The following is a 57,671-nucleotide window of genomic DNA, read 5'->3' on the forward strand; positions in this document are numbered from 1 at the left end:
CCGTATGGACAGATGACCGTACATACGATCGATCGGATCCTGGAGAATACCAGGTAAAAGATGATGGTGAAGATCAGGATGGAAATAAATCCAGAAAGGTGGGTAGAGACTGGCTCGGTGATGATGGCCAGCAGGGTGTCTGTTCCAATCACATAGGCCAGGAAGATATTTGCAATAAAAAAGGAGATCAGAAAGAAGATGCTGTGTTTAACAGCTTTCCTCATAAACTTGTCCAGGTCCATTGGTCTGTCATTCAGCTTCCTCTGTTTGATGGGCTCACCTTCAATCCAGTATTCTATTTTTCGGAATACCATCTCCAGGAAGATCGTCTGAGGGCAAGCCCAGCCACAGAAAACCCGTCCGAATACCACGGTAAATAGGACGATGAATACAACGAAGCTGAGTAGCGCCAACACGAAGAGGTAGAAATCCTGTGGCCAGAATATTATCCCGAAGAACACGAACTTACGTTCCAGAATATTAAGGAGGATGAGTTGTTCTCCATTAAACTTTATAAATGGGGCGGCGAAAAGCAGCCCCAGAAAAAAGTAACTTAAAAGCGTACGGTATTGGTAAAGTTTACCCTTTATGATTTTTGGATGTATAGCCATTGCTAAGGTTGTTTTTCACCCTGCGCAGCTTTTGCATTCGCAGGGTTGCTTCCTTGTAGCGAAAGCACGTAATTGGTCAGGTCAGCAATCTGCTGTGCACTAAGGGATTTTTCCCATGCCACCATACCTTTTTCGGGAACACCGTATTTAATTACCTTAAACACGTCTTTAACGGTTCCACCGTGTAACCAGTATTCGTCTGTTAAATTGGGTCCAACGATACCCTCGCCATTTTCGCCGTGGCATGGTGTACAGCGGTTCACAAATAAGGCCGCCCCGGATTTGATGATAACCTCATCTTTAGATTGCTCAATGTTATTCTCATTCACAGCACTCTTTGCGTTCTTAGGATCCGAAAGAAAGGCTTCTTTATCACGTGCAGCTTGTTCAATTTCTGCCAGGTATTCCTGATCCTGATCCATTCCGGTACCAAATACCTCATAGTGGAACAGGTAAGCCACAGAGAATATCAATGTTCCATAAAACAACACCATAAACCAGCGCGGTGTTGGGTTGTCCAGCTCTGCAATACCATCAAAGGTATGCTCCATGACCAGGTCCTTTTCTTCAGACAGCGGCTTCAAGCCCATTAGCCTGGTCCAGATGGATGGCTTCGGAGGCAACAACGCGGCGGCTTGTTGTTCGGCCAGCCTGCGTTGTTCACGTTCTTCATTGCTTGCAAAAGGTGTTGGATTAAGCGCCTCATTCGCAAAAAGTCTTATCACTTTAAGCATAAGCATCGCTACGAAGAGGATTATCATTGCGGTGATACAGAGTACAATCACCATTAAGTCTTGGTAGCTCATGATTAAGATTCTTTATCGTTTAAGGGTAGTTCACTCATGTATTTTACTTCGTCCTTTTTCATCATCAGTAATACCACGCCTACCAGGAGGAAGAATAGTACAAAGATGCTCAGTGAACTGATCAGGTAAACTTCACTACCGTTTACCAGGGTTTGAAATTGCTTAAACATATCCCTATAGATTATTGTGCTTTAATGTCTGTTCCAAGGCGTTGCAGGTACGCAATTAAGGCTACGATCTCTGCATCACTTTTCACTTTGATGTTGTTCTTTCTTAAATCGGCTGCGATCTCTTTCGCTTGTGCATCTAGATCCTGATTCGCCTGATGTTCATAGCCTTCAGCATAAGGTACACCCAGGCTTCTCATCGCATTGATCTTTGCTACGGTGCTGCTGGTATCCAATGCCTGGGTACTTAACCATTCGTACGGTGGCATGATACTACCAGGTGACATGGTTTGCGGATCTACCAGGTGGTTAAAATGCCAGGCGTTTGAATATTTTCCACCTTCACGTGCCAGATCTGGCCCGGTACGTTTTGAGCCCCACAGGAAAGGATGATCATAAACAAACTCTCCGGCCTTGCTGTACTCGCCATAACGCTCCGTTTCGGAGCGGAAGGGGCGGATCATCTGTGAGTGGCAGTTTACACAGCCCTCTTTGATGTATAAATCGCGGCCCTGAAGTTCCAGTGCGCTATATGGTTTTACACTAGCAATCGTCGGGATATTGGATTTAATGCTGAATGTTGGCATCATCTCGATCATACCACCGATCAGGATAACGATCAGGGATAGTACCATAAACACCATTGGTTTGCGTTCTAATACCCTGTGCCATTTTCGGTCTGTACCTACAGCCACAAACTCTTGTGGCAGTGCTTGTGCTTCAGCAGCCTCATCCGCTACGAGTTTACCGGCTTTCGCAGTTTTGATGATGTTGTAAGTCATTACGATCACACCCACGAGGTAGAAGAACCCACCCAATGCTCTAAGCATATACATCGGGATGATCTGTATCACGGTTTCCAGGAAGTTTGGATATTTCAGTACACCTTCTGGTGTAAACTCTTTCCACATCAAGCCTTGTGTAAATCCCGCAAAGTATAATGGAACTGCGTAGAAGATAATACCTAGTGTGCCAATCCAGAAGTGGAAAGATGCCAGTTTCTTAGAGTATAGTTCAGTTTTGTATATTCTTGGAATTAACCAGTACAGAATAGCGAAAGTTAAGAAACCATTCCAGCCTAAAGCGCCAACGTGTACGTGTGCTACGATCCAGTCGGTATAATGTGCTATGGCATTGATCTGTTTAAAGGCTAACATCGGACCTTCGAAAGTAGCCATACCATAGGCGGTAAGACCCACGACCATGAATTTCAGAATCGGATCTTCACGTACCTTGTCCCATGCGCCGCGAAGTGTTAACAATCCATTGATCATACCGCCCCAACTCGGTGCGATCAACATCACGGAGAATGCTACACCTAAAGATTGTGCCCATCCCGGTAATGATGTATACAGCAAGTGGTGTGGGCCAGCCCAGATGTAAATAAAGATCAATGACCAGAAGTGCAGGATACTAAGTTTATAAGAATAAACCGGGCGATTGGCCATTTTCGGAAGGAAGTAGTACATCATCCCAAGGTATGGGGTGGTTAAAAAGAATGCCACCGCATTATGGCCATACCACCATTGTACCAGCGCGTCCTGTACACCTGCAAATACGTAGTAACTTTTAAAGGCAGAGATCGGTAATTGAAATGAGTTTACGATGTGTAGTACTGCTACAGTCACAAACGTTGCGATGTAAAACCAGATGGCTACATACATGTGCTTCTCACGGCGTTTAATGATCGTTCCGAACATATTGATACCGAATACCACCCATATCAAGGTGATGGCAATATCAATCGGCCACTCCAGCTCAGCATACTCGTGTGATGAAGATAAGCCTAGTGGCAAGGTGATCACTGCAGCTACAATGATTAACTGCCAGCCCCAGAAGTGGATCTTACTAAGCACGTTACTAAACATCCGTGCCTTCAACAAGCGCTGCAGCGAGTAGTAAACGCCCATAAAGATTGCATTTCCAACAAAAGCAAAGATCACCGCGTTGGTGTGCAAAGGCCTGATGCGGCCAAAAGTAGTGTACTGGCTACCCATATTCAATTCCGGGGTAAACAGCTGCATGGCAACAAGCAGGCCGACGGTCATGCCAATGATGCCCCATACAATGGTGGCAATGGCAAAGTCCCGCACAATCTTATTGTCATAGTAGAATTTCTCAGTCATAACGATTTGATGTTTGAATGTGTGATGGTGTAAAAGTAGGGGGCTGCGCTCAGCCTGGTAATGATGCTAATTCCGGCTAAATATGATCCTCATCACTTTTTTCAATACCGGGTTTAACCTCATCATCAAACAGGATCCGGAGTCCTGGAGTATAGGTGTCGTCATGTTGTCCGGACTTGCTCGCCCAGAAAAAGGCAACTAAAAAAATTAGCGCCAGCAGAATGCTGACGCCAATGAGCATATAGATCATGTTCATAGCAGATCGTTTTTACGGGCGTATAACCTTGCGGTGATACTGGTGAAAAGGATGATGGTTGCGGTACTTGCCGGCATTAAGATCGCCGCGATCAGCGGTGACAAAAGTCCTTGCACGGCAAACGATACTCCCACAATATTGTATACAAGGGAAATGGCGAAACTCATGTGGATCACCTTAACAGCATCTTTAGCCTGCTGGATAAAAGCTGGGATCTTGCTAAAGCTTGCGCCATCCAGAATGGCCTCACAGCCGGGGCTGAAGTTGTTGATGTTGTCCGTTACCGCTACGCCAAGATCACTTTGTTTCAGTGCTCCAGCGTCGTTTAGCCCATCGCCAAACATCAAAACCTTATGTCCTTTTTCCTGCAGCGCTTTGATATATTCCAATTTCTGCTGCGGACTTTGTTTGAAGTGCATTTGGTTCCCTTCAGGAAAAATGGTCAATAAGTCCATACGGTCATGATCCTGATCTCCCGACAGCAGATGCAGGTTAGCACCCTTTCGCAGGCTTATGGTTAAAGCCTTCAAGCCGTCGCGCCACTGTTGCCTGAACAGAAAATAGCCGAGATATTGACTATCGATCACCACATGGACGGTCGATCCTGTGATTGACTTTTCAAGTGCAATTTCCGTGAAGGCGGCATTACCGATTTTGAGCTCATGATCCAGGATGGACCCACTTAAGCCACGGCCAACCATTTCACGATAGTTGTTCACGGTATGCTGTTCGGGCAAGCCGAGCCATTTCACCAGCGTACGGCTTAATGGGTGACCGGAGTTTCTGGAAAGGTCACTGACCCATTGCAGTTGTTCCTGACTGATATTCCCCTGAAAGCTGAAACCAGCCCCATCTGGATTACTGATTGTGCCGGTTTTATCAAAAACAAAGGTGTCTATACGTGCCAGTTGCTCAATCACAGCTGTATTCTTCAGGTAGAATTTATTTTTATCAAAGATGCTTAATACTGCTGCCAGGGTAAAAGGAGAGGCGAGGGCCAGTGCGCATGGACAGGCAATGATCAGCACGGCAGAAAAAGAAGCAATCGCTCTTGTGGGATCAGCATGAAACATCCAGAACAAACCACTTCCAAGGGCAACCGTCAAGAGCATGATGCTGAAATATTTGCTCGCCGTTGCGCTGAAAGTCATAATGGTGTTCTTCTCCATGCTGAACGTCTCATTGTTCCAAAGTTTCGTCAGGTGACTTTGAGATACTGCTTTTACAACCTCCAGTTCAATCGCTCCATCCAGCTGTCTGCCGCCGGCATAAACAATTTCTCCAAGTACCTTATGCACGGGCTTAGATTCACCGGTAACGAAGCTGAAGTCTACATTTGCGTTACCCTTCAGTAGTATGGCGTCGGCAGGTACGATCTCATTGCTGCGGATGAGCATTCGCTGACCTTTTTTAAGTTGATCCAATGGAATCGGGCGCTCACGTCCATCCTCGAGGATGGTAACCGCTACAGGAAAGTAAGAACGGTAGTCGCGCTCGAAGGATAGGTGGTGATAGGTGCGCTGTTGCATCCACTTGCCAACCAGCAGGAAGAAGATTAAGCCACATAGCGTATCAACCCAGCCCGGGCCGGAATTGGTAACTACTTCTACAATGGAACGGATAAACATCACCGCAATTCCAAGGGCTAAGGGGAAGTCGAGGTTAAGTACCCCGTTTTTAAGGTTTAGCCAGGCGCTGGAGAAATAGTCGCGTCCACTGTAGAATACAACGGGGAAGGCGAATGCAAGATTTAACCAGCCGAAAAAGGTTTTAAAGTCCTGTTCGAAGCTGGATAAGCCAAAATATTCCGGGAAGTATAGCAACATGGTATTTCCGAAACAAAAGCCTGCAACAGCAATCTTGGTGATCAAGCTACGATCGGTAGTATGTTTTTGCTGTTCCTTGACCACATCCTGCAGGCTGATCAAAGGTTCATAGCCGATGTTCAGCAGCGTTTCGGCAAGTGCCTTGAGCGTTATTTCCTGATTTTTAAACGTGATGTAAACCTGCTTTTTTAGAAAGTCTACACGGGATTGTGTTATCGCAGGATTGATCTTATGAAGGGATTCCAGCAGCCATATGCAGGAGCTGCAATGAATAGCTGGGATGTAAAGGGTAATGATGGTGATCTGGTCATCCTGGTAGTCAACCAGCCCCGCCGCAATCTCCGGTTCATTCAGGTAATCGAAATTTATGCCTTTCAGTTGTTGCGTCTGGCCGGGTACATCATTATAAAGGTAGTAGTCGCTGAGGTTGTGCTCGTGCAAGATGCTATAAACGCCAACACATCCAACGCAACAAAACTTTCTATCGTCTTTCAGCAGCGGAGAGGCTGGGAGTGCCTCCCCGCAGTGAAAACAAATGGTATCGAGTTGTAATTCTTTGGTTTGTAACATGAATTTTCAATATGTCCAAAGATGACATATCCACCCATGCTACAAAATGACCAGCCTTTTTCGAAAAAATGATGCTGGTCACTTTTTGGGATTATTGTCCCAGGCGCTTTTGTTCCGCGTCAAGTGCAGTTTGGCGATCTCTGGCTGACTTTACAGTTGATTTACCAAAACGCTGCGTGTAAGTAAGTCTCACACTGGTAGATGTACCCCATTGCTTTAAGGTGTATTCATTACCTTCCAGGTTGCTGGATATCCTTGGTTTTTGTGTATGGAACACGTCACTTACCCCTAGTTTCAAGTTTCCGTTTTTGTTAGGGAAGTTGTAACGAAGTCCCGCATCCGAAGTGAAGAATGTCTTTAAGTTTAATGCATTATCAATCTGCGGCGTGCTGTAGAAGAAGCTGGCATCGGCACTCCATAAACTAGATAAGGTAAAGTTATGTTGCATGTAGATATTACCTGTAAACTGCTTGGAGTTTAATTCAAAACCATTCAAATTCGGACTCTTTAATTGCTTATGATAAGCGATGATATTATTGTTGAAATTCCACCATTTTGTGATCTTTACCGGGATGTTTAAAGTTAAGGATACCACATCATCAGAAGCAAGGTTAAGATTGGTTTGATACATAGAGTTTAATGCTGCATTCTGTAATAGAATTTGTGTAATTACATCTGAAACGTGGGTGTAAGCTAAGGCTACACTGTACTTCTGTTTGAATAGATAATTCACCTCAAAATTTGTCGCAAATTCCGGCCTTAAGTTTGGGTTTCCCTGGTTATAGGTGTACTGATCCAGGTAGTACATAAATGGATTTAAATTCTGGTAATTCGGGCGGTTTATCTTTCTTGAATAGGAGAAATTAAGCACACTGTTTTCACTGAAATTCTGACTTACAAATACTGATGGAAAGAGGTTGGTATATTTTCGGTCAATTTTCTCATTCATGGTCACGGAGGTACCGATGGAATGAGTCCTTTCTGCGCGTAACCCGGCCTGCACCGATAGCTTCCCAAGGGTCGCACTGAAGGTGGTATAGGCAGCGCTTACTTCCTCGCTGTATTTAAACCGATTACTGCGGTTTGGATCACCAAGCCAGCCATCAGCGACTTGATTTTCAAAAATGAAGTTGTTGTCACTTTCTACGTCAGCATACTTAAGGCCGGCTTCAATTTTTAACTTCTTGTTCAGTGGCAGCACATAGTCAGCCTTTAAGGCTTTTATGTTGATGTCTGAAGGTGCAAAACTTCTGTAAATCTGTCCATTTTTGAAGAATGTTCCGTCCGGACGGAAGAAACGGTTTTGATAGAAAGCATCATTATCGCCGTCAAAGGTACTATAATCTGCATCTATGGTCAGTTCCTGCCCGGCAGTGTCTAACACGCCCTTATAGTTCAGGTTGTAGGAAAAGTTTTTACGTGCACCTTCATTACGAGCAGGTGTCCTCAGGATCGAGTCTGTTTGCCCCAGGCTCCCGCCGATGTTGGTTCTGCTGAAGCTATCCTCTTCGCGGTTGTAAATGTTACCCTTCACCAAAAATCCTACGGTATGTTTATCCGACAGAAAGAAATCTGTCCCTACTTTGAAGTTGTGTGATTTGTTACTTGAAGTGTCTGTGTTCCGTTGGCTGAAATACAATCTGTTATTTACATTCGGTGTTACACGGTCAATGAGTAAGTTTTGTTCCCATTTGTTCGTGTTATAGCTATAAGATCCAAAGGTGTTGAAAAAGTTTTTGCGGTAATTCAGGTTGATGTTATTGTTGCTGGAAGCACGTTTATTGTATCCCGCACCAATTGCGATATTGCCATTGAAGCCATCAGCTTTGCTTTTTTTCGTTTTGATGTTAATGACACCACCTGTACTGTTTGCTTCATAACGTGCACCGGGATTGTTCATAATTTCAATGCTTTCTATTTCGCTGCTCTGCATCGATTTCAGCAGGTTTACCACTTCTTCCTGGCTTAGGTAGGTCTGTTTTCCATCAATCGTTACCAGTACATTACTCTTACCGGAAAGCGAGATGTTCTCGTTATGATCGACCACAACGCCAGGTGCTTTTCGTAACGCCTCCAATGCATTTAATCCAGCTGCAGAAGGTGTGGCGTCAAGGTTAAATACCAGCTTATCTGCCTTTCGTTCCAATACCGGTCGTGCTGCGGTTACAACAACCTCGTTTAAATTATTTGCAGTTTCTTTAAGTAGTAAAGCTGGTACAGAAAAACTCTTTTCACCGTTTAATTTAATCGGTTTTGAATTCACTTTGTTGTATCCCATTGATGTTGCTACAATGTAATATGATCCAGACTTTGTTTTAAAATTATATTGACCATTTTCATTGGTCATAGCAGTACTAACAAGTGCTGAATCTATGCTGGAATATAGTAAAACAGTGGCAGCAGGAATACTTTGTTTGTCGTCTTTAACCAGGCCTTCCACACTGATTAAATCTTGCGAAAAAGATGTGAGTGGGAGCAAGTAAAATAGACATAATAGGGCGGTCGTAAATATCGTTTTCATGATTGTAATCTTTGGCTATAAGACGACGATAAATACCCAATGGTTACAAGCAAGAATGTTAAATTTGTAAAATAAATATTTTAGTTTTGCTGTAACAATTGGAGAGAAACGATGTCGGCATTAAAAGATCTTTATACACCTGCGTTTTACAGCGGCATTGCCCAATGTATGCGCGAAAGCATCCCAGGCTTTGATGAACCTGCTTTCATGAAGCTGATTTACACACCGGCATTCGAGGCCATGGAGCTTAAAGCACGGATGAAACACACCGCAGTATGTTTGCATCAGTTTATGCCGGAATCCTACCAAGAAGCTGTTATACTGCTGCAGCGCCTGGTTGATCGTTTGCGCGCTCATGGATTCTGGCAGGAGCGGCTTGAAATGATGTTCCTTCCGAATTACATAGAGGTTTACGGGCTGGATGATCTGGAAACATCGTTAGACGGAATGGAGTTTATAACGCAATACGTAAGTTGTGAATTTGCGATCCGGCCTTTTCTGAACAAATATTTCGATCAAACCATTAGCAGGATGTTGACCTGGACACAACATCCACATGCCCGTGTACGCCGCCTCGCCTCTGAAGGCTGCCGTCCCCGGCTACCCTGGGGACTTTCTGTGCCGACGTTGAAGAAAGATCCTGCTCCATTGCTTCCTATCTTGGAGGCCTTAAAAAATGATCCGGACGAGGCCGTAAGACGTAGTGTAGCAAACAACCTCAATGATATTTCTAAAGATCATCCTGAGCTCGTGGTAAAGATCGCTCAAGCCTGGAAAGGTCATAGCAAGGAAACCGATGCCATAATTAAGCACGGTTGCAGGTCTTTGCTTAAACGTGGGCATGCCTCAGTGCTTGATCATTATGGTCTGAACAGTGACGGTCTTTCTTTAGATGAGTTTAGCATCCTGAGTCCTGAAGTCAAAATAGGTGATACTCTAAGCTTTACATTCCGGATTCAAAATACCGCAGAAAAGTCGAAAACAGTACGACTGGAATATGCCATTCACTATAGAAAAGCAAATGGGCAGTTAAACAAGAAGGTTTTTAAAATAAGTGAAAGGATCTACCAGGGAGGTCAGGCTGAAACGATTAGCCGGAATCAATCATTTAAACTGATCACAACACGAAGATTCTATGAAGGTGGCCATGTGCTGGAGATGATCGTCAACGGATCTGTAATGGCTAAAGGGGAGTTTGTTGTTTATAATTAAGCTGTTGGACACCTGTCCAACAGCTTAAATGTATTACTCAACCGGTTTTGGTTTAAGTTGTGATTTAGATACATAGATCTTTGCACCGCGCTCATCAACATAGTAGTACCTCGACTTGTTGTCAATATAAATCTTTTGTCCGGCAGGTCCGACCATGTCTTTGTAAGTTTTATCTACAATGGTGGAGGCACCTTTAACTGCGACCTCTGCAGTTTTATTGCCGACACTTTTCGCGGTTTTCTTGATCTTTTTATCTGGATCAATCTTCAACGTATCTTTCTTCTCTTGCGCAAATGCTGCCGTGCTGCAGGTTATTGCTACAGCAAGGGCGATCGTTTTAAGCATGTTTTTCATAGGATTACATTTTTGGTTTTCAAATGAACGGTACATTATTAACGACTTGTAGCTGGTTAATTACTGTACTGTCCGGTGTTGTATTTGATATAACAGCATTCTAAGTGAGATGTTCTGAACAGGCCAGTGATTTTACGCTGTACTGATGTATTTGGAAACTGTTTAGCTACTCAACTGTTAGCTAAAGGAGATCATAGATCACTCACGATTCAGAAAAAAAAGTAATCAAATGAAGAAATCTGCAACTTTGTTCTTATTTATCCTGACCTGGATTATTATAGGTATTGGTTTCTATTTTCTAAACAGGAATAGCGCCGAAGAAGCCTCGACAAGGCCACGTGTAACAAGCAAACATGGTGACACGAGCAATCGGGCCGACTTCGTAAATGCGGCACAGTTGGTGACTCCGGCAGTGGTACACATCAGAACGGGGTCTGGTTTAGGCTCGGGCGTGATCATTGCAGCCGATGGTTATATTGCCACAAACAACCACGTGATTGAAAATGCGGAAGCCATCACCGTGATCCTGCCTGACCGCCGGGAGTTTCAGGCTAAGCTCGTTGGCCGTGACCCGAATACCGACCTGGCCTTACTGAAGATCAATGTGAATAAGTTGCCCACCGTGAAGCTGGGTAACTCCGACGAGGTGCTGGTCGGTGAGTGGGTGTTGGCAGTAGGTTACCCATTCTCCTTAAGCACAACAGCCACTGCAGGTATTGTAAGTGCAAAAGGACGCAACATCGGTATCATAGAAGCCAGTCAGCAGGCGGCGGCGGAACAGGCTAGTGGGGCTATTGAATCGTTCATTCAGACTGATGCGGCCATTAATCCGGGAAATAGTGGGGGTGCATTGGTCAACACCAGGGGAGAGTTGATAGGGATCAATGCAGCAATTGCATCAATGACCGGAAGTTACGCGGGTTATGCCTTTGCCATTCCAGTCAATTTAGCGAAGAAGATTCTGGACGACTTTAAGGAATTTGGCGAAGTTAGACGTGGTATTCTTGGTGTAAGCTTTCCATCTCCATCTATAGAGGATCAATTTTTAAAGCAACAAGGTATAAAGCCGGGTTCTGTCAACGGTGTTTTCATCACAGACATTCAAGGCGGCAGTGCAGCTGCAGCTGCCGGGTTAAAAGCTGGGGATATAATTCAGAAAATAGACGGGCAACAGATCTATTCGTCGTCCGAGTTCTCCGAGCGCATTGCAAGGCGGCGCCCTGGTGATGAAGTGAAGTTAACCTATCTGAGGAATGGTAAAGCACAAAACACCACAGCGAAACTGAAGGCAGAGGACCGGTCCCCTGATCTGGCAGCCAGCCAAAGTTTAAACGAGATGTACGAAAAGCTGGGTGCACGATTTACGCCATTGTCGCCTGCGCTAAAACAACGGTTGCAGCTAAACGCGGGAGTGGTTGTAACCGAGGTTAGCCGGAATGGGGTGTTCGGGCAGCTTGGTATTCCTCCAGGAACGATCATCGTGTACATCAACGGCGCGGAGATCGTGAGTCCCAGGGATATCGAAACTGCACTGATCGAAGCTGGCCGGTCCAGGATTCAAATCCTGGCGATTGCACCAGATGGCTCTAAAGTTGCCTTTAACTTTTCATTCGGGGCTTAGCGGGTAACCGGTAGATCATATTTTTGTGAGCACTTGCGAGGTGGTTGATAGGGATTTGCTACGTCTCCATACGTAGCAACCACGTAGCAACTACCTTGCAAGTACGTCTCAAACACCTAGGAACAATCATTTTCCCCGCCACATGAATGCTCAACTTTGTAAGCTTACTGGATATTTTAAGCGGAATAAACCTTTTTTGGCTGAAAATTGCAGTGTTGATTTGCCTTATCAGGAAGCTCGGGTAGCATAAATCATTGGTTTAAGGCATGCACGAGAAGAAAAGATGAAAATTTTTCTAGTTGATCATGAACCGCTTACAGGAAAGATGATGCTTTTGGTTTGTGAAGACTTCCTGGAATTGAAAAATGTTTCTACCTTTGAACCATACCAATCGCAAGGATATGCGGTAACGGTTTGAAAAGAGAAAGAAAAATATTTTAAAATAAATTTCTTTATTAAAGTAAAAGTTCTACTTTTGCAATCCCAAACAACGACAGAATGCAAATTTTGAAGTTGGACAACACCAGTTCGGGGTGTAGCGTAGCCCGGTATCGCGCCACATTTGGGATGTGGAGGTCGTAGGTTCGAATCCTGCCACCCCGACTTAAAAAGCCTCTAAGTGCAAACTTAGAGGCTTTTTTCATTTTGATGGAAATCGAACATATAGAATGGATCAGGTTCAAATATTTTAAAAGCTATGTACTACGGGTTTCGACAGTTAAACACCCCGCTTTGTGGATAAGGCTGTTCTGGATCAAGCGGAATTCTTGGGGGGAATGAATAATTTCTTTCTTTTGCAGTATAAATTATGACTGCTACTTTGAACGAGGCCTCTACTACTTTAATAAGCTTACTACTACCAGAAGGTATTCTGGATTATTTTGATTTAACTCAGGTCAGTAAAGATGCTGCAGGAGTTAATATCTTTCTTGAAGAGAAGAACATTTCCCCTTCAGGCTATCAAAAGCATGAACTGGAGTCAAAAGGCTTTTTGCCTGAAGTTCGTATTCAGGACTTTCCTATTCGTGGTCAGAAAGTTGCTTTGTGCGTCAAAAGGCGGCGCTGGAAGGTTCTTTCAACCGATACTACTATTACCCGGGACTGGGATCTTGTGATAAAAGGGACGCGAATGACAACGGAATTCGGTCTTTTTTTAAAAGGTATTTTTGGATAATCATCCCATCAGCTGCTACCATTTGGGGCAGTACTTTCAGGTAGATGGGAAGTTGCTTCAGGAGCAATACAAAGAACATATCTTGAATACGGCAGCTGGGATCAGAAATCTCATGCGGACCACTGGATGTTGTTTTCAAAGAATGTAAGCACGCGTTTAAGTATCGATGAGACCGCTCTTTCCAATGGTGAACTATATACCATTGTCACAAATAAGGATGCAAAGGGAAGAAAAGGTGCTATTGTGGCTATGATCAAAGGTACTGTAGCAGAAGACATTATTACAGTACTCAGAAAGATTCCAGAACGTTCCAGAAAGCAGGTTCAGGAGGTTACTATGGATATGGCAGCTAACATGCAGCTTGCGATTAAAAGGTGCTTTGTGAATGCTCACCGGGTAATCGATCGCTTTCATGTGCAGAAACTTGCCTACGATGCTGTACAGGAAGTTAGAATAAAATATCGCTGGGAAGCGCTGGATCAGGAAAATGTAGCCATAGCTTCGGCCAGAAAGGAGAAGCGGAACTATGAACCCGAGATACTTTCTAATGGTGATACGCTGAAACAACTACTGGCAAGAAGCAGGTACTTGTTGTTTAAGCACCATAGCAAATGGACTCAGGTACAAAAACATCGCGCTGAATTGCTCTTTGAGCGTTATCCGCTCATCAAACAGGCCTATAACTTATCGGTAAACCTGGGTGAAATCTTTAAACGGTGTAAGAGTAAGGAACAAGCCTTTAAACATTTAGCCATTTGGCACAATCAGGTGGAAGACTGCCAGATTGATGCTTTCAAGAGTGTTGCAAGGTCCATACAGACGCATTACCTGTCCATTCTAAACTTCTTTATAAACAGAAGTACAAATGCCTCGGCAGAGTCCTTTAATGCTAAAGTTAAAGCTTTCAGAGCAACCTCAAGAGGTGTCAGAGATGTAAAGTTCTTCCTGTTCAGACTATCGAAAATCTATGCTTAGCATCTACAGCCCCCAAGAATTCCGCTTGATCCGCTGTTCTTCGAAAGCAAGGCAACATTGTTGACCCAAAAACACCAGTTTTACAGAAGTACATTAGGAATTTGCAAAGCCTTAAGCGGGAAAGTTACTGAAGCAAAATGTACACGACAGATGTGGATTAACTTGAGAAACCGACCAGCTGCGTGTAGTTGCGGGATAAATTTGGAAAATAAATTACTTCGCAACCACACATTTTGCTATATTTAACATCATCGCAATCGGGCTAAAATTATTTTTTGCAGGTTAGATTCTTATTGAGGTCAACCTGGACTTCGCTCTTGAAAATTTCTAAAGCGTAGAATTAGCATCTGTCAGATTATCAAGGAGGAGACAATAATTGATATTGACTCCAAATAATTCGATTTTTTCACATGCATCCTCTGTTTAACTACATCAACGAATATGCATCCACTGCAATGTCTAAAGAAGATTTTGAAGTTTTTCTAACGTCTTTTATTTATAAAAGGTTGAAGAAAAAGCAATATCTACTGGCAGATGGAGAAATATGTAAGTATATGGCCTTTATCGTAAAGGGCGCCATGCGTAAGTATTATATAGATGATAAAGGCGTTGAGCACATTGTAGATTTATATATCGAAAACTGGTGGGCAGGGGACCGTGAGAGTTTTGTACTGTCTACACCTACTTTATACAATATTGATGCTTTGGAAGATTGTGAACTACTCCTTATTTCGAGGGAGCAGACCTTGAAATTGTGTAGAGAATGTCCAAGTTTCAATGAATTTGTATTGAAGCTGGACGAAAACAATCACATTGCTACACAAAAAAGAATAACCTCTTCTATCAGTTTCAATGCTGAAAAACGCTATGAAGATTTTGTGGACAGCCATCCAGATTTTATCCAACGGTTTCCCCAACATTTAATTGCTTCTTATTTAGGTATTACAAAGGATACCCTAAGCCGGGTGCGCAAAAAAGCAATAAGAAAGTAAGCCATTGAAAGCTCCAAACCCATAGCAATGGGCATCTTTTCGCTGGACATTATTATGGAAAGCCTCGATACATGAGTTTTCCTCGGGTGTGGCCGCATGCGTAAAACAAAATATTCTCCAGGCGAGCTATAAATTAGCTGAATTCAACAACTCGTCAATTGACCCTTTGTAAGTTTAACATATAGACATTTGTCTACGTTTCTTTCTTAGAAGTTGATTTAAATTTGAGATAAACAATTACCAGAATTGATGCAGAAGTAGTCGACAACAGGTTTTTGCCAAACTAAATAACTAGTTAAAATCATTATGAAAGCAGCAGTGTTAAACGAGTTCGGCTCAGTAGAAAAATTTGAGATACTGGATATTCCAACGCCAAAACCTGGAGTTGATGAAGTGTTGGTGAAAGTAATGGCAACATCAGTGAATCCACTTGATTTTCAAGTTCGCCGGGGGGACTATAAAAATGAGTTGCAACTGCCGATCATCACAGGGCATGATGTGTCTGGAGTAATTGTAGAAATTGGGTCAGGCGTTAAAAACTTCAAGATCGGTGATGAGGTATATTATACTCCCGAAATTTTTAAAGGCCAGGGAGGCTATGCAGAATATCATGTTGCCAAGGAGTCGATTATTGGTATCAAACCGAAAAACGTAAGCCATTTGGAAGCCGCGACATTTCCTCTAGCAGCCGGTACTGCGTGGGAAATGCTTTATACTCGGGCACAACTTAAAATCAATCAAACAATTTTGATACACGGCGGTGCAGGAGGTGTAGGAATACCCACTATTCAGATAGCAAAAGCTATGGGTGCAACGGTTTATACGACGGCAAGAACCGTGCACCATGAGTTTCTAAAAGAATTGGGAGTGGATCATGTCATTGACTATGAAAAGGAAGATTATATCGATGCGATTTTAAAGCTTACAGCTAACAAGGGCGTGGACGTTGTGATCGATACAATCGGCGGCAATACACTTTCGGACAGCGGCAAGGTATTAAATCAAATGGGACAGGTCGTGACATTAGTTGATCTTGAAAGGCCGCAAAACCTGATCCACGCCTGGGGTAAAAATGCCACTTATCACTTTGTATTTACCAGACAAAGCAGAAACAAACTAAATGAACTTACAAAGCTTATAGAGTCTGGAAAACTGAAGCCTGTATTAAACAAAGTTTTCCCATTATCGGAAATCGGCAAGGCGCACAGCCTGCTTGAATTTAGAGACAGTGATAAGGACTTTTATGGAAAGATCGGCGTAAGAATAGGCAATTAAAACCATCATTAAACGAATGATCTGATATGAGTATAGTTTTACCATATTCATGTTAATCGTTTGAAGTTAAACTACTGACGCAGTAAATAAAACACCCTTGGTCTTTTCTTAAAATTCTTAGACATTTGTCTACGCTATTTTCTCTGAAAGTGATATATTTTTGTTTTTATCAAAGCAAAAAATCCACCTTGGATATCAGTTCAGTAAAATGCATCCACTCTTTCATCATATCAACGATTATGCAATAATCTCCGAAGAAGATTTCAAAGTTTTTATAAGTCATTTTGCGCACCAGAAGATTAGAAAAAAACAATTCCTATTAGAAGAAGGAGAAATCTCTAAACACATGGCCTTTATTGTAAAAGGGGGTATGCGCCAATATTATATAGATGAAAAAGATGTTGAACATATTGTAGATCTATATGTTGAGAACTGTTGGGCAGTCGATCGGGAGAGCTTTGTGATGGGCACACCCAGTCTTTATACGATAGATGCTTGGGAAGATTGTGAAGTACTTCTAATTTCTAGAGAAAACACTTTGAAATTGCGTAATCATTGCGGTGCTTTTGATAAACTGTTAACGAAATTAGATGAACTAAATACAATTGCCACGCAAAAGAGAATTACCTTCTCCATTAGTTTTACAGCAGAGATCCGATACAAACTTTTTATTGACAGCTACCCATATTTGGTCGACCGTTTTCCCCAACACATCATTGCTTCTTATTTGGGCATTACAAAAGATACATTAAGTCGATTGCGTAAGAAGATATACGAGAAATAACAATGGTCCAGATTCGTCCATGCACTGTTCAAAACCACTTGTCTTTGCCATTCCAAATAGTTATCAATTCTTAAGGAGTAAACTCCCATTTTCCTGATAAGAAGCGTGGTAGAAGTATATTTATAATAAAAGATTCAGGTCTTATTACACCTTCTTGTAAATCACTTTACAATGATTAATGTTCAATTGTGAATTCTATTTTTGGTCTAAAAACCTCCTGATTTTCCGAAGTAAGAACTGATGAAAAAAGAACAAATTTAGCGCTTTATTTTTCTGTTAATTTGAATACATCTAGTCCGATTTCCGCTTTTTTTTCATGCTTAATTTTTAATTTATAGACATTTGTCTACTTATTCTTTTTTCCATTACATGCACTTTTGAATTATCAACTTTAAAATTTATAAAGATGGAAAAATCACCAAAAATTGGCCTTCAAGGTCTACTTCGTCCAGAAGACAGCATCGTAGTGTTAATCGATCACCAACCTTTTCAGGTTGCCAACTTGCATAGTCATGAACCTACAATGATTATTAACAATACTGTTGGACTTGCTAAGGCTACCAAAGTCTTTAACGTACCAACTATTCTTACCACCGTTACCGAAGAACGAGGAGGCTATATTATTAAAGGTATTCAAGACGTATTCCCCGAACAAAAACCTATAAACAGAACGTTCATCAATACTTGGGAGGATCCTGCGGTTACGGATATCGTAAAAGAAAGTGGGCGTAAGCAATTGATCTTAGCCGGGCTGTGGACAGAGGTTTGTATTGCAATGCCTGCAATCCAAGCGTTGGGAGAAGGTTATGATGTATTTGTAGTTACAGATGCATGTGGCAGTGTAAGCCCTGAAGCACACGATATGGCCGTCCGTAGAATGGTTCAGGTAGGTATCGTACCAATCAACTGGATAGCCGTGGTTTCAGAATGGCAACGGGATTGGGCTCGTTTAGATACTGCGTCTCAATTAGGTCCTATCTTGTTTGATCACGGTGGCGGAAGCGGAGTTGCTTTAGCCTGGGAATTGCAGTTACTTGCTACAACTCCTCCGCAACAATAATAGATCGTATTAAACCAAAGGCTGTCATATTTTGACAGTTTCTGGTTTATCTATAAAGTAACTCAGACCATGTATACCGCAACGCGTACTTTATAGATATGCTTGCAGAATCTATGTCCTGGCCTAATTAAAAAAATTAAAAAATGAAAAAGAAAACCAGTTTTTCTACTCAAGGACAAAGAGCTGATATAGGAGATTTAACAATTTATCGATTATTGGCGAACAGATATACTGACGCTGTTGGTCCGTTTGTATTTTTAGACCATATCATTCCGAAAGTTCATTCATCAAATATGAATAGCGGAACAGGCGGACATCCTCATCGCGGCATAGCCACATTAAGTTATATTATAGAAGGAGAAGATGAGCATTTCGACAGCTTAGGAAATTATGCAAAAGTGTACTCCGGCGGCGTACAATGGATGAAGGCAGGGAACGGAATCATCCACGATGAGACGTTTAATGTAGATTCTAAAACCGGAACTAACCGCACACATGCTTTTCAGTTCTGGATCAACCTACCTTCAAAAAACAAAGCAGAAAAGCCTGAATACTTATCAATTCAAAGTGATGAGGTTCCGCAGAAGAAATTACCAAATGATGGTGGCTGGATTAAAGTAATCGCTGGAAATTATGAGGATCTGCATTCTAAAATACCCAATTATTCTGAGCAGTTTTTATATCATATCCATATTGAGGCAAATAAAAGTTTTACGGTACCCTTTGAAGAAAAGATGGAAGTCGCCGTATTTCTGCCAACCATGAACACCACACTTAATGATGCAGAATTTCAACAGGGAGATTTCGTGGAATTTGACAGAAATGCTGGCGAAATCGTAATTGAAAATAATTTAACGGAAGCTACGGATGTCATTTTGTTTGGTGGCGAAACCTACATAGAACCCATTGTTGCAGAGGGGCCTTTTATCATGAACAGCCGATCTGAAATAGCTGAAGCGTACCGTGATTTCTATTCTGGTAAATATGGAGAAATCAACAATCAAAAAGGTCGGGTATAAATTAAATGAACATGAGAAACATCAGCGTCATAGGAATAGCAAACCCGGCATCATCGTGGAAGAAAACGAAATTTTGATAACACCATTTCAATCATCATGTTATCACAAAGCTTAGGGAGATGAATAAAAACAATTTCATACCAAACCTGAAGTGGTCAGGATAGACGAAGCAAACAGGTATACCACGGGTAAGCTTGGCTGAGACTACTGATCTGTCAAAGATATATCAGTGGTAATGATAATAGTTGGCTACATCATAAGGCAAAATCATCAAACTAAAATAGAGCTAATTATGGAAGAACATGAGTATTCAAATGGAGAAATAACAATTCTTTGGAAACCGAAATTTTGCATCCATGCAGCGGTTTGTGTAAGGACTTTATCGAAAGTCTATAATCCTAAAGAACGTCCCTGGATAAAGATCGAAAATGCAACTACAGGGGAGCTTATTGATCAGGTTGCAAAATGTCCCTCGGGGGCATTAAGTATAAAAAAGTAACTAATAATCTTTAATTGTGGAAAATACAAAAGTGGTTTTTAAAGAAGACAGCATTTATGCTGAATTACAGCTGTTTTCTGATCAGAAAAAGGCAGGTAAAATGGATATTTCAGTTGCAGACGGAAAGTTACGAGTGTACCATACAGAAGTGGAGGCCGAGTATGAAGGAAAAGGTTTTGCAAAGCTATTACTTGATGAATTAGTAGGCTACGCTAAAGAAAACCGTCTGCGGATTATACCGCTTTGTCCGTATGTTCTTGCGCAATTCAAACGCCACCCCGAAGAATATTCAGCTGTCTGGTTGAAGAGAATGGGATAAAATCAGGTTCATCCTTGGTAGGATGTACATTAGCGACACTCAAGATGTACATCGACCATAAAGGCTTAGCGATTTCAGAGATAGCAGTAGAAGCCAATTTATTCCATAGAATAGAAAATCAGGATATAATCACACTTATTGAGCGGAGGATAATTTTTAAAGATGAACCAGATGTGGAGTTACAAACACGATTGTTAATGGTTGCGGAACAATGCCCCATATCGAAGATTTTAAAAGTAAATATCAAAATCGCTACAGAACTGATTAAATGATTACAGTCTTAGTTTCCAGAACTGATTCTAAACTAAACACCAATAAACACAAGAAATATAAGATGGCACACTTACCCGAACTGATACAAGATATGGCACTGATCCTTTTGGCAGGTGCATTGGTTACAATTTTATTTAAACGAATCAAACAGCCTTTGGTGTTGGGATACATCATTGCCGGATTCTTGGTGGGGCCGCATTTCAGCTTTCTGCCCAGCATCGTGGATCAAGAAAACATAAAGACTCTTTCCGAAATTGGTGTCATCATGTTGCTATTTAGCCTAGGATTGGAATTCAGTTTCAAAAAGCTGGTGAAAGTAGGGGGCTCGGCATCCATTACGGCACTTGTCGAAATTCTATTTGTAGGCCTCGGAGGGTATCTTACCGGATATTTACTAGGTTGGAATCAAATGGACAGCCTTTTTCTCGCTGGTATGTTGGCAAGCTCTTCCACTACAATTATTTTAAAAGCCTTTGATGAACTGGGTTTAAAATCCAAACAATTTGCCAAAGTGGTTTTCGGTGTTTTGGTGGTAGAGGATATTATTGTTATTCTACTAATGGTACTCCTGTCTACTGTCGCCATAACACAACAATTTCAAGGTTCCGAAATCCTGTTTACCGTACTTAAACTAGGCTTTTTCATGGCGTTATGGTTTTTAGTAGGGATATATCTGCTTCCGGTTTTTATAAAAAAGACCAAAAAATGGATGGATGATGAAACGGTGCTCATCCTTTCCATAGGTCTCTGTTTCGGCATGGTATTGCTCGCCACACAGGTCGGTTTTTCTGCGGAATTAGGTGCTTTTGTCATGGGTTCTTTGATTGCAGAAACCGTCTTAGCAGAAAAAATTGAACATCTCACGCTACCTGTTAAGCAACTTTTCGGTACCATATTCTTTGTTTCTGTAGGAATGATGATCGATCCACAGGCAATGTACACCCATGCAGTTCCCATAGTTGCCATCACGCTACTCACTATCGTAGGGAAATTCTTCTTTAGTGGATTAGGAGCTTTAATTTCCGGACAGCCGCTAAAGCAAGCAGTACAAATTGGTTCCAGTATGGCTCAGATCGGCGAATTTGCGTTTATCGTTGCGGCTTTGGGATTGTCACTCGGTGTGATTTCGGAATTTCTTTTTCCAATTGCCGTAGGCGTTTCGGCAATTACGACATTCACGACGCCATACATCATCAAGCTTTCAGAGCCACTGTATGCTATTATTTCAAAAGCCATTCCTGACAAATGGATAGTACGCTTGGATGCATATACTGCCGAAACGCAGAAGAATAAAGACAATCCGCTTTGGAGGAAAATGCTCCAAGAATACAACAGAATACTTGTCATTAATAGCATTATAATTGTTGCCATTGCGCTGATGTTTAAATATATGTTCATTCCATTTTTGAATGTACAGATAGAAAGCTCGCTCTGGCGAAATTTGCTACTGATAAGTGTGGCGACATTGCTAGCATCACCTTTTTTATGGGCTATCCTTAATAAAAAGATCACGATTAAAGAAGGCAGCGGAACCATTAATTCGTACTACCTTAATTATTCACTAACCGGCATTTCTCTCCATGCCGTCAGGTTTCTCGTAGGTATTTTTCTCATCGGCTTTTTCATTGACCAGATCACCACCACCAGATACGCATTAGTGGTCGCAGTTCCGGTAATTGCGGCAATGCTTTGGTTTTTCTCTAGCAAAATTCAAAGAATTCATCAACGGATCGAACAGCAGTTTCTAGCGAATCTTAATGAAAGAGAGCAGCTTGAATATATCCGCAATAAAGGGACTATTGAGTTACAACAAAAAAATATGGAAGCGAAGAAGCATTTTCAGGAATGGGATGCATATGTTACAGAACTGGAAGCCGGTAGTGCAATTCCTTTTGCCGGTATGTCTTTATACGAACTCAACTGGAAAGAGAAATTAGGAATCAATATTGTGTATATACGTAGGAACGAGAGAACCATTCATCTGCCCAATGGAAAACATAGGATACTGCCCAATGACAAAGTAGGAGTTTTAGGGACTGATGAACAGATATCCCAGTTAAAACTTGTTTTTGAGCAAACAGATCCTCTATCAGATAAGGAAGAAGATATGGATATCAATGATATTCAGCTCACTAAAATTCGACTTACCGAAGCCAATTCGTATTGTAAAAAAACTATAAGAAGCTCTGGTATTCAAAAAGATTTGCATAGCCATGTGGTAGGTATTGAAAGAAACGGAGGCCGCATCCTCAACCCAGGGTCGATAGAAAAAATATTAGCTAATGATATTCTATGGCTCGTGGGAGATAGACATAAAATAAAAGCGTGTTTAAAAAATCATGAGAAGAACTTTATGGAAGTATAACCCTTAACAGTTCAAAATGATCTTTCTTAAGCAACATAAAGTCTGAAAAGCAATATGTTTTAGTTTAAAACCGTGTGATAGCGGGAAAAATTTTGATTGCCGATTGTTCACAAATTCCATTGATCTATAGCTTTGAAGGCTTAGAAAATGCCTATCTTGTAATGGCCTGGAAAATCAGTAATAAATTGATTGTCCCGAGATTGAAATGTGCAACTTCGAGCTTAATTGAAATGTTTAAAGCACTTACATTTCTCTTTCTTTTATTTCTCTCTGCGTTGACCTTTGCTCAAGATAGCGTAGTGAACCGGGTTATCTTTATTGGTGATGCCGGGGAGATAAACTATAGGCAGGAAACCGTTATTCCCTTAGCTTCTAATCTGACCTTGGAAGGTAAAACGGTGGTAATGTTCCTTGGAGATAATGTTTATCCGCGAGGGATGGGCCTGCCTGGTACTAAAGAGGAAAATGAAACAGCGGAAATCTTACGTTCTCAGTTTCAGCCAATGCTCGAGAAGCGGGTTCCGATCTATTTCATTCCTGGAAATCACGATTGGGATAAAATGGGAAAGGATGGGCTTGCCAAAATCCAAGCTCAGGGCAAATTTCTAGCCGCACAGCAAGATTCACTCCTGAAGCTGATTCCGGCAAATGGTTGTCCTGATCCGGTTGAAGTTCCCATTTCGGACAATATCGTCATCATCGCCTATGATAGTGAATGGTGGCTCTTCCCACATTCCAAAAGGGACCTGAATGCAAACTGCGAATGTAATTCTGAAGAAGAGGTTATCGAGAAACTGGAAGAATTGCTCTACAAGAATCGAAATAAAACCATCTTGCTCGCTTCCCACCATCCGTTTCAGTCTTACGGCGTTCATGGCGGAAATTACGCATTGAAAGATCATCTCTTTCCGTTTACAGCCCTAAAAAAGAACCTGTATATTCCCTTGCCAGTTATCGGGAGTTTATACCCCTTGCTGAGATCCACTGCATTCTTAAACGCGGAGGACATGCCACACCCAAAATATAAGCGGCTGAAGCGGCGGGTGACTGAGGTTTTTGAGGGATTTCCAAATCTCATTTACGTAGCTGGACACGAGCATGGTTTGCAGTTCATTAAAAACAAAGATCAATATCAAATCGTAAGCGGCGCTGGCTCAAAAAGTTCCTACCTCAGGAAAAACAAAGATGTTCTATACAAAAATTCTATTCAGGGCTTCGTAACAGTGGACCTGATGTTGGATAAAAGCACAAAAGTTACCTATTATACCTACGAAAACCAGGGTATAAAGGCTGACTTTGTTTATCACAAGCCTTACCAAAAAGAGGATGTTTTTTGGCCTGAACAAACGCTCCTGGATAATGATAGTGTCGTTGTAAAAGCAAACGCGAAGTACAATGCCGTTGGTAGCTTTTATAGGAAGCTGTTTGGGGAAAATTACAGACAGGAGTGGGCTGCCCCTACAACAGTTCCGGTGATCCGTATTTCCGAAATTGCAGGCGGACTAAAGCCAGTGAAGCGTGGAGGTGGCATGCAGACCGTCTCTTTGCGTTTGGAAGATCCTAAAGGACGTGAATGGGTATTGCGCAGTGTGAACAAGCGGGCAGAGGCCCTATTACCTAGTACACTTCATTACACTTTCGCTAAAGACTTTTTAGATGATGCGGTGAGTGCACAGCATCCCTATTCTGCGTTGATGATCCCAGCGCTTGCGGATGCTGTTAAGGTACCTCATAGCAATCCCATCATTGGTGTGGTTGCTCCGGATACCGCTTTAGGCGTGCATAATTTAATCATGTCGAATACACTTGCACTTTTAGAAGAAAGAGCGCCTTTGGGTGATTCCGATAACACCTTAAAAATGCTTAGTAAGATTTATAATGATAATGACAATACCTTTGATGGCAAGGCTTTTTTGCGGTCGAGAATGCTTGATCTTCTCGTTGGAGACTGGGACAGGCATGTTGATCAATATCGATGGGTAAACACAAGCGGCGAAAAGAACAAAGATTACCTGGTGGTTCCTCGCGACCGGGATCAGGCATTACGTGTGATGCAAGGGATAATACCTTATTTTGTTTCCCGTTCATGGGCAGTGCCAACCATTCAGGGGTTTGGACCCAAAATAAACAGCTCTAAATACGCGCTGTTCAAGTCTGCTTATCTCAATGCACGCCCAGAGATGCAATTTAGTTTGGAAGAATGGAACGAAGTCTCCAATGAATTTGTCAGCAGCATAACCGATGAGGTGTTGGAGGCAAGTGTAAAGAGCCTGCCAAGATCTTCTTATGAAATTCGCCATAAAGCAATACTACAGGATCTAAAAGCACGTCGTGATGCGATCCCTTCAGAAATGGAGCAGTATTTCAGGTTCATTAACGCCATCGTTGACGTTCGTTTAAGCGATAAAAATGAGTTGGTGCTGATAGAAGATGCTCCAGGAAATATGTTAAGGCTAAAAGTTTCAAAGATCAGTAAGCAAGGCGAGGCGGCGAAAGTGCTTATGGATCGGTCTTATAATCCGGTATTTACAAAAGAAGTACGGGTGTATTTATCCGGTGGACAAGACAGCGTTAACCTAAATAGTCGTAGTTCGGACATTAGGCTGAAAATTATTGGCGGTGCCGGACAAAAGACTTAAAATGTAGTAGCATCGAAAACCAAATTGAAACTTTATAATTATGGAAAGCCCTCCATAACAGGAGAAACTGATAACCTGAAAAGCTATGTTTCTTCCGACAGTGTGATATCGACTTTTGTTCCGGTAAATCTGTACAACGTGACCCGACCCTTGATGACCATTGGATATGATGCTGATGATGGTTTGATCTTGGGTGCCGGCTTTAAATACATCCATCAAAGAGGATTTCGAAAGACGCCTTATACACATACACAGCAGCTGATGGTTTCAGGCGCTGTTGCAACTGGCTCGTTCAAAATCAATTACGAGGGGCGTTGGAGGGAAGCCCTGGGACGTGCTGATTTCATGATTGATGCGGATGTACTTGCGCCGAACAATACCCAGAACTTCTTCGGCCTTGGAAATAATTCCAGCTATGACAAAGAAAACCGTCAGATCAGCTATTATAGAGCACGGTTTAATTTATTTGAATTTAAACCGGCCCTGCAATGGACCATGCCATTAAGTTCTTTTAAGATCAGCCCGGCTTTGCAGTATTACAGCTATAATCCAGCTAAGAATATCGGTAGATTCATAGAGAATAGTAGTGAATTAAACACCTACGATAGTTTAACGATTAACAATAACAAACTCTTTACGGGGCTTGCCTCAGAATTTGTCTTCGACAATCGTGATCATCCAATACTGCCGACGAGTGGAGGGTACTTCAATATTCAGCTAAAAGCATACACGGGATTAAATGATTATTCGAAATCCTTTGTTCAGCTAAGCGCTGAATTCCGGTTCTTAAAAAGCTTTGCAAATGACGCTGTAGTACTGGCGAACCGAACAGGCGGTGGTTTGACCATAGGTAAGACAACTTTTTACCAATCGCTGTTCTTAGGCGGACAAGGCAATTTGCTGGGTTTCCGGAAGTATCGATTTGCCGGAGAACATTTGTTTTTTAATAATCTGGAATGTCGTATCAGGATGGCTCAGATTGGCAGCTATATCTTACCCGGACAACTTGGCTTGATTGGCTTTTATGATTTAGGTAAAACCTGGGCAAAAGGTTATAACAGTAAAGATATTCATCAAGGCGCCGGCGGCGGAATCTATTATGCACCAGCCCAAATGATGGTGCTGCAGGCGGTAGCAGGACATGCTGAAGGCGAGTGGTATCCATATTTTTCTATGGGTTTTCGCTTTTAGGGTGGATTGCCCGTCCGGGCAATGATCAAAATGATTATTTTTACGAATAGAAATTAAAGAATAATTTTTTGCTAAGTCGTCCAGAACCTATGCGAACAAGAATCTATACAACGAAAAAACTGCAGAAATTCGTCGAAAAGCTCATCACCTCCGACACTGATGCTGAAACCGGTTTTCTAGGTAAATGGAATGCTACGCTCTTTTATGTAGAACGGAAAAAATGTTTATTGTTTACGAATGGCTTTACCAAATACAGTGTGATCCTGGCAGACATCAAATCATCGGACTTTAAGAATCTTGAAGAAAGGTTTAAAAGTACTTTCATCAATCAACTAATTTATGATGGAATTATTGCCGATTTCAAAAAGGTTGATGCGCTTATTGGTGCCCTGGACTTTCTGCCTACGGACAATGATCATGTCACCAAAGGGTTTCAGAACCAGCGCATATATGAATTGGAAATTTGGAAAGCAGAATTCAGAACTTTAGAGCAAATGCCAATGACGGAGTTATCGAGTCGAATGAACAGAATACCGATACACATTGGAAAGAGCAAAAGACTTTCTGATTTTACCACTTCCACCAAGGAAATGAAAAATCTAATGTCTCATCTCTGAAGCACTTATATCATCTTTCCACGATACATGATCTTGTTTAATGGATATTCCTTTTCTGACTAAAGCACAAGCCCGAAGGATAATTCTTGATGCTGCCGGTCTTGCCAGAGCGGCGCAATTCGGCATGGGCAAGGAGGCCGTCTACCGCGTCATTGAGCAACTTGGTTTTGTGCAGCTGGACACCAATCTTGTAGTGGAGCGCGCGCATCATCATGTGTTTGCGAGCCGGATACCGGATTATCAAACAAGCTGGTTAGACGAACTCTGCGAAGAAGGTCGCGTGTTTGAATATTTCGCATCCGATGCAGGCTTCATGCCGATGAGCGATTTCCGCTATACCTTGCCTGTAAAACAAGCCTTTTCAACACAACGTGGGGTGCTCACAAAAATGGAGGTAGATTTAATGAATCAGATTCTTGACCAGGTAGAGCGGGATGGACCAGTCAGAATCGGAGATTTTGAAGATGACCGATTGGAAGCTAGTTCAGGATGGTGGGACTGGCGCCCCGCGAAGGTGGCTTTGGAAAGGTTATATCTTGATGGTAAATTGATGATCCGGCGGAACAAAAGCTTTCAGAAAGTTTACGATCTCCCGCTGAACTTCGTACCTGAAGAAATTGATCAGCGTTTACCCAGTGCGGAGGAATACGCGCAATATATCATTCATCGAAGCCTGGGCGCTTTGGGTGTGGCTTATGCAAAAGAGCTGGCCTGGCGTGCACGACGCGTTAAAGGAAATCTGGTAAAGCAGGAGCTGGACAATATGGTCCAAAGCGGAGCAGTAAAGCTGGTGCAGGTGGAGGGTTTAAAAGATCGGCTGTACATGCTGGCAAATCAGCCGGCACAGCCTGAAATCACGGCTGAAGTCTTCATTCTTTCACCCTTCGATATTCTTAATGTTTTCCGGTACCGCCTTAAAGACTTTTTTGATTTCGACTACCAGCTCGAATGTTTTGTGCCGGCTTCTAAACGTAAATACGGCTATTTCTCTTTGCCGATACTCGCCGGAGATACCTTTGTTGCAAGAATGGATGCCAAGGCAGATCGGAAGAACAAAGTGCTGATCATACATAATCTGCACTTCGAACCGCTAAACATTCTTCCAGATCACCTGCTGAAATTGACTATGGCGCTGAAGGCCTTTGTCCTCTTCAACCAATGCATCGATATTCGTTTTATTAATTCGAACAATGATGAATACCTGAATTTCATTAGTAATGAATTCTCCTGAACTAGCGCTTAGAACGGAAGAATATTTCAGTTTGTTGCCCCGGTGGAAAATATTTGCATAAATTAGTGTGAAATTATCTCCTAATACTAGTTATTCTATTACCGCATCCCACCTATGGTCAACTTGAAAGAGATTGAACTGATCTACAATTGTATCCCAACCCCCTGTGTAATTCTGGAAGCCAACGCACCGACATACACCATCGCTATAGCCAATCCTGCTTTTATAAAAGCGACTTATTCGAATTGGGAATACATCATTGGGCGCCCTTTTTTCGATGTGTTTCCGGCCAACGCCGATGATGATGGAAGTAGGACTGTAAATATTACGGAAGCCTTTGACCACGCTTTTCAGCAGAAAACACCTCATCTTGTGACGAGACACCGTTATGATTTACCTGCGGCGATTGGTTCTGATCAGGAGGTGCGTTACTGGAACATTGAAACCTATCCATTAATGGATCAGGATGGAAGCGTGCAGTATATCGTTCAGAGTTCTACTGATGTAACCACCTTGGTGCAAGCGGAGCGCCAATTGGAAGATAATAATGAACGCCTGTTACATGAATTGGAAGCGCGGGACTTTATGGAAGGAGCTCTTCAGCTTAGCAATGAGCGGTTTACATACGTTAATATGGCGACTAACGACGCCATTTACGATTGGAATATCACCTGCAACAATATCGAGTGGGGGCAGGCTTTTTTAAACCTTTATGGATATTCTACCGATGAACAATTCCCGATTGAAAAATGGATGGAGCTGCTTCATCCGGAAGATAATACCAGATTGGTGCGCAGTTTAAATGCAGCGCTTAACGATCACAGCAGGCACAGTTGGACCGGAGAATATCGACTACGAAGAATGGACGGCAGCTATGCGGATGTAGAAGCAAACGGCTATATTCTTAGAAATGAAAAAGGCCTTGCCAAGCGCATGATTGGTGTGTTGCGGGATGTTTCCGCGCGAAAACTTGCGGAAGCAGAACTGCAATCGCTCAAAGATACTTTCAGTGATCTATTCCATTTGAATCCATTCCCAATGTGGGTATTTGATCTGGAGTCGTTGATGTTTCTGGATGTAAACGAGGCCGCAGTAGGTCATTATGGATATTCAAAGGAGGAATTTCTAAGCATGTCGCCCAGAGACATTCGTCCCACAGAAGACCGTGATGGATTTCTTCAGATCATCGAAAATGAATTAAAGCCCGGCTTGGAACATGTTTCGACCGTTCGCCACCAGAAGAAATCCGGGGAGGTCATTTTCGTGTATGTTAAGGGGAAATCGATCAGATATGGCTCCCGGGCGGCGAGAATTGCTGTAGCTATTGACGTTACAGAGAAAATTAAATCTGAAGAAGCGCTTAAAGAGAGTGAACGCCGTTTTAAAACCTTAATCCAGGAGAGTTCAGACTTTATCGCCATTCTTGATGCTGATGGAACTTATAAATACGTAAGTCCACCAGTGGAGCGACTGTTGGGCATCAAGCCAGAACAACTTATTGGACAAAACGCCTTCGATGCTATTCATGATGCTGATCGGGAAACACTTGCCACACAACTTCAGAATCTCAGCGATAAAACCTGCATTAAGTTGCCACCATACCGGATTGTTGATCAGCAAGGTAGAACACAGTGGATGGAAACGATAATTTCCGATCTGAGGAACGACAGTGCTATCCAGGGTATTGTTTGTAATGCCCGCGTGGTAACCGATCGGGTTGAACAGGACTTAAAGATTAAGGAGCACCTGGAGCGATTCAATGCGGTGTCGAAGGCAACGAGTGACGTGATCTGGGATTTTAACATCATCACGGGGCATGTTTTATGGAACCACGGGATGCAAGCCGTATTTGGACATCAAGAGCTGGAGGTGAACTTTCAATGGTGGTATGATCGCGTACATCCGGAAGACGTTGAGCGGGTAACGGGCGTAGTTAACCACCACGTGGAGCACAAGCTTCCGCGTTGGACAAGTGAATACCGGTTCAGGTGTGCAAACGGCCGTTACAAGTATGTGCTGGACCGGGGCTTCTTGATCTTTGACCAAGAAGGTCACGTGCTCCGCATGATTGGTGCATTGCAGGACATTAGCGAACGGGTTACCTACACAAAGACTATTGAAGCACATAACAAGCGTCTTAAAGAAATCGCCTGGACCCAGGCCCATCTGGTTCGAGGTCCGCTCACCAGCATTTTAGGCTTGATGGAATTATTGAAGGATCCCACGACGGACGAGAATACGCGGGATGCGATCATCGCCTACTTAGATCGATCAGCAGCACAACTGGACGAGACAATCAGGGTTATTATCAATAAAAGCCATGATTCTTTACAGGATCCTGTCTCTTAGCCCTCGCCATCAAAAACGACTTCCAAATTAATAAAATTTCCCGTTCTTTTTTGTTAAACCATCTGAATAGCAGGGTTGTTTGTTGTAAAAGATGTCGAGGAAAAACATGGTAAGCCAGGGAATACATAAACTAAAGACAACTGCTGATCTGGGTCCTTTGATGGACCGTATTGGTGACGCAACCTGTGTGCTGCTAGGAGAAGCATCACACGGTACACATGAATATTATACCTGGCGTACTGCGATTACGAAAAGGTTGATTGCGGAAAAGGGCTTTAACTTTATTGCCGTAGAGGGTGATTGGCCGGACTGTTATCGGGTTAACCGCTATATTAAGGGTTATGAACAGCAGGATGCGGCAGCACATGAAGTGCTAAGCGCATTTACCAGATGGCCGACCTGGATGTGGGGAAATTGGGAGATTGCAGCTTTGGTCAGCTGGCTTAAGAAACACAACCTGAATACCGCTTCCCGCAAAGTAGGATTCTATGGCCTGGATGTATATAGCCTTTGGGAGTCCATGGATGTGATGGTTAACTATCTGGAGGAACATGATCCATTGGCTGCCCGTACAGCAAGGCAGGCGATTGAATGTTTTCAGCCATATGGCCGTGATGAGCGAAAGTATGCAAGAGCGCAGTTTACCCTTAATGATGGCTGTCGGGAGCCATTGATTCGATTGCTGGCAGAGATCAGAAAGAAAGCTCCAGGCTTTGATCATGATCCGGAAGCAGCATTGAACACGAGTCAGAATGCTTATGTAGCCCTCAATGCAGAGGAATATTATAGCAATATGAGCGGGTTCAATGATGACACCTGGAACTTGCGTGATAGCCATATGATGGAAACCCTAAACCGAGTACTTGAATTTCATGGTCCTGGTACCAAAGCAATTGTTTGGGAACATAATACCCATATTGGAGATGCGAGGTTTACAGATATGCGGAAAGCCGGAATGATTAACGTTGGCCAGCTTGCACGTGAACAACTTGGTGAAGAGGAAGTTGTTCTTGTTGGATTCGGTTCCTATCAGGGGACGGTTATTGCTGCTGATCACTGGGCTGCGGAAATGGAGGTTATGCCTGTTCCGGCAGCACGGAGCGGCAGTATTGAGGAAATGTTGCACGCTTCATCTGCTGAGAATAAGCTGATCGTTTTTGATGATCATAACCGCAAGGCCTTTGCTTCGGTGCTACCCCATAGAGCAATAGGTGTGGTGTACAACCCACATCATGAGCGATATGGCAATTATGTGCCAACGGTGCTTAGCTCCAGATATGATGCATTTATTTATCTTGATCATACACGTGCTGTTCATCCTTTGAAGCTCCACCCTGATCCGGCGCTGCTGCCGGAAACCTATCCATTTGAATTTTAAGAAAAGCTTAAATGTTCTTGAGACAAAAATAAATGTTAAATTATGGCAAAGTATTCTAAAAAAGCAGGCGAAAAAGTAGAGGAAGCCATGCATGAGATGAAAGCGGGAAAGTTAAAGACCGGTGCTGGAAAGAAAGTTACTTCTCAGAAGCAGGCCGTAGCTATCGGGCTTTCAGAGGCAAAGAAAGAAGGCGCTAAAGTGCCTAAGAAAAAGTAAAAGGAATAAATTGATTTAAATCTGTATTGATGGAAGACTTGCGAATTGCGACCGCACAATTTGAAAATAGCAGTGGCGACAAGGTATTTAATTTAAATAGGATAGAGGCGCTGACAGCAGTGGCGAAAGCACAGGGTGCAAAGGTTGTCGCTTTTCATGAATGCTCCATCACTGGATACACTTTCGCCCGCAATCTTTCAAAAGCAGAGCTCCTAGATGTGGCGGAGTTCATTCCCGAGGGCCCATCTATTAACCGATTGACTCAGATTGCGAGCACTCATCAGATGGTGATCCTTGCCGGCCTGTTCGAGAAAGATGCCAAAGGCGGGATCTTCAAAGCTTATGTATGCGTTGGTGAAAATGGGCTAATCGCTAAATACCGAAAGTTACATCCATTTATCAATCCACACATCACGCCTGGAAATGAGTATGTGGTGTTTGATCTTTTTGGTTGGAAATGTGGCATTTTGATCTGCTACGACAACAACATTATTGAAAATGTACGCGCGACCAGTTTACTTGGAGCAGACATCATTTTTATGCCTCATGTTACCATGTGTACGCCGTCGACCAGACCAGGTGCTGGCTTTGTGGATCCAACGCTTTGGTACAATCGTGAAAAAAATCCGACATCATTGCGGCTGGAGTTCGATGGCCTGAAAGGGCGGGCCTGGTTGATGAAGTGGTTGCCGGCACGTGCTTACGATAACGGATTATATGCCATATTCTCCAATCCGATCGGCATGGATGATGATCAGCTTAAAAACGGCTGCTCCATGATCCTCGACCCGTTTGGAGACGTCATTGCAGAGTGCAGAAGCCTTGGGGATGAGGTGGTAACTGCATTGATCACCCGAGAAAAAGTAACGCAATCCGGTGGGTATCGCTATAAGAATGCCAGAAGACCCGAGCTCTATGCAGGTGTTATTGGCGCAGATCATCTCGCTGAACAGAAGGTTGTTTGGCTTCATTCGGACGCTGAACGTTAAATTTGAAAAAGAGAATTCGTATATTGTTTTAACTCAATAACCTGTAGAATATGATAACGCTCCTTCAAGCAATTGGTACAGCAGAAATTGTAATCGGCCTTTTGGTGATTGCTCTTTTTGTTGCTGTCGCCAATTATGGTAAAGACACAATTTTAGGCTACTTCGGAACGCTACTACTCGCTATGCTTACTACTCCAATGGTGGCCTTTTTAATTATTTATCTCTTGAAAGGGGCAAGAAGGCACCGGGCATTTACAGATAGATCCCAGTATTAGATCTAAGTATACTGCTTACAAGTTGCATTATTTCCCAAAAGAATCCCGGAATTTTTATATGTTTACCTTAAAGGTCAAACATGTACGAGGAAAACGTTAAATTATTGGAGGATTCAGCACTTGTATTGCAAGTTGCCGCACAAAATCGTCTGGCATTTGATGAATTGTACGACCGTCACTTTAAATTGGTCTATAATGCTGCGTTTAAACGGCTAAAAAATGCTGATCAGGCAGCCGATATTACTCAGGAAGTGTTTGTCCAGCTTTGGACAAGGAAATCCATCGCTCCAATCGAGAATTTACCTGCATATTTATTTACACTGGTGCGCAATAACGTTTTCAAGTTTTTGGAACGTGAACAAAGATATGAGCCCCTGCCTGAACTTTTTGATCAATGGGACGGTAGCACCGGTAATGCGGACGCGGTTTTACTTTACCAGGAGTTTGTTGTTGCCTTTGAACAACTCGTTAGCGCTTTATCTCCACAACAGCAAATTATCTTCAGAATGCGCTATGAACAGGAGTTAAGCCCAGCTGAAATTGCTGATAAGCTAGATATCTCCCCGAAAACAGTGAGAAACCAACTCGGGAAAGCATTATTTAGATTAAAAAGTGCTGTAGCAATTTCGATTTTGTTCTACTTTATAATCTCTGGCAGGTAGTAAGTCCCATTCTTTACATTCTTTTTGATTTTTTTTTTGCAGCGCGTGGGCGGATTCTGTTTATCTCGACTCATATATGTAAATGCTGCCCGATGGAACCATTAAATGAGCAACTATTCTTAGAAATTCTGGCCAAATACAATGCTGGCCGAGCTACCAAGGAAGAGATTGCGTACTTAGAAGCCTATTACAACTTATATGAGGTTAACGCGCCTGATGCAATTCAGCAAGGGGAAGCTGAACTGAAAGCAAGTGTAAAGGCGAAGATAGATACTCGTCTCGGCGGCCGGAGCAAGGTGCTGAACATTGCCTTGCGCCGGTATGCTGCAGCGGCGGTAATTTTGCTCTCCCTGACTGCAGGTTTATATTTTACCCTTTATAAGCATGATACCGCGAAGCGGCAGTTTCTGGTTCAAGACCGGGCACCCGGAGGTCAGAAAGCTACCCTCACACTTGCTAACGGCGATGTCATAACCCTTGATGGTACTGCTACCGGGAAAATCGCAGATGAAGCTGGAACAAAGATCCTGAATTCGGCTGATGGTACGATCATTTATAGCGGTAATTCCGCAAGTACTCGAACCGCCGCAGCTCAACTGCAAAACACAATTGCTACGCCTAAAGGTGGACAGTATCAGCTTATACTGGCCGACGGTACGAAGGTTTGGCTGAATGCGGCATCTTCACTAACCTATCCCACATCATTTGACTTGCATGAGCGCAAGGTCATGTTAACAGGAGAAGCCTATTTCGAGGTTGTCAAGAATGCAAGCGCAGCATTCAAAGTTGTAACTCCAAATCAAACGGTGGAGGTTTTAGGCACACACTTCAATGTAAACGCCTATGTGGACGAAGCGGCGACAACCACCACTTTGCTTGAAGGTTCAGTAAGGATTTCGAGCGCTGCCGGTAAAAAGGTCCTTAAGCCGGGTGAGCAGGCGCAGACAAATGCGAACAGTGGAACTATTTTGATGACCTCCGGGGTGGATGCGGGTAATGCCATTGCCTGGAAGAATGGTGTATTCTCTTTTGAGAATGAGGATCTGGAGATGATCATGAGGGAGGTCAGTCGCTGGTACGACATTAAGATCATTTATGATGGCCCTCTCCCGAAGGAAAAATTTGTCGGTGAGATCCCCCGAAATAGTAAGCTTTCTGAGGTATGCCGGATTCTAGAACTTAACAACCTCCAGTTCAAGATCGAAGGAAATCAGATGACTGTTTCTGCAAGAAAACAATAGATTATTAACCTTTTAAACCTCAGAACATGATTAAACTGCTACACTAGTCATCACAAGAAAAAACCGGGATACCTTCACATATCCCGGCCGAATGAAGTCTGCAGCTGCCTTCGAACCAGCTGCTTAATTGAATCTTAATCCTAAACAAAAGTATGAAATTAACCTGTCTTTACAAGGCGGCCCAGGTGCCGCGTGCCGTAAAGTTTAAACTTCTTCTGGTGATGAAATTGACTTCTATTTTATTATTCATCAGTGCCTTACATCTCTCTGCTGCCAGCTTTTCGCAAACCGTTTCCTTATCAAGGAAGAACAGTTCTTTGGAAAGTGTATTCAGGGAAATAAAGGCGCAGACTGGCTACCTTTTTTTTTACAATGAAAAGCTGAATACCAGGAAACCCAACGTTAGTGTAGAACTAAAAAGCGTTACGCTTGAACAAGCGTTGGATGCCTGCTTAAAGGGGCAGGATCTTGTTTATGACATTGTAAATAAAACCATAGTGATTCGGGAGAAGGTGCCCGAAAAGTCCTTATCTGGACAACGCATTCAACAGACCATCATCAAGGGTACTGTACTGGACCCGGATACCAAGGAGCCAATACCGGGTGTGAATGTCACTTTGAAAGATAACAAGGCGGTAAAAACGCAAACCAACAACCAGGGGGAGTTTAGTATCAATGCAAATGCCGGAGACATCATTGTATTCAGCTATATTGGCTATAAACCTAAGGAGCTGAAGGTTGCAGAAGCGAAAATCATCACGGTCGTGATGGAAACACAAGTAAACAGCATGGATGATGTTGTGATCACCGGATACCAGATCGTCAAAAAGGACACCTATACCGGAAATACCATCACGATCCAGGGCGATCAGCTTAAACAGATCAACTCACAGAACATTCTTAAAAGTATTCAGAATTTTGATCCATCCTTTCGGATACTTGATAATAACCTGCTGGGTTCAGACCCCAATGCCTTGCCAAAAATTAACGTCCGGGGTGCAACTGCTGTTCCTTCCATTAACGATAATGTGTTGGACCGGAATAATCTTTCAAGTAGCTATAACTTGCCAACTTTTATTCTTGATGGATTTGAAGTTTCCCTGCAAAAAATCACCGATCTGGACATCAACCGCATTGCGAGTGTGACCTTGCTGAAAGATGCAGCCGCGACAGCGATATACGGATCACGTGCAGCCAATGGTGTAATGGTTATCACCACCAAAGCGCCTATTCCGGGAAAGCTACAGCTAACCTACAACTATGAGCTAAATCCTACAGCACCCGATTTGAGCGATTACAATGTGCTCAATGCGGAACAAAAGCTTGAATATGAGCGCCTATCGGGTCTATACACGAACGGGAGGAATAATGTGGGTAACCAGGATGATCTGGATGAACTTTATTACAGTAAACTTAAAAATGTATTAAGTGGTGTAAACACCTACTGGTTATCACAGCCATTACGTAATACTTATGGGCAAAAACACAGCCTATATGCCCAAGGAGGGGATTCGACCTTTAGATATGGTGTTGATTTACGTTATCAAACCCGTCCGGGTGCGATGATGGGCTCTAACCGGAATCAGTATAGTGGAGGGATGGTATTTAATTATAATCCGACACGTAAACTTCTTATTAAGAACGAGGTAACGCTGACTCAGGTGAATGCGCAGAATTCAAAGTATGGCGATTTTTCCTCTTACGTACGAATGAACCCTTATTACCCGATGACAGATGCTGAAGGTAATTTGATCCAGGAGATCGCCAATTGGCAAATAGATACGCATTTGGATGGCGGGGATCAGTACAGAACGGTGAAGGTTTTTAGCCCGCTTTACGAATCAACGCTGGGTAACTTCGATAAGAATTCATATTTTGAATTCATTGATAACCTATCCGCTGACTGGCGGATTACACCAGACCTGAGGTTTATTGGATCTTTCAGTTTTAACCAGAATAAAGCAAACAGCGACAGGTTTGTTTCGCCATTCAGCAATACCTTCATTGATGGCCCAACCAACGAGATTCAGAACCGTGGCAGCTATGACTACAGTACTACGGATACCTGGACAGCAGATGGTACCCTGCGATTGCTGCACAATAAACAAGTGGGTGACCACAGTTTCAATACCACCTTGGGTGCAAACGGGATTGCTAGTAAAGGAAACTATAAATCTTTCGCTGCGCGGGGGTTCAGCAATGACAAGTTTTCAGGTATTGGCTTTGCACGAGGCTATGCGGAAAATACCTCACCTTCAGGGGAGGTTTCTGAAAGACGTTTGCTTGGATTTGTAGCTGCGGAGAACTATGCTTTGAAAGACAGATACCTTCTGGATGCTTCCTTTCGTTTAGATGGATCATCCATTTTTGGTGAAGAAGGTCGTTTTTCTCCTTTTTGGTCCTTGGGCTTAGGCTGGAACATTCATAAGGAAAGCTTCATGAACAGGCTTTTACCCGTGATTTCCAGAATGCGTCTGACCACAACCACAGGTTTCACCGGTTCTGCATCTTTTCCGGCTTACCTATCTAAATCCATCTATAGTTATCAAAAATCGAACTGGTATTCTACAGGCGTAGGGGCAGTTGTAAACGGCTATGGAAATGAAAATTTAAAGTGGCAGAAAACAAGGAACTATGACCTGAGTCTAGACCTTGGGCTGTTTAACGATCGCGTTTCCATCAGGCCGGTATACTACTATAAACTTACGGAGGGATTGTTAACCGATATTGATATTTCGCCTTCAACGGGTTTCACCGTGTATAAAGCAAATCTTGGTGATATGGTTAACCAAGGTTATGAAGTATACCTGACCCTGAATGCTTACAAATCGGCTGAATGGAATGTCAATTTGATGGGTAATCTTGCCCACAACAAAAATAAAGTTGTGAAGATCTATGATGCGCTGCAGGCCTTTAACAACAAGATTGACGAACAGCAAAATGATCCGGACAATAACGCCACTTCAATCCCAATGCTGCGTTTCAAAGAAGGCCAGTCCATAAACACCATATATGCCGTAAAGTCTAGGGGTATTGATCCGGAAAATGGTAAGGAGATCTTCGAAAAACTGGATGGTACCTATACCTACGATTACGATATTAAAGATACACAACCTGTGGGCGATGAAACACCGCAGTTGCTCGGAAGCATGGGCGGAAGTGTAACTTATAAACAGTTTATGCTAAGCTTCAGTGTCGGTTATGAGTTCGGCGGCGACAGGTATAATCAGACCTTGGTAGATCGTGTTGAGAATGCGGATCCCAGGTTTAACGTGGATGCCAGAGCGCTCACCGAAAAGTGGCAAAAACCTGGTGATATTGCCTTCTACAAAAACATTGCAGATCCAGGAACCTATCTGGATAATACCAGAACATCCTCGCGTTTTGTTCAGCGATATAATACCATCAACTTACAATCGGTTTACCTATCCTATGATTTCAAACGCAGTGTAGCTAAGAAACTTGGATTACAAGCACTGAGACCTTCTATTACGGCTAATGACCTGTTCAGAAGTTCAAGCATTGAGATTGAACGGGGAACAGTATATCCTTTTGTAAGAAGCGTGACCTTCGCCTTAGCAGCAACATTTTAAAAAACTCAAAACATGAAGAAAATCTGTACAATTATATTGATGATGCTAAGCTTGTCATCATGCAAGAAATTTCTGGATGTTAAACCAGAATCTGAAATAGACAAAAACGAGCTGTTTACGACCGAGGCTGGTTTCAAAGAAGCATTAAACGGTGTGTACCTGCATTGTGCAGGAGGACAGCTATATGGAGGTTATATGACCTTCAGTCTGTTGGACATCATGGCACAGAACTATAGATTTACCGATGTCAAATTTCAGGAGATTGCCAATTTCAACTACGCATCCGCAACGCTGATATCGGACACCAGAACGATTTGGGAACAGGCATATCGTGGTGTGGCAAATGCAAACTACATCTTGACTACAATTGACGAACGCAAATCGCTTTTCCGGGATAAAAATTACGAGATTATAAAAGGGGAGGCTCTGGCCTTGCGGGCTTACCTGCATTTTGATATGCTTCGGATGTTCGCCCCATCTTTCGTTAGTAAACCATTGGGGAAAGCTATTCCTTATGTGACCACGGTAACGCCAACCAACACACCTTTCCTGAACGTGACCGAAGTGCTGGACCTCACGATTGCTGATCTGGAAGCTGCAAAGGCCTTGCTGAGCCTATCTGATCCGATCCTTTCTTCCGGATATGTCGTTGGCTACCCTGATGAGCAGAAAGCAACGGAGTTAAACCACCCGGATCTTTTTCTGCAGAACCGAAGACACCGGATGAACTATTTCGCAGTGTGCGCGGAGTTGGCGAGGGTTTACCTTTATAAAGCTGACTTCGAGAAAGCCTTGCTAAATGCCAAAATTGTTATCGATTCTGAGAAATTTCCCTTTACCAAAGTAGAAGATTTTATCCAGGGTGATCTAAGTAAAAAAGACCGGATCCTGTATAAGGAACTTATCGCTTCATGGTACATCCCTAATGCGAAAGACATGCTGATTAACCTGTTTTCCAAAGAGGCACCTGATTATAGCCCCACGGTTAGTCAACTTGACGAGATCTACGAGAAACAGCGTTTTGGTGCGGAAGATAATCGCTACAAGCAATGGTTTGTAAATGTTAAAGGGCAGCAATCGACTGAAGATCGGAGCTTATTACAGAAATATGTGGTGAATTCTGCACCGCTGTCAAACCTGCATCCCTTAGTCGCTCCGGCATTGCGTTTAAGTGAAATGTACTATATCGCTGCAGAAGCAAGTTTTGACCAGAATCCGTCGGAAGCACTGATGTATTACAACACGGTTCGGAGAAACCGGGGAATTCCGGATGACCTAACGACGGTCGCCAACAAGGGCGAATTTCTCGATCTCCTCCTTCTTGAGGCGAGAAAGGAATTCTATGGGGAGAGCCAGACTTTCTTTATGTACAAACGCCTAAACCATGCGATTAAGATTTCACAAACACAAAGCATCAGTCCATCCGATAAGATCTTCGTGTTTCCGATACCTGCAACCGAGTTAAACACCAACAACTAATTGGACATGAAGCATAGAATATTGATTTTCTTACTGGCCTGTAGCGTGATGCTGGCTTGCAAAAAGGATGAAAAGTTCCTTTATGATGTGGAGATTGACAACATTTACCTGGACTACCAAGACGAAGAACAACTCACGTATAGTTTTGCCTATACTCCAGGTCTCCCCAAGGATACCATATGGGTTCCGGTGAAGATTTCGGGTAAACGCGTAAGTCGCGAGCGCAAGTTCCAGATCCAGGCTACCGACACTGGTACCACAGCTAAGCCTGATGTACACTACGAGGCGCTGAAGCCATTTTACATCATGCCCTCAGATTCAGGAATGGTAAAGGTGCCAATTGTTTTGCTAAATGCACCCGGGCTGGAGTCGCAATCTGTAAAGCTGACTTTTCAGGTAGTTGGAGGTGAGGATTTTGACAACAAGCTGCCGAAGAAGACCAGAACGAAAAGCCTGCTTTTCTCAAATCGCCTGGAAATGCCATCATGGTGGATGTTATGGGTGGGTGAACTTGGGGCCTATAGCCGGGTGAAACATCAGCTATTTTTGATTTCGTCAGGTACCAGGGACCTGTTACCACAATCGGAATTTATGGAGATACCGAGAAGTCTGTTCTATATCTCGAACACACGTTCTTTACTGAAGTTTCCATTTAGCTGGGTGGATACACACCCGGAGCTAGGTTACGTGTTGACTGCAAGGACGGATGGTTCAGGTGATTACGACCTGTACCAAAAGGATGCACCAGCCACCAAGTTCCACCTCAAATACTTTAGTGCCGCTGATACCTATATTTTCCTTGATGAAAATGGGAACCAGATCACGATGTAAATTTTAACTCTAGATCCATGAAACAAAGACAAATATATATTGCCCTATTACTGTTCCTGGGCATCTTAGGCTGTAAGAAGGACCTCGGCAACTATGATTATAATCCGCCATCTGAACCGATATTGGAGGATTTCCGCGATGCCACTTTCGACGCCAACCTCGGTGATACGCTAATCATTGAACCGAATGTGGTTATCGAAGGTGCTGATCCTTTGAAGGATCTAACTTACGACTGGAAGATCTATGTTTCAGAAGCGGCTCGATCAGACGATTATCAAGGCTACCCATTGAAGCTGGTTTATAATCTGGCGCCACGACTGCGCGACGCCAAACTGACGATAACGGACAATCGCAATGGCATGAAGTATACCTTCCCCTTTAAAATTTTGGGGACTACGCCTTTTTCAACTGGCCAGACCATTCTCAGTGTGGAAAATGGTGTGACGAAACTATCCTTTGTAAAGGCTGATGGTACAGTTCTGAGTGATATTTACCGAAACCTGCACGGCGTCGACCTGCCTGAAAATCCCGTGCAGCTATTCGCTAAGCCTATTGTTTATCAAGGCGGTACCGTTGAAGATTATTGGGTGGTATGTCAAGACCATGCTACGGGAGGGGTAATCCTGGATGGTTCTTCCATGTTGAAGAAAAAGGACTTCAGGGCGCAGTTCCTCATTACACCACCTAGTGTAGTGCCCGCAGTGTTTGATGGCTCCGCAGGCTATCCTGTAGGACTGATTAATGGAAAGCTCTACCAAAGTATAACCACTACAGCGCCATTCGCACCTGATTTCGGGAAGTTCGCCAATGAGGAAGCAGGAGATTATGACTTGGCTCCATTTTTCACTTTTGCGCAGGGCAGGTATTATTTCGGCTTTGACAGGAAGTCAAAAGCCTTTGTATCCTTCAATTCATCAGGAGGGTTTACCGGTACGACCTATAAGGTAAATGGTACCGGGCTTCCTTTCGACCCTAAGAAGCTGGACATGGACAATTTGATCTTCATGCGTGCTGTTTCGGGTAACTCCTATGCTTATTTCCGGAGCCCAGCTGGCGAGACCTATGAGTATGGGTTTAACCTCGCCATGGATGATTATAACAACCGGGCGATAACACCGCTGCACAAAAAGGTGTTTAAAGGATCCGCTTTGGTGAAGGCCGACACCAAGTGGGTTAAATCACCTGTCGATATTTTTTATTTTTCTTCTGATGACAAGATCTATCGATATAACCCAATCAACGAGGATATCCGCCAGCTTACCGCTGATCTTGGCGGAAGGAAAGTGACGATGCTGCAGCTTAGCGACGATGGCAACGAGCTACGGGTTGGGGTACCTGGAGCGCTGCTCCGGCTTGACGTCCGCGTTGGAGAGACCGGCAAAATTCTAAACACCATTTCAGGCATCCCGGGAGACCCGCTTGATCTGGTGGTTAAAGACTATTAATACAAAACCTAATTAGAACTTATTACAAGAAAACATGAAGAAATTCCTTATTCTACCTGCATTATTCGCCAGCTTTCTAGCTGTTGCACAAAACAAACCGTTCACCATGGCTGGTAAGCTAGGTGCATTAAACAAGCCAGCGATGGTTTACCTGGATTACATGGACAATGGCGAAGGGCATGCCGACTCGGCCTTATTGGTGGATGGTAAATTTAAGTTTACCGGGCAAATTAAAAGTAATGCTTATGCGCGCATGGCCCTGGACCATACCGGGGAAGGTAAAAACAAAGCGGTTTACACTGGAGATGTAATCTATTTCTATTTCGGTCCGGAAAACATCACGGTGAATTCCAAAGATTCTTTGGCTACTGCAGTATTTACGGGTTCAAAAATTTATGATGAGCATATGGCCTATAATAAAACCATAGGTGGTTCTATTATGGAGCTCACCAAGGCGGTAAACGCTAAGTTTTCAAGCGGGAGTCCGGAAGATCAAAAAGACCCAGGCTTCATGAAAGCTGTTAATGACTGGTACCGGGCCAAGCTTGATAACAAGAACGAGCAGCAACTTCTTTTTGCAGAAAAGAACCCCAATTCATTTTTTGCCTTGGTTGCCTTGTCTGAAACGCAGAAAGACAAAGCGAATGAAGGCCGGATTGCGGCTGCCTTTAAAAAGCTGAACCCGCAGTTAAGGTCGCTAGATATGGGTGTTGAACTGGCTCAACGTATTGATGCCTCAACGATGACCGCAATTGGCGCAACCGCACCAGTGTTTTCGCAAAAGGATGTTAACGGAAAGTCTATTTCACTGGCTGACTTAAAAGGTAAAGTTGTGCTGGTAGAGTTCTGGGCAAGCTGGTGTGGCCCATGTCGCGCAGAGAACCCGAACCTGGTTAAACTTTACAATCAGTACAAGGACAAAGGGTTTGAAATTTTAGCAGTTTCCTTAGATAGCGATAAAACGGCATGGGAGAAAGCCATCAAGGCGGATGGTTTGCCATGGTTACATGTATCCGACCTTAAAGGCTGGAACAATGCTGTTGGACGACTATATGGCGTAAGAGCAGTTCCTGCAAGTGTGCTGGTTGATAAAGATGGGAAAGTGATTGGCAACGAGCTGCGTGGTGAAAGCTTGAAGGCTAAACTTGCAGCGTTGTACAACTAAGCGCATGAGGCAGCTTATATTTTTGCTGATGTTAGTTTGCTGTACTGCTTCGGGTACTGCCGTCGCTCAGCAGGCTAACGCAAGAGACTTGCAGGAAACCATACATCGCGCGATAAAACGCGCTTATCCGGCAAGCGTCCGTATCTGGGCTTTTGACACCGTTCGCAATGTACGTACAGGGCCACAATTTACCGGTGTTGTCGCTACACCAGAAGGACACATCTTAACTGCAGCGCATGTAAATACTCCCGGAACGACCTACAAGGTCATGTTTCCGGATGGCCGATCGACGGTTGCGGTGGGCAGGGGGGAGATTGAGTTGGAATCAAGGCCGTTTATGCCTGATGTTGCCATGCTGAAGATCGTTAATGAGGGTGTTTGGCCGTTTGCTCCAATGGGGCATTCGGCTAAACTTACCAAAGGTATGCTGAGCATAAGTATTGCATATCCCGAGTCACTGGATCAACCACTACCGATGATCCGTGTAGGCGAGATATACGACGTACATAATGAGTATGGCTTTCTGCAATCGACCTGTCTGATGGAGCCCGGTGATTCCGGAGGCCCCTTGTTTGATGGCTTTGGGAATGTCATCGGTATTCACAGTGCTGTGGACGTGTCAGAAAAGGAAAACTTTGAAGTGCCTGTTGATTTATACCGGACGTACTGGACAGCCTTACAGCAAGCGAACACCTATGGTGATTATCCGAAGCAAAAAGACAGTGTTGGAATCGAGACGGTTTCCGGCAGCTTGAAGATCTTTCCTGAACTGGATGAGCCAGATCAATTGATCAGGGTAAAAAAGGAGATCATGAGCAGTGCTGTCTTGATTAGTAGCACGGTGTCTGGTGCCCCGAAACAGATCATGGGTGCTTTAATTGAGACTAAAGGAATGAAGGGCCTTGCAAAGCAACCGGGTACAAGCCTGGTGATTAGCAAGTCTTCGTATGTAGGCGATCATCCCACGGTATCGCTTGCAGGTAAAACGCTGAGGGCTAAAGTGCTTACAAGAGATAAGCTGAATGATTTAGTTCTGATTGCTATAGAGAAGCAACTAAAGGGAGGAATTGAACTGGCAAAGGTTGATACTGCATCTATTGGCTTAGCTGACTTAGGACGGTTCTTGGCTTCGCCACTGGCTGCGGGGAAATATCGTATAAGTGTGCTGGGGACGGGGACATTTAGTTTACCCAAGCAGGAGAGTGTAGGTTATCTGGGTGCGCAAGTCGCCTACTTCGGGCCGCTTGAGATTACTGAAGCAGCTGCAATTGCTGGGACTGCTACTTTTGAGAAAGGTGATGAATTGCTGGCTTTGAATGGTGAGCAGGTGGCTAGCCGGGCGGATTTCCTACGCGTATCAAAAAAGTATTGGCCAGGAGACAGTGTTAGTGTAGAGCTAAAGCGTGCCGGACATACCCTTGTTCATGATGTTGTACTGGGCTGGAAACCGGAAACCGTGGGGAGTCACCAATCTGAAAGATTTGAAGGAGGAAAAAGCAGGCGGCGGGATGGCTTTAACGCCGTGTTTGCGCATGATGCAAGATTGAAGCCGGAAGAATGTGGCGCTGCGGTGTTCGACCTTGATGGGCGCTTTTACGGTTTAAACATCGGCCGCTACAGTCGCGTGAGCAACCTCGTAATTCCTGCATCCGAGGTTTTGCATTTTGTTGAACAAGCGTTGGCCCCTTAGCAGGCCGGGCACATTAAACAGGTATAAGATTACTTCTTTTACCCATGTTATCTGTTGATCCTGCAGCAAGATGGTGTTTTTTGAGGTCTTTTCTTTATTTTGGCCTTTTTAAGCTTTATACCTCAACTATGTTCAACCGAAGGAAATTTATCAAAGCCTCTGCACTTTCTGCAGGAGCACTTGCTTTAAATCAGAACGCTGTCGCCACGGGCTTACCCGGCGCAATGTTATCAGCACCCGCCAAGCCGATCATCATATCGACCTGGGATTTCGGAGTTGCTGCAAACAAGGCTGGTTGGGCAATTTTATCCAAAGGGGGCAGGGCGCTGGATGCCGTTGAGCAAGCCGGATGGGTGCCTGAGGCTGATGTAAAGAACCAGACCGTAGGTTATGGTGGCTTACCTGACAGGGATGGTAATGTCACCCTTGATGCCTGCATCATGGATGAACAAGGCAACTGTGGAGCTGTACTTGCATTGGAGCATATCAAACATCCAATTTCTGTTGCAAGGAAGGTAATGGAGAAAACGCCGCATGTTATGCTTGCGGGTGCCGGCGCACTTCAATTTGCATTGGAAAATGGCTTTGCCAAAGAAAACCTGCTTACGCCTGAAAGTGAAAAAGCATGGAAAGAATGGCTTAAGACCGCAGAATATGCCCCTGTAATGAATATTGAGAACAAGCAATATGACAAGGCGAGCCCCCAGAAATTGCCGGGTAATCAATATAACCATGACACCATTGGCATACTTGCCCTTGATGCCAAAGGAAATATTTCTGGCGGTTGTACGACCAGCGGCATGGCCTATAAGCTGCATGGCCGTATCGGCGACAGCCCCATCATTGGGGCAGGATTGTATGTGGACAATGAGGTTGGTGGTGCTACCTCGACGGGAGTTGGAGAAGAAGTTGTACGGAATGTAGGTTCTTTCCTTGTGGTGGAATTGATGCGTCAGGGTTATTCGCCGGAAGCTGCCTGTAAAGAGGCGGTGATGCGTATCATCAAGAAAAAGCCCGAAACTGCCAAGAACATTCAGGTAGGGTTTTTAGCTATCAATAAAAAGGGTGAGTATGGTGCATACGCTATTCAAAAAGGTTTTTCTTTTGCGGTGTGCGATGAAAAAAAACAGGATTTAATTATTCCAGGTAAAAGTTATTATTAGAATGGTACAATTGGAAGTATGTGCTAACGGCCTAAATTCTGCGCTGGTGGCACAGGAGGGGGGTGCCTATCGGGTAGAATTATGTGATAATCTGCTTGAAGGTGGAACCACGCCTTCCTACGGGCAAATAGCCCTAGCCAGAAAGTTGCTAAACATCAAGTTATATCCCATCATACGGCCGCGTGGGGGCGACTTCGTCTATTCAGATTTGGAGTTTGAAGTGATGAAAGCCGATGTTGTAAATTGTAAAGCTCTTGGCTGTGATGGTGTTGTTTTTGGAATACTTTTGGTCAATGGTGCTGTAGATGTGGAGCGGTGTAAGCTACTGCTTGAACTTGCCCATCCACTTCCCGCCACATTTCATCGTGCGTTTGACGACACTTCTGATCTGTTTCAGGCTATGGAAGCGCTAATTTCACTCGGATTTGAACGGATATTAACCTCTGGTGCTGAGGCCACTGCACTTGCCGGCGCCCATGTACTTAGAAGACTGATTGACGCAGCAGGAGATCGGATTGAAGTGATGCCAGGTGCTGGTGTAACGCCCGACAATGTAGCCTCGCTGGTCGAATTAACCGGAGCCCGTGCTGTACATGGCTCATTTTCCCTAGATGTACCTTATCGTTTAACAGCGTTGGAGAAGGTTACAGCGGTGGTAACTACGTTATCAGCCTTCTAATAATAAGATTGGCGGGCTTTTTGGTAGGGTTTTTAGCTTATCTAATTTGGCCATTTAATGGGAAAATCACACCGGCACTCGTTTCTATATCGGAACGGGCTGTCACTAGTATTTCTGTTTATCTTTCTTCTTACACTGGTTGCACAGGCATATACGGGTTGGAAGACACACAACGAGGAGCTTTCAGACCTGCATGCGCCAGCGATCGGCTTTGCGACTTATCTACGCAGCGCACATTTCATCTCAGCCACCTTTGAGAATTTTGAGAGTGAATTCTTGCAAATGGCTTTATACGTATTATTAACAGTAAAGCTCAGACAACTTGGTTCGGCTGAGTCTAAATCCCTTGATGATCAAGAGGAAGTGGATAGAATTCCCCAACCTTCAGCAGCTGCGCCATGGCCAGTGCGTAAAGGCGGATGGATTTTGAAGGTGTATAGCAATTCCTTGTCAATAGCTTTTATGTTGCTATTTTTTTTCAGCTGGGGCTTACATCTTTTTGGGAGTTTCAAAGCTCATAACATTGAACAGGCGTTGCAAGATAAACCGGCGGATTCTCTCCTGGTTTTTATTAGCGGACCAAGTTTTTGGTTCGAAACTTTTCAGAACTGGCAAAGTGAATTCTTGTCAGTATTGGCGATTGTTTTTCTGACTATTTACTTACGACAATACGGTTCTCCGGAATCTAAACCAGTCGATGCTTCTCATTTAGAGACCGGTAAATAATACCGGACTGATGAAGATAATGCGGATTCATTTATTACTTTTACAAGCTAACACGTACTTGAACAATATGCAGGACTCTATTGATATTGAACATAAAGATAACCAATTCCAGTCCTTACTCGAAGCATCACCATTGGCAGTATATACTAGTGATATGCATGGTCATTTGACCTTCTTTAATCAGGCTGCTGTGGAAATTTGGGGTATAACCCCGGTACTTGGTGAGGATTTGTGGGCCGGTAATTGGAAAATGTACTATCCAGACGGGCAACCGATGGAGCTCAGGGATTCTCCGATGGCTAAAGCACTGCAATACATGGCCCGCTTTGAAAATGAGGAAATTGTTATTCAGCGACCAGACAACACTTTCAAAAGGTTGCTGGCTTACTCCATACCCGTATATACTGCAGCTAAGGCCTTCTCCGGCACCTACAACACCTTCGTGGATATCACCGCAAAAACCTCTTATGAAACAAAGCAGTCTGTTTTATCGGCGATCGTCGAATCCTCAGATGATGCAATAATCAGCAAGGATCTCAACGGCATCATCTCAAGTTGGAATCAGGGAGCGGAACGGATTTTTGGGTATACCGAAAAAGAGGTCATTGGCAGACCAGTTTCAATACTCATTCCAAAGCCGCGTTTGCAGGAGGAGGATAATATTCTGGGGCAAATTCGGCAGGGAAACAAGGTTAAGCATTTCGAGACCATTCGGGTTTCTAAAACAGGGCGCCTTATCCCAATATCCTTAACGGTATCACCAGTAAAGGATATGTCTGGAAAGATCATCGGCGCTTCGAAAATTGCGCGGGACATTACAGAACAGGTGGAGGCACAAGCTGCCATCAAGCGCAATGCCCAAAACTTAGAACTACTGAATTCCATTGGGAAGGCAATCCTTGAAAAGCTTAGTGTGAATGAAGTATTGCAGCAAGTTACCGATGTGACGACCAGAATCACCGGTGCTGCCTTCGGTGCCTTTTTTTACAATACGCTTGATGAAGAGGGTGAAGCTGTTATGTTATTTACCCTGTCTGGAGCACCTAGGAATGCTTTTGAATCACTTGAAATACAGCAGCTAACCGACTTGTTTAATCCCTCCTTTGGAGGAAACAAGGTGATAATAATTGATGATGTAACAAAGGAAAGCCAGTATGGGAAGAACCTGCCATTGCTTGAGATGTCGGTAGGGCACCTGAATGCAAGAAGCTATCTGGCAGTACCGGTGGTTGCCGCCAATGGAGAAATCATTGGAGGTTTGATTTTTGGCCATCCACAAGCAGAACGGTTTAAAGCAGAACACGTGGACCTTGTTGAAAGCATAGCCTCGCAGGCGGCGGTTGCTTTAGATAACTCCAGGCTCTTTGAAGAACTGAAAACGATGAGCGACAAAAAAGATGAGTTCATTGCGCTTGCAAGTCATGAGCTAAAAACTCCTTTAACAACCATTAAGGGTTATTTACAGCTGCTCGCAAGGAAGGAGCAGGATCGTGTAAACGCCTTGTTTATAGATAAGACGCTGGATCAGGTGGGCAAGTTGAATGCCCTTGTGGCCGACCTGCTCGATGTGTCAAAGATTGAAGCAGGTAAATTGCAGTTTAATCTTGAAGTATTTGATCTTCGCCTGGTGCTGAAAGATGTCATGGAAACTTTCCCTTACACCTATAAAACGCACAAGATTATCTTCCACGACATGCCAGAACCAGTTTTTGTTCATGCTGATAAGCAGAGAATTGAACAGGTGATCAATAACTTGCTAACTAACGCGATTAAATACTCTCCAGGTGCCGACCTGGTAGAGGTTTCTGTAAGTAAAGATGCTGACCTGGTTACTGTAAAGGTGAAGGATTTTGGGATCGGATTAAAAGAGGAGCATAAACATAAAATCTTTACGCGCTTTTATCGTGCTGACGGGGTTGTTAATGTTTCCGGATTGGGAATTGGTCTTCACCTTACTAAAGAGATTATCGACAGGCACAACGGGCAAATTGGTGTTGAAAGTGAGTTTGGCGTTGGTTCTGAGTTTTATTTCTCCCTGCCTGCTTATAAAAAATGAGGATCGCGATATGGAAAATAAGAAAGATCTAAAGCTTGCCGTGCTAATTGATGCAGATAATGTTCCGTATGCGAACGTGAAAGAGATGTTTGAAGAGATTGCAAAGTATGGAACGCCTACTTTCAAACGAATTTATGCGGACTGGACCAAACCAACCGTGTCGGGATGGAAGAATGTATTGCTTGAAAATGCCATAACACCTATTCAACAATACAGCTACTCAACAGGGAAGAACGCTTCAGACAGTGCATTGATCATTGATGCGATGGATATACTTTACACCGGGAAAGTGGATGGTTTTTGTATAGTATCCAGTGATAGTGATTTTACCCGCCTTGCAACCCGCCTTAGAGAAGCAGGCATGAAGGTAATCGGTATCGGCGAAAAGAAGACATTAACCCCATTTATTACTGCTTGTGATAAATTTATCTATATCGAAATATTGAAGCCGAAGACGGATAGCGGAGCCAGTCCTAAAAGAAAGTTGTCTAAAGCGAAGCAGCAACTTCCTGAAGCGGAGTCCGACTCGAAGCCGCTTAATGAGGTAGATGCAAAACTAATCAAGCTGATCAAAGACAGTATTAGTGATCTGGCGGACGAGAATGGCTGGGCATTTTTAGGTGATCTCGGTAATCTGCTGCTGAAGAAAAAGCCAGATTTTGATGCGCGTAATTATGGATTTCCAAAGATGCTTCCCTTAATTAAAAGCATTAACAAGTTTGAAGTTGATGAACGTGATACCGGAAAACCAAATATTAAACATATTTACATCAAAAGTAGAGCAGCTATACGTAAGAATCGGTAGATCTATTTCTTTCTATAAAAATATACAGGAACAAAAAAGGCTTTTCAGTAAATGAAAAGCCTTTTTTGTTCCTAATACATAATTTAACCTCTAAAATGTTTAACTAATATATGTATAAATGATAAGTTGTTCAAATAAATTCGTTGAAAATTAAAAATAAATAATAAAATATCTAATTAGGTAGTGTCATTTCTGTGAGATTGGTTTAATTGTTGTACCGTATTGTCAATTAAGTTGATATTAGATATAAAACATTAGAATTATAGGTGATAATCAAAGCTTTTTTTGCTATAGTGCTGAATATATCATTTTATTTTTTAGCGTTAGCTGCTATTAAGATGAGGATTTTCTTTTTAAAGAGATTTTTTGCTGCGATAAGATACAATCTAATTAGTCAATCCTTGGTTATCCCACTTACATGCATTAAGCTACAGTGTTGGGCTGATTGGCAGCTGGAAGGCTAAAGTAGAATGTTGTGCCTGAAGCAGGCGTGCTATCGAGCCAGATTTTACCATCGCTTTTTTCGATAAACTCTTTACATAAGATAAGTCCCAGGCCGCTGCCTTTTTCATTTTCCGTGCCGGTAGTGCTAAAGGAGCTCTCAAGTTTAAAAAGCCTCTCCATAAACTCCGGAGATATTCCGGTTCCAAAATCCTGAACAGAAAATAGTATATCACTTCCTTTTGGAACTGCTTTAAGAATAACCTTGCTATTCGTGTGGCTGAATTTAATCGCATTGGTAGTAAGGTTTCTCAGCACCGTATTCAGCATCTGTTTATCAGAATGCACCTTTCCAGCGGTGTCCTCAGCCAATTCCAGGGTGATACCTTTGAGATCAGCAATCGTAGATAGTAGCTCAATGTCCTCTGTTAGGAGTTGACGTACATCTAGAAGTTCAGGCTTGGGCACAAGTGCCCCCGTTTGCAACCTGGACCAGCTAAGCAAGTTCTCCAATAAGGAATATGCATTTTGTGCTGCCTTACGGATGGTAAGTGCCATCTGTTCAAGTTTAGCAGGACTAAATTTCAGAGTGTTCTTTGCAATCAAGTCGCTGAAGGCTAAGATAGAAGTAAAAGGGGTTTTAAGGTCATGGGCAATAATGGAGAAGAACTTATCTTTTGTTGCGTTTAGGTCTTGTAAGGCTTTTTCAGTGATCTTCAACTGGGTAATATCATAACTAATGATCAGGTAGCTAAATCCATCACGTCCAGAAGTATACTCGGGAATAACTTTAAGCGCATAATGTTTGCTTGCATCAAAACTGTAGTCTAACTCCTGTTCCTGTTTACTAAGCCTGGCTTCCGCGAGCAGGTTTGTGATGCAGCTTGCGAAGCTAGCGGGAAGACCCAATTGTGAAACATCTTTGCCGGAAAAGAAGTCGGGCCGCGCGCCGATAAGCAGTTGGACGGCCTTATTTGCATAAATACAAGTACCAGCGTCGTCAAACCTGAAAATCAGCACGGGCAGGTTTTCGGAGAGCGTGCGATAGTTCTTTTCGCTATCACTTAGATTTTTGAATATAAGTGTGGTAGGCTGGATAAACCCTTTCTCTACTACAGCCTTGTAGGTGAAGAAGAAGGTTATAAGCTTAGCACAATGCCCCACAGCATTTGAGGCACTGTAATTGGAAACGTATAGGGTGAAGCAAAACTCGCTGAGCACAGCAAAGCTAACCGATAAAATTAGCGACTGAAATATTGAAGGCTCAAAGTTTTTCCTGAATTTCAATAACAAGCCGGCCCCGATGAGTAACATCAATATGATGGCATACTCAGCATAAATCTTAAATGGAGTTTGTCCAACGCCTTCAATAAAACAAATTGGAAAAATTTTCCATACCAAAATTGACAGGATAATCAGTGTAGTAATTATCCCGTAACTCAGAAAGACAAGGTCAGCATTCAGCCGCCGCTTTTGCAGCATAAAGCGGAATCCAACCACGAGTGCGGTTGCTTCTAAAAAGCGTGTAGCAACCCAGAACTGATTAGAATAATAAATTGGATTTGGAATGATGTTCATGCCATTGAAAGTAATGGTATGCAGTAGATCCAGTGCTCCAATAAACAAGTAGGTGATGCCTTGGAAATACAGATAGTTGCTGTCGAGCATCTTTCTGGAGTTCCAGGTAACCGTGAAAACTGCAAAAGCAACAATAATGGAAAAGAGCTCCACCAAGGTGTGGAATAAAAGATAATTGTAGGTAATGCTGATCCAGAAAATAACAGTCAGCAAGGTGATGGCGAATACTGTTCTATAGTAAATTCTAAACCATCGATGGAGCGTGTTTAACAACTTATGGATGTTTTTTTATTAAAGATGTAAAAGCTAGGTCTCGCACACTATCAGATATATAATCTTTCAAAGATACATTTTGTGGGCGTACGGATTTTCCCAATGTGATATGTTGCTTTCCATACGATGAGTGTTATATGCTGCACAATACTGTCTACAAGTTATATGCCTGATTCCGTCACTTTAATTATAGTACTTATCCGTATAAAAAGAGGTGTTTTTACCTTTCACATATTTTCCCACTTTACTTACGTTAGTGTAAAATTTTGACATGTACAGATTAATCTATTTTAACCACTCAACCGGCTACAAACACGTTGACTACAAAAGTGAAGTGGAGTTTTCTGCGGCGGAAAAGCAGGCTTCACTCCAGCATGCGATTGTTGTCTGCGTAGTAGATTATCGGAATAAAGCGATTCTGAATAAGTGTCCCGATTTTACCACACACCGGGAACACATTGATCATATCATCTTCGATCCCAAGGTTATGGGTTTGTATTACTAATCTGTAAACGCCTTGCTTAGGTTGTGCTATGCAGCCTCCTTTGAACTATCGCGAAACATACTTTGTGCTTTTAATATCGGTCTCATTACCCCGCGTCTATAGAGGCTGGTAGAATTCATTCGAATTCGTTTGTTTAGACGCAGTTGCATATAGTTCATCACCAGTTCACGTCTAATCTCGCCCTGTTCTTTTACCTTTGATAGAAGCTTAAGGGAGGCCGCTGCCATTAGTCCACCCAGGATGAACAAAAATCCCCAACCCTGGATATTGATGATTACAAAGTTACTCACAATACCCTCAGCATTCTTGAATTGTATATCCCATAGCAGCTGCTGATTGGCGAATTGATCGGCTAAAAGGCCGGCGATGATCGGTGAAATTGCCGAAAATACGGCAACGACCATATTTAAAGAAGACATGTAAGCCATCGCCTCTCTTCTAGGAGCCAGTTTCATTCCGATGTTGTACAAAGCAAGATTAATTCCACCGGTTGCGGTGCCACTAAAGATGCTGATAACAGTAAGGATGATCAATCCATAGATTCGCTGTTCCGGCATAGATGCATAAATCCAAGCTAAGATGCAGGCAATATAGACAGGGGCGCAGATGTTCAGGATGGTCTTGTTGCTGAAGCGGTCCGCATACTGTCCAAGTGTTTTTATTGATAAAATATTACTGATCTGAGCAAGTATGGTAAAGCCAATAACGTACGACAATGGTAAACCCATGGTTTTCATCAGATAAACCGTGAAGAACGGCACCGCAAGGTTCAAAGCAAAAGCCCATGCGGCATTAAAAACAAGCAGGTTTTTGAAGTTCTTATCTTTGAGTGGCTTTTTGAATTGCTCAAATACGCTATCCTTGTTAACCATAGGTGTCGGCTCCGGTGCATTGGCGAGCCAATAAACACCTACTAGTCCTATAAGACCACCTAAAACGAAGATCGTGTAATACATCAAAGTGAGGTATTCCGTATAATTTGCTTTAACGAAGTCTATCGAGATCGACATTGCCAAGCCTAAAGAGGCACTTAATATCGTCGTAAGTTTCGTACGGTGTGAGAAAAAGCTACCTAAGCGATTTTCGGGAATAAGATCCTTTACCCAGGAGTTCCAACTTGCACCAGCAATCGAGCCGAAAACATAATGTACAAATAAGATCACAAGTAATAACTGTAAGCTCGCTTCAGTAGAGAACATGAATGGCAGAAATGCAGCAAATAGCATTGGGAAACGCCCCAGAATAGCACTTATTACCGTAACCGCGCGCCGGTTATTGTATCGCTGTACCAGCCAGATGGAAAATAGCTGAAAGATATTGGTTAAAATGGGCAAACTGGCTAAAAGGCCAATCTGAAAGTTTGAAGCGCCTAAATGAAGGGCCATGGCAGTGATAAAGGCTCCGCCTGATAAATTTACCATGGCCTCGCCAGCTAAGCTGTCTTTTAAGATAAATTTCTGACCGGCATTAATCTGGTTGTCGTTAAGCGCCGGGATCGTGTTTAGGTTCATTTTCTTTTTCTGTAGGTAGTAGTGTTTTTGCGTTTTATACGTATTGCGTGTTTAACGCTAAAAATATGGCGCAAAAGTACTGTATAGATTAATTAGTTTCTACTGTATCTAGGAGAAAAATTACAGGTGAATTGTCATTTTTTTATGATGTAATCTGCTGGGTCTTAGGTGGTAACACGTATTTAACGTATAATGCCTATATGCTAATCACAGCGCACTGTAGTTATCGTTTAAGCGCGTTAGTTAACTGTTCTTAGTTAAGATTTTATACTGTGTCTATATGCTACATAGAAGCTTAGTACAAGCAGGTTATTTGAAAATGAAGCAACAGGGATTCTGCAGCTATTGCTACGGAAGGTATGATTGATCAAGTTTCAGCGTGGCACCGCTAGCGTTTGTTTTTCTCCGAGATCCAGAGCGACATATATTTCAGGCTGTTCAACGTATGGTGTTGCAAAATCTGGCCAATAAAGTTATTTCTCCTATGTTGCGCTAAATTGCTTTTTAACACTTCTACTGCCTCCATAAACTGCGGCCCAAATAGTGTCTGTGCATACCGGGCGTTTATTATCGTTGCGCCGTTTTCCCGGGCTTGCATCCAAGCGGCTTTATCGTTGTACAATCTGGCTGCCGCCCTGCAAAAATTAGTCATATCATCGGCCACGATGCCATTCCAGGGCAAGGTGCCTGCCATAGCTTCCATGCCAATGCTGGTCGTCACCGTTGGTGTTCCGGTCTGCATGGCATCAATAAACTTGCCTTTGAGTCCGGCGCCAAATTTAATAGGTGCAAGCAGGACCCGGTGTGCTGACATCACCCTTGCAGCGTTATCGGCACGTCCATGGACCAAAAAGCGTTGCCTATGATTGTGCAGCTGCATCACCTTTTGACCGGGATAAGCGCCATAGATGTGCATGTTTACACCCGGGAGGTGTTTGCTTAAACAGGGCCAAACCTCCGATTTCAACACCTGTAGCGTATGCCAATTCGGTTCGTGCAGGTAGTTACCAATAAAGAGGAAACCTTCACGATCTTCGAAAGCCTGCCATGTTTGCTGAACTTCTGCTGTTATCGGCGGCTCTAAAAATGGAAGGTAGTGCAATAAGGATCGGTCTACTCCGTACTGTGTAACCAGCAAGTCCATTTCGACCTCGGAGATAATAAGCGATAGATCACTACGTAGGATGGAAGCAATCTCGCGTTTGGCGGTATCGTTGTATAGGTCGGCTTGATCCATATTGCCCGCTTTCACAGCCTGTTGTCGCGCAGCTCGCAGGCAATGTAAATCTTCGGTGTCCAGGATGGTTAAAACATCCGGGCATTCTTGTCTTACCCGCCAGCCAAATTGTTCCTCAATCATGTAGCGATCATATATGACTACATGGGGCTGCAGATTACGTACATAGTCGTTAAAGGAATCGTCATTTAGCTTTATACCTTCCTCCAGGACACCCAGGCTTTTTAGGTCAACACTGAATTCGCTTTTTTGTGCCGCAGAGGCAAATACCATCTCATACTGGTTGTCCAGGAAGAGCTGCAGCAGTTGTATCATCCTGGTACCGGCAGCTGAGGAATTTGGCTCCGGCCAAACTAATCCTATTATCAGAACCCTTTTCTCTTGCATAGCTTAATTTGCGCAAAGTAAGGAGTTTTCATCCATGCATTCAGCAGTTTTATATTCAAGCATTTCAAATGGAGGCGATTATTCCTAATTTTGCCGGTATAAACATACACAGACATGCTGGGATTAAAATTACTTACCGACCCTCGTTGGGCAAACATTGCAGAATCTAATCTCGAAGAGATCTTAACTGATCATGCCTGGTGTGAGCAAAAGGCTGCAAGCAATGCGATAAGCTTAATCGCCAATAATTCAGAGCATATGGATCTGGTCGAAGAACTTACGGCAATTGCAATTGAGGAAATGCAGCACTTTCAGATGGTGATAGACATCATCAAGCAACGGGGATATACTTTGGGGCGGGAGCGCAAGGATGATTATGTAGGTAAGCTCATCAAGTTCAGCAAAAAAGATGGTAGCAGAAACACTGCATTCATTGATCGTCTGTTGTTTGCAGCAATGATTGAGGCCCGAAGCTGTGAGCGCTTCAGGGTGCTTTCGCAGAACATCAAGGATG

48 protein-coding genes and 1 tRNA gene (2 of these 49 cut by a window edge) are annotated in these 57,671 nt (G+C 43.3%); 38 read left to right on the forward strand and 11 right to left on the reverse strand.

Annotated features, from left to right (window positions below; all coding sequences use genetic code 11):
- From ccoG to AC5WJX_RS11710, 7 genes are all read right to left on the reverse strand, one after another.
- On the reverse strand, positions 1 to 611 hold the beginning of the coding sequence (ccoG, locus tag AC5WJX_RS11680) for a cytochrome c oxidase accessory protein CcoG (RefSeq protein ID WP_440429696.1). The gene continues 718 nt to the left of window position 1, outside the view; only the first 611 of its 1,329 coding nucleotides appear in the window; it begins with the start codon at positions 609 to 611; its stop codon lies beyond the left edge, outside the window.
- A 2-nt stretch (positions 612 to 613) separates the two neighbouring features.
- Positions 614 to 1,417 (reverse strand): cbb3-type cytochrome c oxidase N-terminal domain-containing protein, encoded by an 804-nt coding sequence (locus AC5WJX_RS11685; RefSeq protein ID WP_494484658.1) that lies wholly within the window; start codon positions 1,415 to 1,417, stop codon positions 614 to 616.
- 2 nt (positions 1,418 to 1,419) lie between these two features.
- Entirely contained in the window at positions 1,420 to 1,587 is a 168-nt protein-coding gene (locus AC5WJX_RS11690; protein WP_440429694.1) for a hypothetical protein, read from the reverse strand.
- Between the two features lie 11 nt (positions 1,588 to 1,598).
- Positions 1,599 to 3,710, reverse strand: a complete 2,112-nt coding sequence (gene ccoN / locus AC5WJX_RS11695; RefSeq protein WP_494484659.1) for a cytochrome-c oxidase, cbb3-type subunit I — start codon at positions 3,708 to 3,710, stop codon at positions 1,599 to 1,601.
- 76 nt (positions 3,711 to 3,786) lie between these two features.
- Entirely contained in the window at positions 3,787 to 3,966 is a 180-nt protein-coding gene (ccoS, locus tag AC5WJX_RS11700) for a cbb3-type cytochrome oxidase assembly protein CcoS (RefSeq protein WP_440429692.1), read from the reverse strand.
- Positions 3,963 to 6,362 carry a heavy metal translocating P-type ATPase gene (locus AC5WJX_RS11705; RefSeq protein WP_494484660.1) on the reverse strand — a complete coding sequence of 800 codons (2,400 nt, stop codon included), beginning with the start codon at positions 6,360 to 6,362 and terminating at the stop codon, positions 3,963 to 3,965. The genes ccoS and AC5WJX_RS11705 overlap by 4 nt, the downstream gene beginning before the upstream one ends.
- Before the next feature lie 91 nt (positions 6,363 to 6,453).
- Positions 6,454 to 8,883 carry a TonB-dependent receptor domain-containing protein gene (locus AC5WJX_RS11710; RefSeq protein WP_494484661.1) on the reverse strand — a complete coding sequence of 810 codons (2,430 nt, stop codon included), beginning with the start codon at positions 8,881 to 8,883 and terminating at the stop codon, positions 6,454 to 6,456.
- Positions 8,884 to 8,994: 111 nt separating this feature from the next.
- Here AC5WJX_RS11710 and AC5WJX_RS11715 point away from each other — a divergent pair, with 111 nt between their 5' ends.
- Positions 8,995 to 10,095 carry a DNA alkylation repair protein gene (locus AC5WJX_RS11715; protein ID WP_494484662.1) on the forward strand — a complete coding sequence of 367 codons (1,101 nt, stop codon included), beginning with the start codon at positions 8,995 to 8,997 and terminating at the stop codon, positions 10,093 to 10,095.
- Positions 10,096 to 10,128: 33 nt separating this feature from the next.
- On the opposite strand, the gene AC5WJX_RS11720 is transcribed toward AC5WJX_RS11715, so the two are convergent.
- Positions 10,129 to 10,449 carry a hypothetical protein gene (locus tag AC5WJX_RS11720; RefSeq protein WP_494484663.1) on the reverse strand — a complete coding sequence of 107 codons (321 nt, stop codon included), beginning with the start codon at positions 10,447 to 10,449 and terminating at the stop codon, positions 10,129 to 10,131.
- Between the two features lie 229 nt (positions 10,450 to 10,678).
- Between AC5WJX_RS11720 and AC5WJX_RS11725 the strand changes: the two genes are divergently transcribed.
- The 35 genes from AC5WJX_RS11725 to AC5WJX_RS11895 all read left to right on the forward strand — a co-directional run bounded on the left by AC5WJX_RS11725 (position 10,679) and on the right by AC5WJX_RS11895 (position 51,225).
- Positions 10,679 to 12,070: a trypsin-like peptidase domain-containing protein gene (locus AC5WJX_RS11725; protein WP_494484664.1), complete on the forward strand. Its 1,392-nt coding sequence runs from the start codon at positions 10,679 to 10,681 to the stop codon at positions 12,068 to 12,070.
- Positions 12,071 to 12,599: 529 nt separating this feature from the next.
- Positions 12,600 to 12,673 (forward strand) — tRNA-Pro (locus AC5WJX_RS11730).
- Positions 12,674 to 12,878: 205 nt separating this feature from the next.
- Positions 12,879 to 13,244, forward strand: coding sequence for an ISAon1 family transposase N-terminal region protein (locus tag AC5WJX_RS11735; RefSeq protein WP_494484665.1), 366 nt, complete (start codon positions 12,879 to 12,881; stop codon positions 13,242 to 13,244).
- Positions 13,245 to 13,370: 126 nt separating this feature from the next.
- Positions 13,371 to 14,219 (forward strand): ISAon1 family transposase, encoded by an 849-nt coding sequence (locus tag AC5WJX_RS11740; protein ID WP_494484666.1) that lies wholly within the window; start codon positions 13,371 to 13,373, stop codon positions 14,217 to 14,219.
- A 455-nt stretch (positions 14,220 to 14,674) separates the two neighbouring features.
- Positions 14,675 to 15,211 (forward strand): Crp/Fnr family transcriptional regulator, encoded by a 537-nt coding sequence (locus AC5WJX_RS11745; protein WP_494484667.1) that lies wholly within the window; start codon positions 14,675 to 14,677, stop codon positions 15,209 to 15,211.
- Between the two features lie 306 nt (positions 15,212 to 15,517).
- Positions 15,518 to 16,486, forward strand: a complete 969-nt coding sequence (locus AC5WJX_RS11750; RefSeq protein ID WP_494484668.1) for a zinc-dependent alcohol dehydrogenase family protein — start codon at positions 15,518 to 15,520, stop codon at positions 16,484 to 16,486.
- A 160-nt stretch (positions 16,487 to 16,646) separates the two neighbouring features.
- Positions 16,647 to 17,270, forward strand: a complete 624-nt coding sequence (locus tag AC5WJX_RS11755) for a Crp/Fnr family transcriptional regulator (protein WP_494484669.1) — start codon at positions 16,647 to 16,649, stop codon at positions 17,268 to 17,270.
- Positions 17,271 to 17,676: 406 nt separating this feature from the next.
- Positions 17,677 to 18,330, forward strand: a complete 654-nt coding sequence (locus tag AC5WJX_RS11760; protein ID WP_494484670.1) for a hydrolase — start codon at positions 17,677 to 17,679, stop codon at positions 18,328 to 18,330.
- 143 nt (positions 18,331 to 18,473) lie between these two features.
- Positions 18,474 to 19,349, forward strand: a complete 876-nt coding sequence (locus tag AC5WJX_RS11765) for a pirin family protein (protein ID WP_494484671.1) — start codon at positions 18,474 to 18,476, stop codon at positions 19,347 to 19,349.
- A 292-nt stretch (positions 19,350 to 19,641) separates the two neighbouring features.
- The gene (locus tag AC5WJX_RS11770) at positions 19,642 to 19,848 is read left to right on the forward strand and encodes a (4Fe-4S)-binding protein (RefSeq protein WP_494484672.1); all 207 of its coding nucleotides are present in this window, start codon (positions 19,642 to 19,644) and stop codon (positions 19,846 to 19,848) included.
- Between the two features lie 16 nt (positions 19,849 to 19,864).
- Positions 19,865 to 20,167 (forward strand): GNAT family N-acetyltransferase, encoded by a 303-nt coding sequence (locus AC5WJX_RS11775; RefSeq protein WP_494484673.1) that lies wholly within the window; start codon positions 19,865 to 19,867, stop codon positions 20,165 to 20,167.
- Between the two features lie 14 nt (positions 20,168 to 20,181).
- Complete coding sequence (locus AC5WJX_RS11780; RefSeq protein ID WP_494484674.1) at positions 20,182 to 20,439, forward strand: OsmC family protein; 258 nt, start codon at positions 20,182 to 20,184, stop codon at positions 20,437 to 20,439.
- Positions 20,436 to 22,805, forward strand: coding sequence for a cation:proton antiporter domain-containing protein (locus AC5WJX_RS11785; RefSeq protein WP_494484675.1), 2,370 nt, complete (start codon positions 20,436 to 20,438; stop codon positions 22,803 to 22,805). The genes AC5WJX_RS11780 and AC5WJX_RS11785 overlap by 4 nt, the downstream gene beginning before the upstream one ends.
- Before the next feature lie 74 nt (positions 22,806 to 22,879).
- Positions 22,880 to 25,444, forward strand: coding sequence for a metallophosphoesterase (locus AC5WJX_RS11790; protein WP_494484676.1), 2,565 nt, complete (start codon positions 22,880 to 22,882; stop codon positions 25,442 to 25,444).
- 24 nt (positions 25,445 to 25,468) lie between these two features.
- Positions 25,469 to 26,635 (forward strand): BamA/TamA family outer membrane protein, encoded by a 1,167-nt coding sequence (locus tag AC5WJX_RS11795; protein ID WP_494484677.1) that lies wholly within the window; start codon positions 25,469 to 25,471, stop codon positions 26,633 to 26,635.
- A gap of 89 nt (positions 26,636 to 26,724) precedes the next feature.
- Positions 26,725 to 27,252: a DUF6933 domain-containing protein gene (locus tag AC5WJX_RS11800; protein WP_494484678.1), complete on the forward strand. Its 528-nt coding sequence runs from the start codon at positions 26,725 to 26,727 to the stop codon at positions 27,250 to 27,252.
- Positions 27,253 to 27,292: 40 nt separating this feature from the next.
- A complete protein-coding gene (locus AC5WJX_RS11805; RefSeq protein ID WP_494484679.1) occupies positions 27,293 to 28,483 on the forward strand; it encodes a winged helix-turn-helix domain-containing protein in 1,191 nt (396 codons plus the stop codon).
- A gap of 114 nt (positions 28,484 to 28,597) precedes the next feature.
- Positions 28,598 to 30,832: a PAS domain-containing protein gene (locus AC5WJX_RS11810; RefSeq protein ID WP_494484680.1), complete on the forward strand. Its 2,235-nt coding sequence runs from the start codon at positions 28,598 to 28,600 to the stop codon at positions 30,830 to 30,832.
- Between the two features lie 91 nt (positions 30,833 to 30,923).
- Positions 30,924 to 32,210 (forward strand): erythromycin esterase family protein, encoded by a 1,287-nt coding sequence (locus tag AC5WJX_RS11815; RefSeq protein WP_494484681.1) that lies wholly within the window; start codon positions 30,924 to 30,926, stop codon positions 32,208 to 32,210.
- 42 nt (positions 32,211 to 32,252) lie between these two features.
- On the forward strand, positions 32,253 to 32,426 hold the full coding sequence (locus AC5WJX_RS11820) for a DUF6496 domain-containing protein (RefSeq protein WP_440429679.1): 174 nt from the start codon (positions 32,253 to 32,255) through the stop codon (positions 32,424 to 32,426).
- A 29-nt stretch (positions 32,427 to 32,455) separates the two neighbouring features.
- On the forward strand, positions 32,456 to 33,415 hold the full coding sequence (locus AC5WJX_RS11825) for a nitrilase family protein (RefSeq protein ID WP_494484682.1): 960 nt from the start codon (positions 32,456 to 32,458) through the stop codon (positions 33,413 to 33,415).
- 50 nt (positions 33,416 to 33,465) lie between these two features.
- Positions 33,466 to 33,690, forward strand: coding sequence for a hypothetical protein (locus AC5WJX_RS11830; protein ID WP_494484683.1), 225 nt, complete (start codon positions 33,466 to 33,468; stop codon positions 33,688 to 33,690).
- Positions 33,691 to 33,770: 80 nt separating this feature from the next.
- On the forward strand, positions 33,771 to 34,352 hold the full coding sequence (locus tag AC5WJX_RS11835; protein WP_494484684.1) for an RNA polymerase sigma factor: 582 nt from the start codon (positions 33,771 to 33,773) through the stop codon (positions 34,350 to 34,352).
- A gap of 92 nt (positions 34,353 to 34,444) precedes the next feature.
- Positions 34,445 to 35,593: a FecR family protein gene (locus AC5WJX_RS11840; RefSeq protein ID WP_494484685.1), complete on the forward strand. Its 1,149-nt coding sequence runs from the start codon at positions 34,445 to 34,447 to the stop codon at positions 35,591 to 35,593.
- 152 nt (positions 35,594 to 35,745) lie between these two features.
- Positions 35,746 to 39,186, forward strand: coding sequence for a SusC/RagA family TonB-linked outer membrane protein (locus tag AC5WJX_RS11845; RefSeq protein ID WP_494484686.1), 3,441 nt, complete (start codon positions 35,746 to 35,748; stop codon positions 39,184 to 39,186).
- Between the two features lie 12 nt (positions 39,187 to 39,198).
- Positions 39,199 to 40,665 carry a RagB/SusD family nutrient uptake outer membrane protein gene (locus AC5WJX_RS11850; RefSeq protein WP_494484687.1) on the forward strand — a complete coding sequence of 489 codons (1,467 nt, stop codon included), beginning with the start codon at positions 39,199 to 39,201 and terminating at the stop codon, positions 40,663 to 40,665.
- A 6-nt stretch (positions 40,666 to 40,671) separates the two neighbouring features.
- A complete protein-coding gene (locus tag AC5WJX_RS11855) occupies positions 40,672 to 41,496 on the forward strand; it encodes a DUF4843 domain-containing protein (RefSeq protein ID WP_440429671.1) in 825 nt (274 codons plus the stop codon).
- A gap of 17 nt (positions 41,497 to 41,513) precedes the next feature.
- The gene (locus AC5WJX_RS11860) at positions 41,514 to 42,941 is read left to right on the forward strand and encodes a PKD-like family lipoprotein (RefSeq protein ID WP_494484688.1); all 1,428 of its coding nucleotides are present in this window, start codon (positions 41,514 to 41,516) and stop codon (positions 42,939 to 42,941) included.
- Between the two features lie 34 nt (positions 42,942 to 42,975).
- Complete coding sequence (locus AC5WJX_RS11865) at positions 42,976 to 44,106, forward strand: redoxin family protein (RefSeq protein ID WP_494484689.1); 1,131 nt, start codon at positions 42,976 to 42,978, stop codon at positions 44,104 to 44,106.
- A gap of 28 nt (positions 44,107 to 44,134) precedes the next feature.
- Positions 44,135 to 45,796, forward strand: a complete 1,662-nt coding sequence (locus AC5WJX_RS11870; protein WP_494484690.1) for a trypsin-like peptidase domain-containing protein — start codon at positions 44,135 to 44,137, stop codon at positions 45,794 to 45,796.
- 128 nt (positions 45,797 to 45,924) lie between these two features.
- The gene (locus AC5WJX_RS11875) at positions 45,925 to 46,959 is read left to right on the forward strand and encodes a glycosylasparaginase (RefSeq protein ID WP_494484691.1); all 1,035 of its coding nucleotides are present in this window, start codon (positions 45,925 to 45,927) and stop codon (positions 46,957 to 46,959) included.
- 1 nt (position 46,960) lies between these two features.
- Positions 46,961 to 47,638: a copper homeostasis protein CutC gene (locus AC5WJX_RS11880; RefSeq protein WP_494484692.1), complete on the forward strand. Its 678-nt coding sequence runs from the start codon at positions 46,961 to 46,963 to the stop codon at positions 47,636 to 47,638.
- Between the two features lie 57 nt (positions 47,639 to 47,695).
- Positions 47,696 to 48,364 (forward strand): DUF6766 family protein, encoded by a 669-nt coding sequence (locus tag AC5WJX_RS11885; protein ID WP_494484693.1) that lies wholly within the window; start codon positions 47,696 to 47,698, stop codon positions 48,362 to 48,364.
- Positions 48,365 to 48,431: 67 nt separating this feature from the next.
- Entirely contained in the window at positions 48,432 to 50,420 is a 1,989-nt protein-coding gene (locus AC5WJX_RS11890; protein WP_494484694.1) for a PAS domain-containing sensor histidine kinase, read from the forward strand.
- A gap of 10 nt (positions 50,421 to 50,430) precedes the next feature.
- A complete protein-coding gene (locus tag AC5WJX_RS11895; RefSeq protein ID WP_494484695.1) occupies positions 50,431 to 51,225 on the forward strand; it encodes an NYN domain-containing protein in 795 nt (264 codons plus the stop codon).
- Positions 51,226 to 51,648: 423 nt separating this feature from the next.
- Here the strand turns inward: AC5WJX_RS11895 and AC5WJX_RS11900 are convergent, their stop codons facing one another.
- On the reverse strand, positions 51,649 to 53,517 hold the full coding sequence (locus AC5WJX_RS11900; protein ID WP_494484696.1) for a sensor histidine kinase: 1,869 nt from the start codon (positions 53,515 to 53,517) through the stop codon (positions 51,649 to 51,651).
- A 271-nt stretch (positions 53,518 to 53,788) separates the two neighbouring features.
- Between AC5WJX_RS11900 and AC5WJX_RS11905 the strand changes: the two genes are divergently transcribed.
- Complete coding sequence (locus tag AC5WJX_RS11905) at positions 53,789 to 54,022, forward strand: hypothetical protein (protein ID WP_494484697.1); 234 nt, start codon at positions 53,789 to 53,791, stop codon at positions 54,020 to 54,022.
- 26 nt (positions 54,023 to 54,048) lie between these two features.
- Here AC5WJX_RS11905 and AC5WJX_RS11910 read toward each other — a convergent pair whose 3' ends face one another.
- Both AC5WJX_RS11910 and AC5WJX_RS11915 read right to left on the reverse strand, forming a co-directional pair.
- A complete protein-coding gene (locus AC5WJX_RS11910; RefSeq protein WP_494484698.1) occupies positions 54,049 to 55,533 on the reverse strand; it encodes an MFS transporter in 1,485 nt (494 codons plus the stop codon).
- A 388-nt stretch (positions 55,534 to 55,921) separates the two neighbouring features.
- The gene (locus tag AC5WJX_RS11915; RefSeq protein ID WP_494484699.1) at positions 55,922 to 57,157 is read right to left on the reverse strand and encodes a glycosyltransferase; all 1,236 of its coding nucleotides are present in this window, start codon (positions 57,155 to 57,157) and stop codon (positions 55,922 to 55,924) included.
- A gap of 114 nt (positions 57,158 to 57,271) precedes the next feature.
- On the opposite strand from AC5WJX_RS11915, the gene AC5WJX_RS11920 reads away from it, so the two are divergent.
- Positions 57,272 to 57,671 carry the 5' portion of a MiaE family protein gene (locus tag AC5WJX_RS11920; protein WP_494484700.1) on the forward strand. 182 nt of this gene lie beyond the right edge of the window, so only the first 400 of its 582 coding nucleotides appear in the window; the start codon lies at positions 57,272 to 57,274; its stop codon lies beyond the right edge, outside the window.

It is taken from the genome of Pedobacter sp. NEAU-ZC8 (assembly GCF_059278965.1).

Bases quoted from the DNA above. Each gene is read 5' to 3' on its own strand.
- AC5WJX_RS11685 (WP_494484658.1), bottom strand. From the start codon at position 1,417: ATGAGCTACCAAGACTTAATGGTGATTGTACTCTGTATCACCGCAATG.
- AC5WJX_RS11690 (WP_440429694.1), bottom strand. From the start codon at position 1,587: ATGTTTAAGCAATTTCAAACCCTGGTAAACGGTAGTGAAGTTTACCTG.
- ccoN (WP_494484659.1), bottom strand. From the start codon at position 3,710: ATGACTGAGAAATTCTACTATGACAATAAGATTGTGCGGGACTTTGCC.
- ccoS (WP_440429692.1), bottom strand. From the start codon at position 3,966: ATGAACATGATCTATATGCTCATTGGCGTCAGCATTCTGCTGGCGCTA.
- AC5WJX_RS11705 (WP_494484660.1), bottom strand. From the start codon at position 6,362: ATGTTACAAACCAAAGAATTACAACTCGATACCATTTGTTTTCACTGC.
- AC5WJX_RS11710 (WP_494484661.1), bottom strand. From the start codon at position 8,883: ATGAAAACGATATTTACGACCGCCCTATTATGTCTATTTTACTTGCTC.
- AC5WJX_RS11715 (WP_494484662.1), top strand. From the start codon at position 8,995: ATGTCGGCATTAAAAGATCTTTATACACCTGCGTTTTACAGCGGCATT.
- AC5WJX_RS11720 (WP_494484663.1), bottom strand. From the start codon at position 10,449: ATGAAAAACATGCTTAAAACGATCGCCCTTGCTGTAGCAATAACCTGC.
- AC5WJX_RS11725 (WP_494484664.1), top strand. From the start codon at position 10,679: ATGAAGAAATCTGCAACTTTGTTCTTATTTATCCTGACCTGGATTATT.
- AC5WJX_RS11735 (WP_494484665.1), top strand. From the start codon at position 12,879: ATGACTGCTACTTTGAACGAGGCCTCTACTACTTTAATAAGCTTACTA.
- AC5WJX_RS11740 (WP_494484666.1), top strand. From the start codon at position 13,371: ATGTTGTTTTCAAAGAATGTAAGCACGCGTTTAAGTATCGATGAGACC.
- AC5WJX_RS11745 (WP_494484667.1), top strand. From the start codon at position 14,675: ATGTCTAAAGAAGATTTTGAAGTTTTTCTAACGTCTTTTATTTATAAA.
- AC5WJX_RS11750 (WP_494484668.1), top strand. From the start codon at position 15,518: ATGAAAGCAGCAGTGTTAAACGAGTTCGGCTCAGTAGAAAAATTTGAG.
- AC5WJX_RS11760 (WP_494484670.1), top strand. From the start codon at position 17,677: ATGGAAAAATCACCAAAAATTGGCCTTCAAGGTCTACTTCGTCCAGAA.
- AC5WJX_RS11765 (WP_494484671.1), top strand. From the start codon at position 18,474: ATGAAAAAGAAAACCAGTTTTTCTACTCAAGGACAAAGAGCTGATATA.
- AC5WJX_RS11770 (WP_494484672.1), top strand. From the start codon at position 19,642: ATGGAAGAACATGAGTATTCAAATGGAGAAATAACAATTCTTTGGAAA.
- AC5WJX_RS11785 (WP_494484675.1), top strand. From the start codon at position 20,436: ATGATTACAGTCTTAGTTTCCAGAACTGATTCTAAACTAAACACCAAT.
- AC5WJX_RS11800 (WP_494484678.1), top strand. From the start codon at position 26,725: ATGCGAACAAGAATCTATACAACGAAAAAACTGCAGAAATTCGTCGAA.
- AC5WJX_RS11805 (WP_494484679.1), top strand. From the start codon at position 27,293: ATGGATATTCCTTTTCTGACTAAAGCACAAGCCCGAAGGATAATTCTT.
- AC5WJX_RS11810 (WP_494484680.1), top strand. From the start codon at position 28,598: ATGGTCAACTTGAAAGAGATTGAACTGATCTACAATTGTATCCCAACC.
- AC5WJX_RS11815 (WP_494484681.1), top strand. From the start codon at position 30,924: ATGTCGAGGAAAAACATGGTAAGCCAGGGAATACATAAACTAAAGACA.
- AC5WJX_RS11820 (WP_440429679.1), top strand. From the start codon at position 32,253: ATGGCAAAGTATTCTAAAAAAGCAGGCGAAAAAGTAGAGGAAGCCATG.
- AC5WJX_RS11825 (WP_494484682.1), top strand. From the start codon at position 32,456: ATGGAAGACTTGCGAATTGCGACCGCACAATTTGAAAATAGCAGTGGC.
- AC5WJX_RS11830 (WP_494484683.1), top strand. From the start codon at position 33,466: ATGATAACGCTCCTTCAAGCAATTGGTACAGCAGAAATTGTAATCGGC.
- AC5WJX_RS11835 (WP_494484684.1), top strand. From the start codon at position 33,771: ATGTACGAGGAAAACGTTAAATTATTGGAGGATTCAGCACTTGTATTG.
- AC5WJX_RS11840 (WP_494484685.1), top strand. From the start codon at position 34,445: ATGGAACCATTAAATGAGCAACTATTCTTAGAAATTCTGGCCAAATAC.
- AC5WJX_RS11845 (WP_494484686.1), top strand. From the start codon at position 35,746: ATGAAATTAACCTGTCTTTACAAGGCGGCCCAGGTGCCGCGTGCCGTA.
- AC5WJX_RS11850 (WP_494484687.1), top strand. From the start codon at position 39,199: ATGAAGAAAATCTGTACAATTATATTGATGATGCTAAGCTTGTCATCA.
- AC5WJX_RS11855 (WP_440429671.1), top strand. From the start codon at position 40,672: ATGAAGCATAGAATATTGATTTTCTTACTGGCCTGTAGCGTGATGCTG.
- AC5WJX_RS11860 (WP_494484688.1), top strand. From the start codon at position 41,514: ATGAAACAAAGACAAATATATATTGCCCTATTACTGTTCCTGGGCATC.
- AC5WJX_RS11865 (WP_494484689.1), top strand. From the start codon at position 42,976: ATGAAGAAATTCCTTATTCTACCTGCATTATTCGCCAGCTTTCTAGCT.
- AC5WJX_RS11870 (WP_494484690.1), top strand. From the start codon at position 44,135: ATGTTAGTTTGCTGTACTGCTTCGGGTACTGCCGTCGCTCAGCAGGCT.
- AC5WJX_RS11875 (WP_494484691.1), top strand. From the start codon at position 45,925: ATGTTCAACCGAAGGAAATTTATCAAAGCCTCTGCACTTTCTGCAGGA.
- AC5WJX_RS11880 (WP_494484692.1), top strand. From the start codon at position 46,961: ATGGTACAATTGGAAGTATGTGCTAACGGCCTAAATTCTGCGCTGGTG.
- AC5WJX_RS11885 (WP_494484693.1), top strand. From the start codon at position 47,696: ATGGGAAAATCACACCGGCACTCGTTTCTATATCGGAACGGGCTGTCA.
- AC5WJX_RS11890 (WP_494484694.1), top strand. From the start codon at position 48,432: ATGCAGGACTCTATTGATATTGAACATAAAGATAACCAATTCCAGTCC.
- AC5WJX_RS11895 (WP_494484695.1), top strand. From the start codon at position 50,431: ATGGAAAATAAGAAAGATCTAAAGCTTGCCGTGCTAATTGATGCAGAT.
- AC5WJX_RS11905 (WP_494484697.1), top strand. From the start codon at position 53,789: ATGTACAGATTAATCTATTTTAACCACTCAACCGGCTACAAACACGTT.
- AC5WJX_RS11910 (WP_494484698.1), bottom strand. From the start codon at position 55,533: ATGAACCTAAACACGATCCCGGCGCTTAACGACAACCAGATTAATGCC.
- AC5WJX_RS11915 (WP_494484699.1), bottom strand. From the start codon at position 57,157: ATGCAAGAGAAAAGGGTTCTGATAATAGGATTAGTTTGGCCGGAGCCA.